Origin of the sequence: Mycobacterium sp. (assembly GCF_049608025.1) — a bacterium.
GTDB lineage: Bacteria > Actinomycetota > Actinomycetes > Mycobacteriales > Mycobacteriaceae > Mycobacterium.
This window is the reverse complement of record NZ_JBMYXC010000022.1, coordinates 1-51,689: the sequence shown is the minus strand read 5'-3', so window position 1 is coordinate 51,689 and position 51,689 is coordinate 1. Positions and strand designations below refer to the sequence as shown.

Genomic DNA, 51,689 nt, shown 5'->3' with positions numbered 1-51,689 from the left:
ACTGCGGCGAACAGTGCGTTGCCGTCCACATGCCCGGCACGACGAACCGCCTCCGGGTATGCCATCGCCGCCTTCTGCGCCAGCCCCCACAGCGCCGCCGCCCCGGAAAGCCCTTCGGGCAGCGAAGGTCCGAGCGTCTCGTACAGCACGAAGGGCAGCACCTTGCCCAGTCCGGGATTCGCGCCGAGCGCGGCCAGGAACGCGTCGGCGAATGCGGCCAGATCAGCCTCCGCGGCCCGGCGCAGGGGAGCCAACTCGGTCTCCTGGACGACGCCGAGTGCACGCATGAGGCGAGCCCAGATCTCGGGTTCGGGCAGAGTCCCCTTCATAGGTTCCATTAACCGGTGCCGCAAGTGGAAAGTGTTGTGCGGGAACTCGAGGTTGAAGAACGTCGCCTCGACCTTCTCGTACTGGGTCGCCGCCGGTAGCACGTAGTGCGCCAGCCGGGCCGTCTCCGTCATCGCCACGTCGATGACCACGAGCAACTCGAGCTCCGCTAGGGCCCGGGCAACGGCCTGGGAGTCCGCGACCGAGTGCGCCGGGTTGCTGCTCTCCACGATCATCGCGCGGAATCGGTCGGGGTGATCGGTCAAAATCTCTTGGGGCACAACATTGCTGGGCATGAGCCCGCCGATGATCGGCGCACCCGTCACCGGCGTCCGGCCCACGCCGCCTGGCCGGAACAGCGGCGCAAAAGACGAATGCAGGTGCTGGCCGCCACGTTTGGCGAAATTGCCGGTCAGTATCCACAACATCTTGTTCAGATACGAACTCAGGGTGCTGTTGGGTGACTGTTGCACACCGAGATCCTCGAATACCGCCACGCTGTCGGCCGCTGCGATCCGGCGCGCCGCAGCGCGCAACAGTGCCTCGTCGATACCGCTGCGCAGTGCGTAGTCACCGATTGGCACTGAGGAGAGGACCTCACGCACCGACTCCACTCCGGAGACGTGCTCGGCCAGAAACTGCTCGTCGCAGAGGTTCTCCTGCACCAGCACGGCTGCCAACGCCGCCAGGCACCATGCGTCGGTACCCGGCCGGACCCGCAAATGGAAGTCAGCCATCTTCGCGGTATCGGTGATGACGGGATCGATCACGACCATCGACCTGGCCGGATCCTTGGCGATCTCGTTCAACACCACGCGGGCGCGCGGAAAGCTCTGCGACATCCACGGGTTCTTGCCGATGAACACCGAGACCTCGGCGTACTCGAATTCGCCGCGAGTGTGATTGCCATAGAAGTGAGCGTCCACCCAGTGCTCCCCGGTCTTCTCCTGCGCCAACGCGTTGGAGCGGTGATAGGAGCCCAGCGCCTTGAGGAACGCGCCGCTGTACGCTCCGCCGAGATGGTTTCCCTGTCCGCCACCGCCGTAGTACATGATCTTGTCGCCACCGTGGGTGTCGGCGATCCCCCTGAAGCCCGACGCAATCTCGGCGATCGCGGTGTCCCAGTCGACCTCCTCGAAAGTGCCGTCGGGCCTGCGGCGCATGGGGGATGTCAGCCGGTTGGGGTCATTCTGATAGTGGTCGAGGCGCAATGCTTTGTTGCAGGTGTAGCCGCGTGACGCGGGGTGTTTCTTGTCGCCGCGGATGCGCGCCAGGGTGCGGTCCTCGACCTGAACCACGATGCCGCAGTTGCACTCGCACAAGATGCAGGCGGTGGGCTGCCAGTCGGTGAGTTGATCAGTCATCACGGGGTTCACTTTCTGATGGGGGACGTATTACGGCGCTCAGCAGCGAACGAATCTCGCTTTGCACCAAATCAAGGGGCGCAAGGTCCCGCGATGCCCGCGCGATGACGACGGCGCCTTCGAACGAGGAGAGAACGAGCATGGCCAACGAGTCGGCGCGCTGCGGCGGAACACCGTCGTTCCGCAGTCGCTGCTCGATCTCCGCGCGCCACCGCCCGAAGGCCGCCGCCGCGCGGTCGATGACGGATCTCGCTTGTTCGGGCCTGTCGGGATCACCCGCTTCCACGGCAACCGCAACCACCGGGCAGCCCGCGCGGAAGTCACTGCGCTGCAGTTGCTTACGGTAACTCTCGAACAAGTAGTCCAGCGCATCGAAAGCCGACTCCGCGGCGCGGAGTTCGGCCGCCACATACTCACCCGCGAAGTCGACCGCTTCGCAGAGCAACTGCGTACGGCCACCGGGGAAGTAGTGGTAGGCCGACCCCCGGGGAGCGCCGCTGTGTTCGAGGACGTCGGCAATGGAGGTCGGGTGCGCACCCCGTTCCCGGATCAGCAACGCCGCCGAAACCACCATCCGTTCGCGCGGACTTGTCACAGCCCAGACCGGCCTTCCCTCGCCTATGTATAGAACCTTACATAGAGAGGGCCAACGCCGCGATTTGGGTGCAGTTTGTCACGCTCAGCTTGACAAACTGCGCCGAAATCACACGCCGGCGGCCTCGTTGAGGTCGTTGAGCGTGCTTGTCGCCTCGAGGTACTCGTGAACCCAGCGTTGGATCACCGCCGAGGTCTTCTCCACCTTCTTGAACTGGCCGACAACCTGGCCGACGGGGTTGAATGCGACGTCGACCGTCTCGTCGGGGTACTTGTTCGTGGCAGCCACCGCCAGCCCGGAGACCATGAACTGAAGCGGCATCCCGAGCGGCTTCGGATTGTCCGGGTTGTCCCACGCGTCGGTCCAGTCGTTGCGCAGCATTCGCGCAGGCTTACCGGTGAACGAGCTGCTCCGGACGGTATCGCGACTGCTTGCTTTCACGTAGGCCGACTGTTGAACCGGGGTGTTCTGAGCCTCCTCGACCATCAGCCACTGCGACCCCGTCCACGCGCCTTGGGCACCCAGAGCCAGCGCTGCGGCGATCTGCTGGCCGCTGCCGATGCCGCCGGCCGCGAGCACCGGAACGGGCGCAACCTCCTTGACCACCTGGGGCCACAGCACGATCGAGCCGACCTCGCCGGCGTGCCCGCCTGCCTCGCCACCTTGGGCGATGATGATGTCAACGCCGGCGTCCGCGTGCTTGCGGGCCTGGCGGGGCGCCCCGCACAGCGCGGCGACCTTGCGGCCCTCGGCGTGGATGTGATCGATCATGTCCTTCGGGGGGGTGCCGAGGGCGTTGGCGATGAGCGTCATCTTCGGATGTTTGAGTGCAACTTCGACCTGGGGAGTGGCCGTCGCCTCGGTCCAACCGAGCAATTGCAGCGTGTTCTCGTTGTCCTCGGCGGTCAGCGGGACGCCGTGATCGGTGAGGATCTTGCGGGCGAAGTCCAGATGCTCCTGGGGCACCATGTCAACCAGCATCTTGGTCAACTCATCGGCGGACAGGTTCGAGTCCATCCCCTCGTACTTGTTCGGGATGACGATGTCGACTCCGTAGGTGTGGTCGCCGATATTCTCATCGATCCAGCTCAGCTCGATCTCAAGCTGCTCCGGGGTGAACCCCACCGCGCCGAGCACACCGAAGCCGCCGGCCTTGCTCACCGCGACCACGACGTCGCGGCAGTGGGTGAACGCGAAGATCGGGAATTCGATGCCGAGTTGGTCGCACAGGGAAGTATGCATAATCCGCTCCTGGGCCCGCCGTGGGCACGTCTGTGAGAACTGAAACGTGTTCTACTTTAGTCCACCGCGTCGGTTGCTCAGAATCCCCCTGCTCGTCGGCGACATCCGCAACACCGGCCAGCCCTGCTCATCAGCCAGGCCGGCCAAACCGCGGCGCGGATTCACCGGGCGCGGAAAACCCACCAGCTTCATCAGCGCGGCGTCCTCATCCCCGTCGGCATAGAAGTAGCTGCGCCTCAGATCGACATCATTCTTCGCGCAGAATTGCTCGGCCGCGGCGGCCTTCTGCCTGCCCCAGATCACTGGCTTGGTGATCCACCCGGTGAGCCGGCCCTCGCGGTCGACGTCGAAGTGGTTGCACAGCACATGGCCGATACCCAGGTGCCGCGCGACCGGCTCGGCGTGGATCGTCAGCGCCGAGGAGCTGAGGACCACCGTGTGGCCGCGCCGCTGGTGGGCCGCCACGACCCGGCGCATTGCGGGGAACACCCGCGAATGCACGCGTTCGGTGAACAACCGCTCTCCGACCTGGTCGAGATCCTCCAGGGATTCGCCGCGCAGATAGCCCGCGGCACGAACGAGCAGACGCTCGAAATGCATGCGCCGCAACCGATACCGCATCGAGGCCTCGATGACACCCAGAACCTCGCCGAGGCTTGCCTGACGGCGCCGGATACGGTCTCCAGCATGTGACGTCGCGGTGAATCCGTCGACGAGAGTGCCATCCAGATCAAAGAAAGCACCGACTTCGGGTCCGGGTGGACTCACATCGATCTGAGCGACCGGATGGACCCCATCTGCGGCATCCGTGGTCATTGCGCTCCTGTGGTGTCGAGGTGTTGACCCACCATGCTACGTGCGTGTCTGCACAACTGGTTTGGCCTCCGCCCGGGGCGAGAACAGATGGCCCGGCACCAGCGGTCGAAGCGCCACTCGTGGCTGCGGTAGCCTGACGCCCCATGGGACGCGTGGACGGAAAAGTGGCACTCATCAGCGGCGGCGCGCGGGGGATGGGCGCCGAGGATGCCCGGGCGTTGGTCGCTGAAGGCGCGAAAGTCGTGATTGGGGACATCCTCGACGACGAGGGCAAGGCACTGGCCGAGGAGATAAACTCCACTACAACGGATTCCGCGCGCTACGTCCACCTCGACGTCACCGAGGCCGACCAGTGGGAGGCCGCCGTCGCCACCGCCGTCAACGACTTCGGCAAGCTCAACGTCCTGGTCAACAACGCAGGCACCGTCGCTTTGGGTCTGATCGGCGAGTTCGACATGGCGAAGTGGCAGAAGGTCATCGATGTCAACCTCACCGGCACGTTCCTGGGCATGCAGGCCTCGGTAGCGGCGATGAAGACCGCCGGCGGCGGATCGATCATCAACGTCTCCTCCATCGAGGGGCTGCGAGGTGCGGTCATGGTGCATCCGTATGTGGCATCGAAGTGGGCGGTGCGCGGCCTGACCAAATCCGCGGCGCTCGAGTTGGGGCCGCACAACATTCGGGTGAACTCGGTGCACCCCGGCTTCATCCGGACCCCGATGACCAAATATTTCCCCGACAACATGTTGCGGATCCCGCTGGGCCGTCCCGGGCAACCCGACGAGGTCTCGACATTTGTGGTGTTCCTGGCCAGTGACGAATCGCGCTACTCGACCGGTGCCGAGTTCATCATGGACGGCGGCCTGATTTTGGACGTACCCCACAAGTAGACGCACGCCAGATAGACCTACCCCTGGGGTGGTCGCGCGGCCGGTGCTCGTGCGTAGTTGCTCGCGCGGCCGGTGCTCGTGCGTAATGTCATGTCCCGTGAGCGCACGGGCCGGAATCGTGGTGACGGGGACCGAGGTCCTCACCGGACGCGTCCAGGACCGAAACGGGCCCTGGCTTGCCGACCGGCTGCTCGAGTTGGGGGTAGAGCTGCGCCACATCACGTTGTGCGGGGACCGCCCGGCCGACATCGAGGCGCAGCTGCGTTTCCTCAGAGATCAGGACGTTGATCTGATCATCACCAGCGGCGGCCTCGGCCCGACCGCCGATGACATGACGGTGGAGATCGTCGCCGGATACTGCGGGCGGGATCTGGTGCTCGACGACTCTCTGGAAGCGAAGATCAACGAGATCGTCACACGTCTGATGGAGCGCAGTACCGGCGGCTACGTCGTCGATGCCGATGCGTTGCGCGCCTCGAACCGCAAACAGGCCTTCATACCTGCCGGCGCAGTGGTTCTTGATCCGGTGGGCACCGCGCCCGGCGTGGTAATCCCGGGCACGCCGGCCGTGGTCGTTCTGCCTGGACCGCCACGTGAGCTGCGGCCGATGTGGGGCGCGGCCCTGGCCACCGAGGCCGTCCAGTCGGCGATCGCGGGCCGCACCCGGTTCCAGCAGCAGACGGTAAGGATGTTCGGCCTGCCCGAATCGGGTCTGGCCGACACACTGCGCGCCGCAGAGATCAGCGTCCAGGATTTCGGACGGTTGGAGATCACGACGTGTCTGAGGCGCGGCGAGCTCGAGATCGTGACGCGCTACGAGCCCCAGGACGCGGGTGTCTACTCGGAACTGCTCAAGGTGCTACGCGACCGGCACAGGCGGGTGATCTTCTCCGAGGACGGAACCCTGGTCGACGACCAGATCGCCGGCTTGCTCGACGGCCGGACCATCGCCACCGCAGAATCATGCACCGCGGGGCTGCTGGCCGCCCGGCTGACCGAGCGGCCCGGCTCTTCAAGCTACGTCGCCGGCGGCGCGGTGACCTACTCCAACGCGGCCAAGGTTGCGCTGCTGGGTGTCGATTCCTCGCTGATCGAGCAGCACGGTGCCGTGTCGGAACCGGTGGCCGAGGCGATGGCCCGGGGCGCACTGCAGCGGTTCGGCGCCGACACCGCCGTCGCGATCACCGGTATCGCGGGGCCCGGTGGCGGTACCGCATCCAAACCCGTAGGCACGGTGTGCTTCTCGGTGGCGCTGGCCGACGGCACCGGCCAAGTCCGGACGCTGACGCGGACCGCGACGCTGCCCGGTAACCGGACAGATGTCCGCGAGCGCTCGACAACGGTGGCAATGCATCTGCTGCGGCGGTCGCTGATCGGCCCTCCAGCCGGTTCCGAGCTGATGTGACGGTGGCTGGAGATCCGCAGGCGATAGAGTTGCGCTCAACCAGCCCCAATATTGAGGAATCATCAATGGTCGACACCGACGAGCGACAGACCCTCTCGGCGGCCGCCGAGGCAGCCGGATGGAATCACCGGACGGCCGATCGCAGTGACTATTACAACAAGGGGGTCGTCCGGGTGCACATCGTCTGGCGCGGCGACGCCCAGATCAACGGCGGTACTCTCTACCACGACGACTTCATGCAGACCTACAGCAACGACCTGACGACGGTGCAGAGCTGGCTCAAGCGCTGATCGGACCCGTCGCGGCCACATCGGCCTCTTCCACGTCGGCCTCTTCCACGTCGGTCATTTGTTCCACTTCGATGATTTGTTCCACGCCGGTCACCGGTGGTCGTGGGCGTCCCACGTGTCTCGCATGGTCTGCATGATCGCCTCCGCCTGCCCCAGCCCACCCAGGTGGCTCTCGCCCTGCAACGGGTAGAGCTCGGCTTCGGGCAGCATCGCGACCACATGCACGCCGTGCGCGTAGGGCACGATGTGATCGCGGTCACCGTGCCACCAGCGGACGGGGACATTGATCTCACCCAGCTGGAACCCCCAGTCCCTGGAGAAGACCACGACGTCGGCGAATGGCGCCGCCAGTTGTTTACGGCTGCCGTTGAGCAGGTCGTCGAGGAACATCGCCTTGAACTCGGGGCGGGCGAGCAGCCGCCGGTCGCCTTCGGGAGAAACCCGGGAGTACAGATACAGCGCCGGCTCGGCGACCGGTTTGAGCAGTCGGATCAAGCCCGCGGCAAACAAACTTATCGGAGCCCTGGCCTTTTCGAGCAACGGCGCGACCGGGATTCCGACGTTGCCCATCAGGCCGCCCCCGATACCATCGATTCCCTGCGTAGGAGCCACGCCGCCAAGCACACCGATGGCAATCACACGTCCGGGCATCGCCGCCGCGCAGCCCAGGGTGTAGGGGCCTCCGCCGGAGAGCCCGATGACAGCCATCTTGTCGATGCCGAGGGTGTCGGCGATCGTCCGCAGATCGTCGGCGAAGTCGATGACCGTCGCGTACTCGTGTGGGGTCGAGGAGCCTATGCCGGGTCGGTCGACACCAATCAAGCGAATCTGGTTCTGCTCGGCGTAGAGCCGCGCTTCGACAGGGATCTGACGTCGGGCCCCCGGGGTGCCGTGCAACCAGAAGATCGCTCGCCCCTGCGGATCGCCGAACTCGGCGAAGCCGATTCGGCGGTCGGTGCCGACGGCGACGTTTCCTTCGAGCTTGGGGCGCGCGATCTCGATGGACATCTGAAAAGTGTCCCATGGCGTCAGCCCCGCTCTGATCCGCTCCCCGCGAAACAGGTGTCAGCCCGCCGCAGTCAAACGGTCCCGCACAGCGGATCTACTTATATCGGAGGGAGATTCATCACGCACCTCGCCGGAAGCAGCGTTTTGTTAGTGTAACGCGGTCAGTTCCGATTTGAGCTCACTGCATTTAGCTGGCCTCGTTGGACGTCCCCATTGCGTTGGAGGTATTCAATGTCCACCGAAGCCGACGGTTCCACCGCAGACGACAGCAAGTTCCTCGTGCAACGGGTAGCCGAACTCTCCGCCGGCGATCCGCAGTTCGCCGCCGTACGCCCCAGTGCAACAGTCGCTGCCGCGATCGAGCAGGCCGCCCCTTCGCTGCCGGCCGTGATTCACACAACGCTGGCGGGCTACGCGGATCGACCCGCGCTCGGGCGCCGGGCCGTCCAGTTCGTCAGCGATCCGCCGGGCGGCCGCACATCGCTGCGGCTACTCCCGAAATTCGAGACCATCACCTACCGCGAGCTGTGGGACTGGGTCGGCGCCCTGTCGAGGGGTCTGACCGAGGGCAACGGATCGGTTTCGGCCGGCGACCGCTTTGCCGTGCTGGGTTTCACCAGTGCCGATTACACCGCCCTCGATCTCGCTCTGGCATGCATCGGCGCGGTGGCGGTGCCGCTGCAAACCAGCTCGGCCATCTCTCAACTACAGCCGATCGTGATCGAGACCGAGCCGACGGTGATCGCGGCGAGCATCGAATACCTCTCCGATGCAGTCGAACTGGTTGCTCAAGGCGCCCGGCCTGCGCGCCTCCTGGTATTCGACTACCACGGTGAGGTCGACGATCATCGCGAAGCTCTGGAAGCCGCGCGAACCAGGCTGGCAACCAACTCTGTCGTCGTCGATACGCTGGATGAACTTGCGCAACGCGGACGGGCACTGCCGTTCGCGCCGGTAGTCGAACCGGGCGACAAGGATCCGCTGGCACTGCTCGTCTACACCTCCGGCAGCACCGGTGCCCCCAAAGGCGCGATGTACCTGCAGAGCACGGTTGCCACGATGTGGGTCCGGTCTCGCGGAACCTGGTTCGGGGCCAGCCCCGCATCCATCACGCTCAATATCATGCCCATGAGCCACATCATGGGCCGCGCGATCCTCTACGGCACCCTCGGCAACGGCGGCACGGCCTACTTCGGCGCCAAGAGCGACCTGTCGCTGTTCCTCGAAGACCTTGCCCTGGTGCGACCCACCGAGTTGAACTGCGTCCCGAGGATCTGGGAGATGCTGTTCGGCGAATTCCAGCGGGAGGTCGACATCCGGATGGCCAAGTCAAGCAATGCCAGCAGCGGCGCGGGCCGCACCGCCGCCGAGTCTCAGGTCTTGCACGAACAACGCGAGAATCTACTGGGTAATCGTTGCGTGTTCGCACTCACGGGCTCCGCGCCCACCTCCGCGGAGTTGAAGAACTGGGTCGGTTCCCTGCTGGGCCTGAAACTGGTTGACGGCCTCGGCTCCACCGAAGCGGGGATCATCTGGTTCGACGGCCAAGTGCAACGTCAGTCGGTGATCGATTACAAGCTCGTCGACGTGCCGGATCTGGGCTACTTCCACACCGACAAGCCCCATCCCCGAGGTGAATTGCTCATAAAGACGGCGCACATGTTCCCCGGCTACTACAAGCGCCCGGAGATCACCGCCGACGTGTTCGACGTCGACGGCTACTACCGGACCGGTGACGTGGTGGCCCAGGTGGGTCCCGACCAATTGGAGTATGTCGACCGGCGCAACAATGTGCTCAAGCTCGCGCAGGGCGAGTTTGTCACGGTCGCGAAGCTGGAGGCGCTGTTCGGCGATTGCCCATTAGTCCGTCAGATCTACGTCTACGGCAACAGTGCGAATTCCTACCTGCTGGCGGTGGTGGTACCCACCCGGGAAGCACTGGACGGCCATGATGCGGCCGAGCTCAAACAGCTCATTTCCGACTCGATGCACAGCGTCGCCAAGGACGCCGGCTTGCAATCCTACGAAGTGCCGCGGGACTTCGTTATCGAGAGCAAGCCGTTCACTCCGGAGAACGGGTTGCTCACCGGGATCCGCAAGTTAGCGCGACCCAAATTGAAACAGCACTACGCCGAGCGACTGGAACAACTGTACGCCGAACTCGCCGAGGGTCATTCCAAGCAGCTCGACGAACTGCGCCGCACCGGTGCCGAGCAGCCGGTGCTGGAGACTGTCAGCCGCGCGGCGGCCGCGCTGCTGGGCGGGTCGGCTGCCGACCCCGCGCCGGAAGAACACTTCACCGACCTGGGAGGAGACTCGCTGTCGGCGTTGACATTTGCCAATCTGCTGAATGAGATCTTCGGCGTGGAAGTACCGGTGGGCGTGATCGTCAGCCCGGCTTCGGACCTGCGATCCCTGGCCCGCTACATCGAAGCCGAGCAGGCACCCGGGGCCAGCAGGCCCACGTTTGCCAGCGTCCATGGCCGGGATGCCGTTGAGGTTCACGCCTGCGATCTCACCCTGGACAAGTTCCTCGACGCCGGCACCCTTTCGGCGTCGCATTCCCTGCCCGGACCGACAACTGACGTGCGTACCGTCCTGCTGACCGGGGCGACCGGCTTCCTGGGCCGCTACCTGGCTCTCCATTGGCTGGAGCAGTTGGACCTGGTCGATGGCACGCTGATCTGCCTGGTGCGGGGCAATTCCGACGACGATGCACGGCAACGACTCGATGCGACCTTCGACAGTGGTGACCCAGACCTGCTGACCCATTACCAGGATCTGGCTGCTGATCATCTGGAGGTCATCGCGGGCGACAAGGCTGAGCAGAACCTCGGCCTGAACCAGCAGACCTGGCAGCGACTGGCCGCCGGCGTTGACCTGATCGTCGATTCTGCTGCACTGGTCAATCACGTGTTGCCCTACAGCCAGCTTTTCGGCCCCAACGTGCTGGGCACCGCAGAGCTGATCCGGATCGCGCTGACCACGAAGGTCAAGCCGGTCACCTACCTGTCCACCATTGCGGTGGGGGACCAGACTGCATCCGGCGCGTTCACCGAGTACGCCGATATCCGGGAGATAAGCCCAACCCGGGCAGTCGATCAGAGCTACGCCAACGGCTACGGCAACAGCAAATGGGCCGGCGAAGTGCTGCTGCGGCAGGCCAACGAACTGTGCGGTCTGCCGGTGGCGGTCTTCCGTTGTGACATGATCCTCGCCGACGTCAGCTACCGCGGTCAGCTCAACGTGCCGGACATGTTCACCCGAATGATGTTGAGCTTGGTGGCCACCGGAATAGCGCCGGGCTCGTTCTACCAACTCGACGGCGATGGAAACCGGCAGCGAGCGCACTACGACGGCCTGCCGGTGGAATTCATCGCAGAAGCGGTCTCCAGGCTTGGAGTCCGAACCGTTGACGGCTTCGCGACCTACCATGTGATGAACCCTCACGACGACGGCATCGGGCTCGACGAGTTCGTCGACTGGCTGATCGACGCCGGATACGGTATTACCCGAATCGCCGATTACGACGCATGGGTGAAGCGATTCGAGACCACCCTGCGCGCCCTGCCGGACAAACAGCGTCAGGCATCACTGTTGCCATTGCTGCACAATTACCAAGAGCCGGCTACGCCGATTCGAGGGGCGATCGCCCCGACGGCGAGGTTTCGTACCGAGGTTCAGAATTCACAGCTGTTGTCCGCCAACGATATTCCGCATGTTTCAGCACAGGTGATCGAAAAGTACATCACCGACCTGCAGCTACTCGGACTGCTTTAGCGCAAGCACGTTAGGTGGACAGCTCGCCGGTAATACACTGATCTGCAGGACCTTTCGGGCCAGGTGTCAGGCTGGAACGACAATGGTCAGGTGGTCGCCCCGGCGTTCCACCCTCATCTGAGCACGCCGGGCCACCGCCGCCACGGCAGCCGCGTCGCCGGGCTCGGATCTGCTGCTGGAAAGAGCACGCGCGAGCCGCCCCTTGTGCGCTTTGTTGAAGTGACTCACCACGGTCCGGCGCCCGCCGGAATGCTCTGCGACCACCTGGACCGAGACCGCACCCGGCACCGTGCCCAGTGCAGCGTAGGAACCCGAGCGGAGGTCGACGACCAGTTCGCGCTCGGCGATCCCCAACAGCACCGGTTCGAGCACAGGCCGCCAGCGGGCAGCGAGCGTCGGCCGGTCCGGTAACCGGGAGTTCGCCGAGAGCCGATAGGCCGGAATCGAGTCTTCGGCGCGCAACAATCCGAACAGCGCAGAGCAGACGGCCAGCCGGGATCTCGCCCGGGCCGCCGCCGCACTGGGCAACGAGTCGATGTCCAAGGCGTCGTACAGGACCCCGGTGTAGCGGTGGATCGCCGGCATCGTCGGAGCCGTGCGCAGCGCCGCGTTGCGGTCGATCTCGGCGTCCTGGGAGGCCGAGATTCCCAGGGCGCGCCGACTGGCACCAGGATCGGCAGCCAGGTCGACCAGCTCTCCCACCAATTGGGTGCGCAGGGGACCGAGCGCGGGTGAACTCAACCCGTCCATCCGCAGAGCGGGTCCATCACCTCCGGTTCGCTTTGTCTCCGATGGTGGCAGCAGCACTATCACAGAACAGAACGTTAGCTCCTCAATGGGCCACGAAGGTCCATCACACCGGCACGCCGGGAGGTGGCGGAGGCGGCAGAGGGGTCATCGGAGCAGCCAGCCCGATGGTTTCCTCTGGAGACTGCGGGACTGGCACCGGTAAGGCCGCGCCCGGCGGGGGCGGCAGCAATGGGGCCGCGCCAGGCGGTGGCGGGGCCGGTGGGGCCGCGCCAGGCGGTGGCGGCGCCAGCGGGTCCGCGCCGGGCGGAGGAGCCGGCGGAGCCACCGGAAGGGGCGGAGGGCCCATCAGGGGGGCCATCAGCGGGTCGGACTCCGGCGGCACGTTCGCAGGCATCGGTAAGAACATGTGGTTGGAGAACTGGCCCTGGTAGGCACCGCCACCACCGACCTTGACCCCGGAGCCACCCTCTCCCGAGGAGACGGGCGTGCCATCGGGCAGCGTCAAGGCCGTATGACCACTGTTCCATCCGACGACCAGCGCGTCGGGTGCCGACCCGTACTGGAAGCCCCGGGCAAGCAGCGCGCTTTCGATATTGCCGGTATGAAACCTATCTCCGTAGACGGGCCTGTCAGTCGCGGCGTTGGTCACCCAGGACACCAGCCCCGAGCAGTCGGTGCCAGCAGGCGAGTCACCACCGACGACATACGGCGTGCCCGACACCTGATTCACAAGCGTCAATAGTGTTGCGAGAGCGTACATGCGACCGGACGTTAACAGGGTGTCCAGAAAACGGTCAACATCTGTGATGGCGTTCACAATCCACTGCCTCAATTGGCATAGATCACGAAAACCGTTGCGCTGACATCTGATTGGATTACTAGAGTCACCTCATAGTACACACTTCTATAACTGTTGCGTTGCAATCCATTTCGCGCAGGCCTATTCGCTCATGCGGAATCGCCAGTTGGTGTGCCCGAGCTCACAATTGAGGTGCCCGACGGCACAGTTCGGGTGTCCGACGTCACAGCTCGTTTGCCCGACCGGTGAGCGCGCCCATACACCCACCGCAGGGCAGGCTGCAGTCTCTCCCCACGCGCCGGATAACGGAGTCGACGCGCGGCGAGTCGACCACGCATGGGCGGCCGCCGACCCTAATCTGGTCCAGTGAGTCGGCTGTTGACCTTCGTGCTCTGCATCGCCGTGCTCGCCGGCGCCCTGAACCCGCAGGTTCCCCTAGGTCAGCGTCACGATGTGCGCCTGATGGACTACGCCGTCAACCGCATCGCGGTGATCGGCGACTCCTACACCACTGGAGACGACTCGTACACCACCGCAGACAAAGAGGGCGAAAACGGCGCAACGGGATGGCCAACCCAAGCGTGGCGAGCACTCACCCGACATGGGATCGCGGTCACGCCAACGGTGGCCGCCGAAGACGGCGCCGGATACTCCACTCACGGCGAACGCGGCAACACCTTCGAGGATCTGACCGTCCTCGCGGTCAAACCCAGCGATGTACTCGTTGTTTTCTTCGGCTCGCGCAACGACAGGGACGTCGACCCCACTCCGCTGTCGATCGCGATGTTCGGCACCTTCAAGTTGGCCCGCCAGATCGCCCGCTCGGCAAAGTTCCTCGTGATCGGGCCGGTGTGGCCGACTGCTGACCCACCGCCAAGTATCCGGCGGGTGCGTGATGTGCTCGAATATCAAGCCGCGCTTGCCGAAGCCACCTTCGTGGACCCGATCGCCGGACGCTGGTTCGTCGGCCGCTCCGACTTGATCGGCCCAGACGGCGTGCAGCCCAACGGCGCCGGACACACCTACCTGGCCGCCAAGCTCGCCCCGCTGATCGGCGCCCAGTTCAACGGGTACTGAGCTCGGGCCGTGCCACCGGGGCCACCAGAGAGAAGCGGCCGCCTTCAGAAGTGAAAGGAAAGGGGCGCCCCGCCGCGCAATGGCTAGCCGGGCGCCCCTTTTCCGATCAGAGCTGTTATCCGATTCCCTTGCCGACGTCGTAGCGGTCAGCATCCATCACCTTGGCCCACGCGGCGGCGAAGTCCTCGACGAACTTCTCCTTGGCGTCATCCTCGGCGTACACCTCGGCCCAGGCCCGCAGCTGCGAGTTGGACCCGAACACCAGATCCACCCGGCTCCCGGTCCATTTCTGTTCGCCTGTGGCGCGGTCCGTACCGAGGTAACTGCCGTCCTCGGCCGACGACGGCTCCCACTTGGTGTTCATGTCGAGAAGGTTGACGAAGAAATCGTTGGTCAGCTGACCGGGTTTGTCGGTGAACACCCCGAGCTTCGTGCCTGCGAAGTTGGTGTCCAGTGCCCGCAAACCACCGACCAGGACCGTCAATTCCGGACCGGACAAACCGAGCAGGTTGGCCCGGTCGACCAGCTTGAACTCCGCCGGAAGTTTGGCCCCCTTACCGAGATAGTTGCGGAAACCATCGGCGTTGGGCTCGAGGTAGGCGAACGACTCGACGTCCGTCTGCTCCTGGGTAGCGTCACCTCGACCCGGGGTGAACGGCACCGAGATATCGAAACCAGCTTCCTTGGCGGCCTTCTCGACTCCGACAACACCGCCCAGCACCACCAGATCGGCGAAGGAGACGCGGGTGCCCTCCGAACCGGCGGCCTGCTGGACCTCCTCCAGCTTGCGCACGACCTGAGCCAGCTCGTCCGGCTCGTTGGCCTCCCAGCCGGCCTGCGGCTGCAATCGGATGCGGCCACCGTTGGCGCCACCACGCTTATCGCTGACGCGGTATGGCGACGCCGCCTTCCATGCCGTCGAAACCAATTGCTGGACAGTCAGTCCGGATTCCAGGAGGGCGCTCTTCAGCTTGGCGATATCGGCCTCGCCGAGATTCGTGTCACCGGCAGGGGTCAGGTCCTGCCACAGCCAGGTCTCCTTCGGAACCAGTGGTCCGACATAACGCGCGACCGGTCCCATGTCACGGTGCAGCAACTTGAACCACGCCTTGGCGAACTCCTGGGCGAGCTCGTCGGGATGGTCGAGCCAGCGGCGGGTGATCTTCTCGTAAATCGGATCGAACCGTAACGCGAGGTCGGAGGTGAGCATCGATGGGTGGGTCTTGCCGTCACCGAAGGCTTGGGGCACCGAGTTGGCCCAGCCGCCGTCCTTGGGCCGCCACTGCTGGGCACCCGCGGGGCTGTGAAACATCTCCCACTCGTTGCTGTACAGAATCTCGAGGTAGCTGTTGTCCCACTTGGTGGGGGTGTGCGTCCAGATGACTTCCAGCCCGCTGGTGATGGCGTCCTTGCCTACTCCGGTGCCCTGCGGGTTGTGCCAGCCCAGGCCCTGCTCCTCCAGCGGTGCCGCCTCGGGCTCGGGCCCGAGCAGTTCCGCATCACCGTTGCCGTGGGTCTTCCCGAAGGCGTGACCACCTGCGATCAGCGCGGCAGTCTCGACGTCGTTCATGGCCATCCGGCCGAACGTTTCGCGGATGTCGATAGCCGAGGCCAACGGGTCCGGATTACCGTTGGGGCCTTCGGGATTGACATAGATCAGACCCATCTGGACCGCGGCGAGCGGGTTCTCCAGATCGCGCGTGCCGGTGTAGCGCTGGTCGTCGAGCCACTCCAGCTCGGGACCCCAGTACACGTCCTCTTCCGGCTCCCAGCGGTCTTCCCGACCGAACGCAAACCCAGCGGTCTTGAAGCCCATGCTCTCCAGGGCACGGTTGCCCGCGTACACGATGAGGTCTGCCCACGACAGGCTCTTGCCGTACTTCTTCTTGATCGGCCACAGCAGTCGGCGGGCCTTGTCCAGGCTGACGTTGTCGGGCCAACTGTTCAGCGGAGCGAAGCGCTGCATGCCGGCGCCGGCCCCGCCGCGACCGTCGTTCACGCGATAGGTGCCCGCGGCGTGCCACGCCATCCGGACGAAGAACGGCCCGTAATGGCCGAAGTCGGCGGGCCACCACTCCTGCGAGTCGGTCATGAGGGCATCGACATCGCGCGCCAACTGGTCGACGTCGATGGTCTGCACCGCGGCGGCGTAATCGAAGTTCGGATCCATCGGGTTGATGACGTCGGGGTTCTTCTGCAGGATCTTCAAGTTCAGCTGGTTGGGCCACCAGTCACGGTTGCCGCCACCTTCGACTGGCGGCTTGACCCGACCGAAGCCGGCGGGGCAACCACCTTCGGCCTGGTCCGTCTGAGACTCTCCAATCGGCGGGCTGTCTTCAATCGGGCGATCGTCAGGCACTGCATTTCCTTCCGTGGGTGGTGAATTGGGCGGTGATCACGACAGTGATCGGGAAGTCTCTTTCAACGAGCAGTCGGGGCACAGGCCCCAGTAGACAACCTCGGCCTCGTCGACGACGAACCCGTCCAGTTGCTCGGCCGGCTCAGAGGGTGTCAGGCACGGAGCCTCGCCGACAGCGCAATCGATATCAGCGATGGTGCCGCACGAACGGCAGACGAGGTGATGATGGTTGTCGCCGACCCGCGACTCGTAACGCGCGACCGACCCCGAAGGGTGGATCTTTCGCACCAGGCCGACAGCGGTCAGCGCTGCCAGCACGTCGTAGACCGCTTGCCGGGACACCTCCGGCAGAGCAACTCGCACGGCACCGAAGATGGTGTCGGTGTCAGCGTGTGGATGGCCTTTCACGGCCTCCAGAACGGCTACCCGCGGTCGCGTGACGCGCAGGTCCGCACTACGCAAAACATCCGCGTACTCCGAGGTCACATCCTCAGTTCTACGTCGTTTTTTGGACTGAGTCAAGTATTTCCCCTTATGCGGCCCTAGCTGCACTGTTAGGGTCACTCAATGATCCGAAATGTGGTTCTTGCCAAGCTGAAGAGCGGATACGACGCCAACGAAGTGGAGCAGATCCAGCAGGGCCTACGCGAGTTGAACTGCCCTGGAACACAGCGCTACACCGTGGGGTCCGATGCCGGCCTGCGCGAGGGGAACTGGGATTTCGTGATCGTCGCCGATTTCGAGGACACCGCCGCATAAAAACGGTATGACGGCGACGCCGAGCACAACCGGTTGCGCGCCCGCCTTGCACCGTTCATCGACCAGGTGGCCCGGGCACAGTTCGAACTCGACGCTTTCTGACCGATTTCCGCCCGCCACAGTATGTCTAACCAGGCTGGGCGTACCGCTGCGCAAACGTGCGCAGGACGCTCATCGGATGCTTCACTATCCGTTGCCGTGCAGCGTCTTTGAGAGATTCGGCGGTTTCCGGGGCGAAATAGCCGTGATCTTTGTAGACATCGATCCGCGTACAGATACCGTCGAGGTCGAGTTCGGGATGGAACTGCGTTGCATAGACGTTCGCACCTACCCGGAACGCCTGGACAGGGCAGTCGGCGGAACTGGCCAGCCGGGCCACGTGGTCCGGAAGCCACGAAGCTGCCTCTTTGTGGCCACCGAATGCGTCGAATGTCTCCGGCAGGCCCGCGAACAGCGGATCAGCGCGCCCTTCCGGGGAGAGTTCGACGGTGACCGGCCCCACCGGTTCGGGGTGAGCCCGATCCACGACGGCACCGACTGCCGAACCCAAAGTCCCAACGCCGTAACAACACCCGAGAAAAGGAAAATCACGTTCGACGACCTCGTCGATAAGCTCGGCCAACTCTGCCTCGACCCGCTGCTGAACCGCAGACTTCGCACCGGGTTCGTCACTGACGTTGTACGGCCCGCCCCCCAGGACGATGCCCGACCACCGCGACAGGTCGACCGCGCCCAGCGGTCGGTGTGTCAGCCGGATCCGGTGCAAACCGCGCTCGTCAAGGTCGGCGAACCGCATCATCGCCCGGTACTCGTCGTGAGCCGCCTCGTCCTCGCCCCGGATCGACAGCAGCAGGAAAGGAGCGTCGGCCACTTCTCAAGGGTAGCCGCGACGGCGAGCATGGCATCCGGCAGCCGGCGTAGCTCGTCGATCGGCATGGCGCTCGAGCAACCATCGCGGCAGCGGGATAGTTTTATCGTTCAGTGAGAACACTCATCGATTTCGACGACGCTCCGGTGTTCATGATCCCAGCCGCCGATGACGTCCGTGAGGGCGTGCTGTTGGAGGGGCCGCAGGGCTGGGGCGAGTTCAGCCCGCCCCTCGATAGCGAAGATGCGGCCGCAGCGCGATGGCTGACGGCGGCGATGGAGCCAGGCACCGTCGGGTGGCCCGACGCGACACGGGGTCGGGTACCGGTCGCCGTCGGGGTGCCCGAAACAGATCCGGCGACGGCCTACCGGTTGGCCGCCGGTTCCCACTGCGCCCGTGTCTCCGTCTCAACGGGGCGGAACGCGCTGGGCGCGAACGCCGACCGGCTGGCGGCCGTACGCGATGCGCTGGGCCCGCGGGCGGCTCTGCGCTGCGTGGTCCAGGCCGGCGATGACGTCGACGCCACGGTCGCCTCGATCGCGCAGCTGGACCGGGCCGCGGGCGGACTTGAGCTGGTGGAGCTTATCTGTCGAAACGTCGAGGACGCCGCGGCGGTCCGGCGCGGGGTCGACATCGCGGTCGCGGTGGATGCCACGCTGCTGTCCGAGGCGGGCCGGTGCGACGACGCCGCCGACATCGCGGTGCTGCGGTGCGCGCCCCTGGGCGGGGTGCGCCGCGCGCTGCGCCGCGCGGAAATTCTCGGGCTGCCGTCTCTGGTGAACCTCGCCGGCAAGACCAGCGTCGGTTTGGCCGCCGACGTCGCCCTCGCTGCCGCACTGCCGAACCTGCCGTATACCTGCGGGCCGGCCGCGGGGTGGCCCGTTGCCGAGGATGTCGTCGCCGAAATGCGCTCGCTGGTCCCAACGCAGGGCTACTTGCCGGCGGCACCCATGCCTGCCGCGCCGGAGCCCGCGCGGCTCGCAGAGTTCGGCGTCACGGACCCGGGCAAGGTACAGCGCTGGCGCGAACTGCTTCGTCGAGCTTCCGCGGTCGGCTGACCCGAACTGCCGAAATGGCATTCCGGCAGCAACTCACTCGGCGGATCCAATCGTTGGTCGCGACAGAACCCACCCAGCGTCATCTGAGGGTCGCTCATTGCGTTTGGGCTCAGCTGGGCGCAGGTTCTTGTGGAAAGCGCGCGTTCTTGTGGAAAGCTAAAATGCCCATGACGGACTTGATGCCTTCCCGTGATGGCGATTGCGCGCCACTGTGGATGTCGAATACGTCCGCCGTGCCGACGTCGGCGCAGCGGAATGTGGAGCACCTGAGCGATAAGGTGATCGCTGGCGGGCAACTGGGCCGACGGTCACAAGAGTCTTCCCAGAGGATGAATCGGGTTCTGGTTTTGCCTATTCGGGCGACGCAGGCGCGCGTTCGCGCCGGTCGTGCCCGAGCCCTGGGCGAGTCATGACCGGTCAACTCAAACGAAATCCGGCCAAGGTGGGAGATAATGGGCAACTCGGCGGGGGCGCGACTGATGATTTCGGCAATACGGGATTTCCAATCGTTGTCCGAAATTCGAGAAGAGTGGGCGGAACTGGTTCGCACCGCGCGCCTCGGATCGCCGTTCGCGCATCCCGCTTGGTCGCTGACCTGGGCCGAGCACTTCGTTCCCCAAGGTGACCTGGAGTACGTTGCGGTGCGAGAGAGTGTTGCGGTTCGAGAGGGTGTTGAAGCCCGCCTCATCGGTATAGCTCCGCTCTACCGGCGCCATCGCTCGTTGGGTCGAATGACCATGACCACCATCCAGCCGATCGGAACCGGTCAGGGCGAGTCACTCACCGAGGGCGTGCACCTGGTGGCGCTTCCCGATCGCGCACGCGACGTCCTCTGCGCCGTCGTCCAGCACGTGGCCTCGCTCCCAAACTCGGACTGGGCCCAGATATCAGTAGGTGACGGCCAGGGTTGGCCGCTGCCCCAGTGGCTCGAGGGCGACTCCGACGGATTGATTCAACATCGCAAGGTCAGGCCGTGCGTTGTCCTCGACGATCTTCCCGAAGATCCTGAGCTCGTACTGCCAGGGCTGAAACGCAACGTGCGGGAGTCACTGCGCCGCGCTCGGAATCGATCAGCCAAGATGGGCAACATCAGTTTTCGTTGCGTCACCGATCCCGTCGAGGTCGCTGATGCGGTCCGCCAGATCATCCGGCTGCACACGATGCGGTCCGAGATGCAGGGCAAAGTGACCCACGCGAACATGCTGGGCGGGCGCATCGATGACTTCCTCGGCGACGCGGCGGTCCGGCTGGCGCGCGAGGGGCTGGCCTCCGTTCAGCTGGCTGAGCATTCGGGCGTCCCGGTCGCGGCGCAGTTGGTGCTCTCCGATGGAAGCTCTGACTACATCTCGGTCAGTGGGCTCGACCCGAACTACTGGGATCTGAACCTGAACACAATGTTGATCTTCAAGGCAGTGCAGGCTGCCGTCACCGCAGGACGCAACTCGGTCAACCTGTCGACCGGCCCGAACGTCGCCAAGATGCGGTGGAGCTCGAAACTGGTTATCCACCACGACTTCGACATCACCCCAACGCGGCGCCGTTCGCAGCTGCTCCACCAGGTCTACTCCCACGCGGCGTCCGCGTTGGACAGCCGGCAGGAACGACGGCGACACCAGGTGTTGGGCAGCGGCGGGCCATCGAACCGGTGGAAGACGCGGATGCGCACAGGCAAGGTGAGGCCGGGGGCAGACCGACCAAACTAGTCCTGCTTGACTAGTCCTGCTTGCTGATCAATCGGCTCAACGCCGCCCGATCCGGTGCCAGCAGCTCCTCGATCCGGGCCTTGTTCACATCGGCGACGATGATCTCGCCGACCTCTTGATAGACGTCGCTGAAGATCCCATGAGACTTCATCTTCTCGGTCTGATAGAGGTTGTCCTCGGTCGGGGTGACGTAGTAAACGATCTCGGCCTTGAACCGATGGATCAACCAGAGATGGATCACGTCCATCAGGCGCTTCTGCCGCAACTGCTCGGCGAAGGTGTTCTGGTCGCGCACGGTGAGGATGCTGCGACCGTGCCGATCCTTGATCGGATCGACGACCACGTTGGCCAGTGGCTCGTCACCGTCGCCGTAGATACCCAAGTCCAGCACATCGGAGCCGGCCCGCCTGGGCCGCAGCTGCACCGACAGCTTCCCGGGGAGCTTGTTGTGCTCGCTCCACAGCGCCAGCCATTCTTCGAGCAGCTTCTTGGGCACCTCGGTCTGCACGAGGTGCTGGTGCTGTGTCGAGCCCTTACCCATCGATTTCGTCGTCGCCGTCCGCCCCGAGGAGGCGGCCAGCGCTGCATCGCTGCGTGGTCCACCGACCAATGTTTGCGGTGTGCGGTAGGGAGATTCGACCAACCGCATCTTGCGTTGCAGCCGCGCCAACGCCAGCATTCCCTCCTGCCGTAGTGAGGTGGCGAACTCCTCGGAGGCGACGCCGTCGACCTGGTGACCGCCGTAGGTGATGAAGTTGAAGACGAAACCCATCTTGCCGAGTTCCTCGGGGAAGGAACGCATCTCCTCATCGCTCATCCCGGTGGTGTCCCAGTTGAACGACGGCGACAGATTGTAGGAGAGCATCTGGTCGGGGTAGACGGCATGGATCGCATCGGCGAACTGCTTGGCGTCGGCAAGGTCTGCGGTCTTGGTCTCCATCCAGAGGATGTCCGCGAACGGGGCGGCGGCCAGCGACTTCGCAATCGCGTAGGGGATGCCGCCGCGTACCTGGCAGTAGCCCTCCGGCGTCTTGACCCGGTCGCAGTCCCAGGCCACGTCGACACCCAACTCCTTGGCCTTCTCCTGGGCGGTGTAGAGCGGTGCCCGCTGCGCGAACTTGCGCCATTCGTCGACGCTCATGCCCGAGGGCTCACCTTCGCGCTCGCGGAATGCGAGAAGCTCGGCTACCGCTTCACCGTAGGTATTCAGCCTGGCTTCCTCCTGCCAGGCATCGACGAAGCGTGACTCCACTGTGTCGAAGGCGGCGTCCACAGAGGGCTCCATACCGTCCAGGCAAGCCGCCGCTGTCTCATCGATCACCGTCACCAGGCCCACTCGGTCAAGCCACGCCTCCGCGGTGGCGTATTCGCCGTCGGGCAGTGCGTAGAGCAGATGGCCGTTGAGTTCGGTCACTCCCTTGTCGTAGAAACGCCGCATCATGGCCAGAAAGCAGGACTTGTACGGGGGAATCTCCAGATTGGTGGCTCCGAGCAGGAACGGCTGGTCGCGCTCATCAGCGCGACTGTCGATCAGATTGGCCGCCTCGGCGTCGGTGCGCGCGACGATGATGCCGGGCACGCGCATGATGTCCAGCTGGAATCGGGCGGTGTTGAGCCGCTTGATCTGTTCGTCGGAGGGCACCAGCACCTTGCCGCCCTGATGGCCGCACTTCTTTGTCCCGGGTCGCTGGTCCTCGATGTGGTAGCCGGGCACGCCTGCCTCGACAAAACGCCGGATCAGGTTGCGTACGTGCGGATCACCACCATGGCCGGTATCGGCGTCGGCGATGATGAAGGGACGGTAGTCGACCGACGCGTGCGCTGCACGTTGGCCACTGGTCATCCGCTGCCGCAGGTACTGCTGGTTGCGATCTGCTGTCAACAGAGCCCGCACCAGGCCGGCCGCTTCCTCCGGGACCTGGCTGAGCGGATAACTCGCCAGGTCGGGTCCGGGGTCCTCGCTGATGGAGCCCTTCGCAGAAGTAGCCCAACCCCCAAGGTAAATGCCGTCGATGCCCATCCGTTTCATCGCCACGGCCTGACCGGGCGAATAGGGGCCGAACGTGGTGATGCTCTTGCCCTGTGCGAACAGGTCGCGCAAGTGCGGATAGAACGCGGTCGCCGCCTCACGCGCGACGGGGTAGTCGGCGGGAATGGTGCCACGCTGCTCAGCGACTTGCCGAGCCGTGTAGAGGCGGGTGACCGCCTCAAAGCGGGGACTGTCAAAGTAGCTCTGCGTGTCGGCGACATCGCGCTCGAACGGCGTCTGGGTTTGGAGGTCAGCTTCAATGATGGCCATAACTCACAGTACGGCGCGAGGCGGTCGGCTGGGAAGTACTCGACGTGCCTCATCAGACTCGGCCGTACCCGCAATCTCGGCACCCGCGCGGTGGTTGAGAACTACTTGGTGCCGAAGATCCGATCACCTGCGTCACCGAGCCCGGGCAGGATGTAGCCGTGTCCATCGAGCTGCCGATCGATCGCGGCAGTGTAGATCGGCACCGTGGGATGGGCGTCGGTCATTGCGGCAATGCCTTCGGGGCAGGTCAGCAGACAGACGAACTTGATGGACTTCGGAGCGTGTTCGGCCAGCCGATCCACCGCAGCCACCGCGGAGTGCCCGGTCGCCAACATCGGGTCAACCACCACCACATCCCGTTCGTGCAGGTCGCTGGGCATCTTGAAGTAGTACTCCACGGCTACAAGCGTTTTCGGGTCGCGGTAGAGGCCGATGTGGCCGACGCGGGCCGACGGGACAACCTCGAGCATGCCGTCGAGGATGCCGGTGCCCGCCCGGAGGATCGAGGCGAAGACGAGCTTCTTTCCGTCAATCGCCTGGCCCGTGGTGCGTTCCAGCGGGGTGTCGACCTGCACGTCGTGCGTCGGAACATCACGAAGCACCTCATAGGCCATCAGTACTGACACCTCATGCACGAGGCGGCGAAAACTGTTTGTGGAAGCTTCTTTTCGACGCATCAAGGTGATCTTGTGCCGAATCAGGGGGTGGTCGATCAGGTGCACTCCACCTGTGCCGACGTCCATGTCGCCTCCTGGCCGTTCTAGAAAACCGTGCCGTCACTGGCAATCGCCAGCGGTGGCAGACCGTCTCGCAGGCGCTGCGCCGAAGCGCGTCCAGCCGCCCAGGTGCCGCCCTCGAGCACGCACGCCAGTGGCATCCGCTCAGCGTCCACTCCTAATTGGTTGCGCACCAGCGGCGCCAGTTCGTCGAGCAGCGCCACCGTCAGCGCGCGCCACTCGACCACCAGCTCATCGGCCGGGCTCCAGGTGCGCTCGGCGCAGCCGCGATCACGCAGACTCAACACCCCGGCATCCAGCAGAAGTCCGCCGTTGCGGTACTCGGGCAATCCAGTCAGTTCAGTGACTCCGGTCACCGTGACCCCGGCCCAGACGAACGGTTCGATCAGCGAGTAGGTCAGCCACTGGGACAGTTTGTGCAACGGCAGCCATCCCGCCGTCAATCCGGGGCCGGCCACCGCATCGTGATGCCAGCAGTCTCCCAGCCCGAAGTTGCCGATGACGTTGCCGGAGGGCCATATCGAAGACAGCGAGCTCAGCAGGTGCGCCAATATGTCACGGGCATCCACCGAGCCTGACTCCGTGGCGAGGGCATCGAACAACCCGCCCGGCCGGCCCTGGGGGCCGAATAGGTCAGGTTGCGCGGCCAGTGCACAACCGAGCCGGCGCAGCAGCCCCACACGGCCGGGCAGTCCTACCAGATGATTGCCCGGTGCCACCTGCAGCAGCCTCGCCAACCCGTCCTCGGTCATCGACCGCAACGCCGCGGCGTCGACCTGCATCGGTCGTGTCGGGTCGCTGGAGAACTCGCCGGTGACAAACGCGTGCCAGCTGGCGACGGCCAGGCCCTCGGATCGGGTGAAACGTGCTCTGGTGTCGCCGCGATCCTCGACGAAGCCCCAACAGGCACCGGCACCGGCATCGAGTAGCACGCTGACCACCGTGAGATCGACCATCGCTCGCGCCCGCTCTTGCCGACCGCCGGCCGCGAGCAAACCATCGAGTTCGGTGCGCCGGTCCACCCCGCCGACCTCGAATTGGCGCCAGCGGCTGTGGTAGGGGATTGCTAAGTCCGGGTAGCGGGTGCGGGTGACGGCGGCGACCTCTTCGGCGGCCACAAGCAACCCGGCGTCGCAGACAGTGAACCAGCGGGAACTGCCGGATCGGGCGCGTTCGAGCAGCTGTGCCGAGCGAGACCGAACCGCACTTGTGGTGCGCAAGATCGCGACGGCATCGGCTGGCTGCGCTGCGCGCTGGTCCAGCTCTTCACCCACGATTTCACCCACGATTTCACCCACGATTTCACCCACGATTTTCGCCGACGGGACCGCCGCGCAGGGTCATGCGTCCAGCCCCCTGCCTTTGGCTCTCTTGAGTTCCTCGGCATCGGGTGCCGCGTTGGGTGTGAAGTAGCCGGCCGCCATCTTCGCGTCCATCTCCACCTGGGCGTCGGCCGGGATCAATTCTTCGGGAATCGACACCCGCTCGCCGACCTCGATACCGGACCCGGTGATCGCGTCGTACTTCATGTTGCTCATCGAGACCAGTCGGTGAATCTTCGTGATTCCGAGCCAATGCAGCACGTCGGGCATGAGTTCCTGGAACCGCATGTCCTGCACGCCGGCAACGCATTCGGTGCGAGCGAAGTACTGATCGGCGGTGTCGCCGCCGACCTGGCGCTTGCGCGCGTTGTAGACCAGGAACTTCGTCACCTCACCGAGGGCTCGGCCCTCCTTGCGCGAATAGGCGGCCAGGCCGACTCCGCCGCGCTGGGCGCCCCGAATGCACTCTTCGATCGCGTGGGTGAGGTACGGCCGGCAAGTGCAGATATCCGACCCGAACACGTCCGAACCGTTGCACTCGTCATGCACGCGGGCGGTCAACTCGACAGCCGGATCCGCGAGGTCACGCGGATCGCCGAAGATATAGATGCTCTGCCCGCCGACGGGCGGGAGAAACACCTCGAGATCCGAGCGGGTCACCAACTCGGGGTACATACCGCCGGTCTCCTCGAAAAGTGCTCGGCGCAGATCGGTTTCGCTGCAGCCGAAGCGCTGGGCAACGCCGGGCAGATGCCATACCGGCTCGATGGCTGCCTTCGTCACCTGGGCGGCTCCGTTGGGGAGTAGCACCAAGTCGTCTGGGCTGAGGCGACCCCTGAGAATGGCCTCGCTGATCTCGGGCAGGAACACCTGCGCCTTGGTCACCGCAATGGTGGGGCGGACGTCGATTCCGTTGGCCAGTTCATCGGCGAAGGCCTCGGCGACCATCGCCCCCCAGGGATCCATGCTGACAATCGCCGCAGGGTCCTTCCACTGCGGATGTGGTCCGATGACATCGGTCGGCGAGGTGTCGGTCAGGTCCGCGCGATGGTCACGTGACAGAGCGCCCGCGGCGACCGCCAACGCTCGGTATACGCCGTATGCGCCGCTGTGGCTCCCGATTACATTGCGATGAGCGCGCGTGAAGGTGGTCCCGACGACGGGACCGCGCAGCGCTGCGGTGGGCGCGCCCCAACGGATGGCCGGAGCTTCGGCGCCACCGCTGTGCGATGTCAGTCGGATGTGTCCGCCCGAGGACTCGGAAGGCGGCGGAGCGGAGGCTTGGGCGGGCATCTTTCTTGTCGGCCTCCTCGGCTGCATCCCCTCGGTAAGAGGAAGTCGCAAGCATAGCCACTGGGAGCAGCAGGCGCCCGATGCCGTCAGACTGGCCAGGCCTCGCATCGGTAGGCGGCGTCGAAGAACATCCACTCATATCGCGACGTCGTCACGAAATGCGCACGCGCGGTTGCTTCCTCGGCGCGGTTCAGGGTCGGTCCGATCCGGTCGGCCAGACGCAGCACCTCGGTGACCGTCGCGGCGAACTCCTCGCCGCCATAGCTGTCGATCCAGCGCTGGTAGCGTGCGTCGGTCGAGCCCCGCCCCAACAATTCGGCCCCGACCTCAGCATAGATCCAGTAGCAGGGGAGCACGGCGGCCAATCCGTCGGCGAAGCTGCCGGAGTACACGGTGGCCAGCAGATAGCTGTTGTAGGCCTGGGTGGTCGGGGTCACCGGGGCGGAGTCGACGGCCTCGGCGCTCAACCCGAGCGCGGGCAGCAGCTCGCCGTGCAGCGCCAGTTCAACGTCGAAGACCTCGGCGGCGTGCCTGGCGAACATGGCGGTGCCGGCTGGTGAGGGCGCCTTGGCGCCGAGGACCGCCAGCGCACGGGCATAGGCACGCAGGTAGAGAACGTCCTGGGCAACGTACTGGGCGAATGCATCAGGGTCGAGACTGCCGTCGGTGAGTCCGGTGACGAACGGGTGGGCGGTGATCGCGCTGAAAATAGGGCCGATCTCCGTCCACAACCGGGTGGTCCACGAGTCGGGATCGGCGGGGCCGATGCGCGGAGGCGCGCTGTTCGTCTGTTTCATGGCGTCATCTTGTCAGCCATGAGTAGCCGAGTAGGCGGAACCCGGTCCGTCCAGTGCCCGAGCACTCCGCGCCCCTCACGCGGGTGCTCCGGTCACGGTTGACACACTGAGCCGATGGCACAGATAACCCTGCAGGGAAACCCGTTCAACACCGTCGGAGAACTACCCGCTGTCGGATCGCCGGCGCCCGGCTTCACTCTTGCCGGCACCGATCTCGGTCCGGTCACCGCCGACCAGTTCCGCGACAAGCCTCTGCTGCTGAACATCTTCCCATCGGTGGACACCCCGGTCTGTGCGGACAGCGTGCGGATATTCAATGAACGTGCGGCCGCGGGCGGGGCCTCCGTGCTGTGTGTCTCCAACGATCTGCCCTTCGCGCAGAAGCGGTTTTGCGGCCTGGAGGACATCGAGAATGTGACCCCTGCATCAGCATTTCGCGCGACCTTCGGCGATGACTACGGCATCACCATCGTCGACGGCCCGATGGCAGGGCTGCTGGGCCGCGCCGTGGTGGTGATCGGGGTTGACGGCAACGTGGCTTACACGGAGCTGGTGCCCGAGATAGGGCAGGAGCCCGACTATGAGGCGGGTTTGGCCGCGCTCAACCTGTGAGCCGGCACACACCTTAGAGGGCCGAACGCGCCCGTAGATCACCGTTCGATTCCGGTACCGCATCTCCTTGGTTCACCGTCCTGCGACGACCCTGGTTGGCGTCAAAGAATGGTGTAGAAGTGGTCATAGTGACTGTTGTTAATCACTGAGTCCAGCGCTAACTCCGGTGCTGGCATCTGGGAAACGGTGGTAGTGCAATGCGACGCGTCCTTGTCCTCGTAATCGGTCTCGTACTACTGGTGGCGACGCCTGGCCTCGCGACCGCTGACGTCACGCGATCTGCGGCCAATCAAAAGGCCGTCGAGGTCGTGATCGCCCGCGCGGTCTCCCAAACCGGCGTCCCGTTCGCCTACGGCGGCGGCGACGCGGCGGGTCCGAGTAAGGGCACCGTTGAGGTGCCACAGACAGATGATGCGGCTCCGCTCGAACAAGCCGCCGGTGAAGCCGCCCCCCTCGACCTGGTGCCCGGGCTGAATCTGCCCGGCCTCAATCCGGACGCGGGCATCCCCGAGCCCGAGCCACGCCGGGTCGAGGTCGTCGGCTTCGACTCTTCCGGTCTCGTGGTGTATGCCTACGCCGGCGCGGGCGTGAAGTTGCCGCGCTCATCGGGCGAGCAGTACAAAGTCGGCCAGAAGGTCCTGCCGAGCCTCGCGTTGCCGGGTGATCTGCTGTTCTACGGCCCCGAGGGCACTCAGAGTGTGGCGTTGTTCATCGGTGACGGAAAGATGGTCGAGACCACTGACTCGGGTGTGGAAGTCTCGCCGGTCCGCACCAAGGGCATGACTCCCTACCTGGTCCGCATCATCGCCTGAGGTTCCGACACCTCACCAGACGGCGCGGAGTCCGCGCCGTCTGGATTACGTTGCGCTGCAATCTAGCCGGACCCGAGCATCGCCCCGCACGGCGCTGCGGCACTGCAGATTTAGGGCCGACCGGACCCGCCGACTCACCACGGGACGGGCGCCTCCGCACGGTGGCGGGAGCGATGAGTTGCACGGTGGCCGAATTGCGCACAACCGCCCTCTGCCGGACAGCAAACTGATCCGGCGTGTGGTCAAACTGATCTGGGGTGCCGCTACTCAATTGCCAGGTTCTCGTCCCTTGCCCTTGTTGATCGTGATAGGACAGTGATCACGCGTAACAGGAGACGGCAGAGTCTGCTTTGCAGAGCCGATGCCGCTGCCGCTGCGCCGGAACAGCGCGATCAACCCGGAGGCCTGATACACCACTCATATTGCGGGATCGACGGGTCCGACTTAATCTCGATTCGGCCCAACCGCAAGGTAACCAGACCTGTGCCAACCTACGACGGCCAACCTACGACAAGGACCACAAGTGCGCGGAGTACTCGCTATCGCAGGATCCGTCGCGGTAATGGCTGCGAGCGCAATCGCGGCTCCGCAAGCGGCGTTGGCAGCAAATGTCCGCACAATTGAGGGATATACCGCGGGCGGCAAGCTGGATTGGGATACCAGGGAGATCTTTCAGGGCGCATACTGCTCGGCCGACTCGGGCAACACCTGCAAGACCGTCGAGTACCTGTCGGGAGCGCCCCTGGTCGGAGAATTCAGCGGTCTGACGGCACTCACCGTGGCCCTCTGGGTGGCACCGTCACCGACAACGGTGGTGGGCTTCTCGCAGGGGTCGGTCATCGCAACCGAGTGGATCCGCGGCAACGAAGGCAGATGGGGCGCCCCCGCCGCGGAGGATCTCTCGTTCGTCCTTGTCGCGAACCCGCTCCGCAAGTACGGCGGCGTGCGCCCGATCTACGACATCGACGACCCCACGCCCGATTCCCGGTACGGCATCCTCGACATAGCCGTCGAGTATGACGGTGTCGCAGATCTTCCCGACAATCTGTTCAATGTTCTCGCGTTTGCGAACGCGCTCGCCGGCGCCCAACACGTACACATCTACGGCTATAGCGAGGTGGACCTCGAAAACGCCGAAAAGCTGGTCTGGCAGGAGGGGAACACCACCTACGTCCTGATCCGAAACGAGAACATTCCGCTTCTGCAACCGCTGCGAGACCTAGGCCTCGGAACGCTGGCGGACCTCATCAACGACCCGCTCAAGGCGATCATCGACGCCGGCTACGATCGCAATTACTCCGGATTGGTCGACCCGAGCGACCATGCCGAGGCACTGCAGCAGTTTTCATCACTCGAGGACGGGCCCGTCGCTGCGGCAACGGTCGCTGATGACCCGTCCTCCGCAGTCGTCGAGTCGCCCCAACGAGCTGAGCCGAACCTGCCAGATGCGGCGGGAAGCTCGCAGACCCCCGAGTCAAGCGAACCGGCGACTGTCGAACTGACAGCTGAGGATCCGGCGGCTGCCGATCCCACGGCTGTGGATTCGACCGCTGAGGATTCGACCGCTTTGGATTCGGCTGCTGAGGATTCGGCTGCTGAGGATTCGACTTCTTGGGACCAGGCGGCCACCGAAGCTGACGAGCAGTCAGTCGACGGCGAAACTGCGACTTCGACAGCCGATGTCGACGCCGATGTCGACGCCGATGTCGGCGCCGATGTCGACGCCGATGTCGACATCGAGAGTGCCATCGAGAGCGAAGAGGACGACACCGCGCCGAACGCTGAGCGCTCGGATAACGGTGGCGACTCCGGGTCCGAGTCAACCTCGGACTCCGATGAGACGGGATCGTCACGCGGGGGAGATGCTGACGGGCAGGACAGCGCGTCCGCGGACCCGAGCGGCGAATCGGGCACGACGTCGGAATCCTCGGCCGAGTAGTTCGCCAGAAGCGGTCCGGACACGGTGGCGAAACCCATTTCCACGCGGATCGGCCTGGCGAGGCACATGAGGGGAGAAGCGCTGGTGCACAGTAAAATCACCGTTTGCGGCGCACGTCGCGCGCAAGGGCAATCGACGAATGTCGCCCAACCTGCCCGAGAGAGTCACCCCTAAACTGCACACATGACAAGCGTTAAGGGTCGAGACGTTCCCGTACGCGAAGGCCTGTTGAAGGTCGAGGACTGCCTCGATGCCGACGGCGATGTCGTGCTGCCGCCCGGCGTCAACTTGATCTCGTTGATCGATCGCAACATCGCCAATGTCGGTGAGGCGATCGCATACCGCTATCTCGACTTCACCGGGCCTGCGGCCGGTCGCGCGGTAGAGATGACCTGGAACGAACTCGGCGTTCGACTGCGGGCGATTGGCGCCCGCATCCAGCGCATGACCGCTCGTGGAGATCGAGTGGCGATTCTGGCGCCTCAGGGCCTGGATTACGTCGCCGGCTTCTTCGCCGCCATCAAAGCTGGGGCCATCGCGGTGCCCTTGTTCGCTCCCGAGCTTCCGGGACACACTGAGCGCCTCGACACTGCACTGCGGGACGCGCGTCCTGCGGCCCTGCTGACCACCGCCGCGGTGCGCAGGAGCGTCCAGGCCTTCCTGGACGACAGGCTCGGTGGGCAATGCCAACCAGATGTGATCGTGATCGACGAGATCCCCGACTCCGCCGCAGGTGAGTTCGTCGGCGCCGCCATCGAAGTCGACGACGTCTCCCACCTGCAGTACACCGGTGGCGCGACGCGTCCACCGGTGGGTGTCGAAATCACCCACCGTGCTGTGGGCACGAACCTTATGCAGATGATCCTGTCGATCGACCTCCGCGACCGGAACAACCACGGTGTCAGCTGGCTGCCGCTGTACCACGACATGGGTCTGTCGATGATCGGCTTTCCGGCGGTGTACGGCGGCCATTCCACACTGATGTCACCGACGGCGTTCGTCCGTAGGCCGCTGCGCTGGATCGAAGCGCTGTCCGCCGAATCGAAGATCGGCCGAGCCGTGACTGCGGCACCCAACTTCGCCTACGACTGGACGGCGCAACGCGGAGTGCCCGCGCAGGGGTCGGGGATCGACCTGACCAACGTGGTCACGATTATCGGCTCAGAGCCAGTCAGTATCGAGTCGATCACCGCATTCAACGACGCGTTCGCGCCGTTCGGCCTGCCCCGCAACGCCTTCAAACCGTCCTACGGTATTGCCGAGGCCACGTTGTTCGTCTCCACCATCGCGCCCACGGCTCAGGCGCAGGTGGTGTACTTCGACCGTCAGCTGCTTGCCGGCGGGCAGGCCGTCCGGGTCCAGGCCGATGATCCGCAGGCGGCCCCGCATGTGTCGTGTGGCCAGGTCGCCCGCAGTCTGCGGTGTGCGATCGTCGACCCGGAGACCACGGCCGAGCTTTCCGACGGCCAGGTAGGCGAAATCTGGTTGCAGGGCAGCAACATCGGCCAGGGCTACTGGGACAGACCAGAGGAAACCCGGCACACTTTCGGCGCTCACATCAGCTCGACGTTGCCCGTGGGCAGCCATGCCGCCGGTGGCATTGACGAAACATGGCTGCGGACAGGAGATCTCGGACTTTATCTGGATGGCGAACTGTTCGTCACCGGCCGCATCGCCGATATCGTGACGGTCGGCGGCGCCCATCACTATCCGCAGGACATCGAGTCCACTGCCGCCGAGGCATCACCGATCATCCGGCGCGGTTACGCTGCGGCCTTCGCGGTGGGCGGGGATGACGGCGAGAGCCTCGTCGTGGTCGCTGAGCGGGCCGCCGGAACTGCGCGCCTCGATCCCTCGTCGGCGATCGAGGCGATCAAGAACACGGTGCTGCGCCGACACGGTGTCCAGGTCGCCGATGTGCGCATGGTTCCTGCCGGCTCGATTCCACGCACCACCAGCGGCAAACTGGCCCGTCGCGCATCCCGCGCCGCCTACCTCGGCGGCATGTTCGACTGACCGGCTCAGACTGCCGGCGCAACACCGGCGACGCTGAACATCAGAACCAGCCCCGGCAGCAGATTGGTCACCTGGTGAGCGACGATGCTCGCGGTCAGATTGCCGGCGTACAACCGCGCCAAACCGATCGGGAGCGCGACCACCAAAAGTAGCGGCGCCCTTGACCACTCAAGATGCGCGACCGCGAAGACCACAGTGGTGACGATCAGTGCCACCCACCGCCCCCAGCGCCAGTCCAGCGCACCCCAGAGCAAGCCGCGATAGACGATCTCCTCGCAGAGGGGAGCGACGAACACGATGACCACGAACACGAGGACCGCCGACGCCCACGTCCCTCGGACGTCGCCGAACACATCGCCGGCGGCGGAGCCCGCATCGTCGCCGACGATCGCACCCCACAGCGCCGCGGCGGGAAGCGCGATGACCAGGCCGCCAACTCCGAACAGAGCGCCCAAACCCGCGCCGCGCCAGGACCACTGCAACTTCAGGTCGATGCGCGGCCCGTTTCCTCGCAACTTTGTGATGAGAATCGCCAACCCGGCCGCCAAGAGGGTCGGCGCCGCGACGATCAGAATCACCGCGGAGACCGCAACGGACCCTTGACCGCCTAACAGGAGCGCAAGCAACAGTGCCGACACCAGGTAGACCAGCTCGACGAGCAAGAAGGCGCCCAGCCCCCAGCGATGCGGGCGCGGCTGCGGTGCGGCGTCCACACCCGGGGACGTTAGCCCCATCAGCTGACAGTGACGAGCGGGCTGATCACGTCTCGGACGAACTGGGTGATGTTGGTCGACGGGTTCAGGTCGGGGAAGCTCACCGTCGCCAGTATGTTGGCGCCCGCGTCGGCGAAGATCCCGTCCGCGCGTTCCTGGTGCGAGGAGGAGGTCACCAGGATGATTCCCGACGCACCCGCCTCCTGCGCCAGCGGCACTGAGAATCTCGCGTTCTGTTCCGTGCTGCTGGATCGCTCCTCGAGGATTATCCGATCGCGGGGAGTTCCGTAGAGACGCAACATCTTGCCCATCTGCTCCGCCTCGGTGTTTCCGTTGCGCGGGTTGCCACCGGTCACGATGATGGGCGCTTGCGGGAACATCTGCGCGACCGCCAGCGCGGCCAAAACGCGAGTGTGCAGAATCCAGCGCATCGTGCCGTCAGGTTTGAGCCCGTAGCCCAGCACGACGATCGCCGGCTTCGAGAAATCCTTGGCCACCAACTGAGGTGGCGCAGCGTGGGCGGAACCCGCCGGCACTCCGCCGACCAGAACAGCGGCAGCCAGGGCCAGCGCCGTCCCGAACGCGACGAATACCGCCCTGAACGAGGGTAGGGCGCCGCGTCGTTGCCCCGGAGTTGCAGTCATCGTAAAGTTCATCGCCACACCACCCTGAGTTATTACGCTCCGGTCTCGAACCGCGAACGATGCGGCGGGCAACGACCGCCGCCATGCTCGCGGTAGGCCAGGATGTGTTCTGGTGAATGGTGATGCCTACCTACCGCAGACTTCCTCGCCAGGCGGCGTTCGTCACGGCTGCGTTCTCGGCCCTCTTCATGCTGGTAGTGCCCACGGCCTCGCCGGCACCCGCGTTCGACAGCCAGGGTTATGTCGACTCGACCGCGCGATGCACTTCACCTGCTACGGCGGTCGTCTTCGGGAGCACAAAGACGTCGCGGGTGGCGATCTGCCGGAGTTCGGACGGCGATTACCAGTACCGGGGCGTGCGGGTACGTGACGGCGCCAAGCTCATCGCCTCAGCCTCGCGATCCTCGGACGGTGCCTTCACCGCCGACAACGACGGAATCGAGTACATGGTGACCTCGAGTGCGTTGGTCATCAGCACCGGGGAACGAGTGATCCGCGACGAAACGATGCTCGACTTCCACCGCCCGGGCTTGACCACGTCGACGGCGCCGACAACCACGGCGCCCACCACGGTGCCGACAACCACAGCGCCCACCACGGTGCCGACAACCGCGGCGCCGACAACCGCGGTGCCGACACGGACCACACCCCTACCGCCGCCGCTTCCCGCCGAGGTGGGCGGCAGCTGACTCTTGGCTGAGTGCAGGACGAAGACGGGCGCTCGCTCACAGGTACGGGTCGGCCCAGGCGCCGATGATCCGGGCCGCTCGTGCCGCCTGATTCTTCCCGGTGAGTAGGTGATCGGCCCCCTCGAGCGAGACGAAGCTGCGAGGGTGCCGGGCCGCCCGAAAGATCTCGCTGGCATTCGCGATGCCCACGGTGTTGTCGGTAGGCGAGTGCAAGATGAGCAGGGCTCGGCGCACGGTTTCGATCCGCTTACGCAGATCCACCGCACGGACATCCTCGATAAAATGTCGCCTGAGGGTGAGGGCCTTGCCGCCGATCAGGAACGGCGCCTCGCCCTCCGCCTCGATCCGTTGCACGAGGGCGTCATAGCTGTGCTCGACGTGAGCGGGGTCGAAAGGTGCGCCGACGCTGGCCACCGCGGCGACGGTCGGGCAGTCGTGCGCGGCCGCGATTACCGCAGCGCCGCCGAAGGAGTGGCCGACGAGCAGGCGCACCTCGCGGCCCGAGTCGTTCATGAACCCCACCGCCCGAACGGTGTCGGCAACCTTGTGGGAGAAGGAACCGTCGCCCCAATCACCCTCGGAGTCACCCAGCCCAAGGTTGTCGAATCGGAGCATGCCGATGCCCTCGCGGGCGAGTTCCTTGCAGATACGACTGGCCGCGGGGCAATCTTTGCCAAGCGTGAACCCGTGGGCGAAAACCCCCCACCCCCGCGCTTCGCCGCGAGGCAGGTCGACGAGACCCGCCAGGGCCGGACCGCTGCTGCTGGGGAACGTTATGCGCTCTGCCACGTCGACCATCCTGTCACCACGGCCAGCCAAACACCGCTACGATCGCCCGCGGCGAGCCAGCAGCCAGGCCTCGCCGTTGGATTCCCCTGCCGTGATCACCTCCAGACCGTCGAATGCCTGTCTCAACTCGCCCGCCTTGGCCCGAAACGGGCCGGGGGAGGCTCCGACTTCGCTGAGCGCGCTGATCGCCAGGAGCCCACCACTGGCAATCCGGTCGATGATGGACCGGTCAAGAGAATCATCGCGAAACTTGTTGCAGATCAGAATATCCGAGCGTGGACCCGTTGGCAGGCCACCGTCGAGGTCGACGATCTCGAAGTGGCAGCGGGCAGCCACGCCGCCGATTTCGGCGAGCTCGCGAGCCTGCGCGACCGCCACCGGGGACACGTCACACCCCCAGACGTCCAATCCGCGCTGAGCCAGCCACACAGCGGCTCCACCACGCCCACAGGCCAAATCAAGTGCGCACCCGGCGGTGGGAAAGGTGTCGGCGAAGGGCTGGAACACGATGGGGAGCCCAACGTCGTCATAGGACACCGCAGCGTGGTCGGCGTACCGCTGATCCCAGCGGACGCGATCGTCGTCGGACACGACCTCGAGGCTAGGGCCTCACGCAGTGGTTGGAGACATTCCGCCGCGGCGCGGGCGACTGCGCGATTGGCATGAACGCGATTGCCAGAACGGTTGTCGGGAAATCCGGGGGCGGGCTAGCGTCGCACTCATGAGCGATCGCCGAAGACGGGTGCTGATCATCGGCGGAGGGTTCGGTGGCTTGTTCTGTGCGCGCAGGTTGGGCGGCGCCGACGTCGATGTGACCCTGCTCGATCGCGCAGCGGGGCATTTGTTCCAGCCGCTGCTCTACCAGTGCGCCACCGGCACGCTCAGCATCGGTCACATCAGCCGACCGCTGCGCGAAGAATTCGCCCGGCACCGCAACGTCACCACGCTGCTCGGCGAAGCGACCGAGCTCGATGCGGCCTCACGTCGGGTGACAGCGCGCCGACCCGACAACACCACCTTCACAACGGACTACGACGTCCTCGTCATCGCCGCCGGGATGCAGCAGTCCTACTTCGCGAATCCACAGTTCGCGCAGTGGGCGCCCGGGATGAAGACTCTCGACGACGCGCTGCGCATCCGTCAGCGGCTGTTCACCGCGTTCGAGATCGCCGAGACGCTGCCACCCGGGCCCGAGCGCGACGGCTGGCTCACGTTCGCCGTCGCCGGTGCCGGTCCCACCGGCGTCGAACTCGCCGGACAGATCCGGGAGCTGGCGACGCGCACGCTGGCCAACGAATTCCACAGTATCGATCCCGAGGACGCCCGGGTGCTGCTGTTCGACGGCGGGGATCGCGTACTGAAGACCTTCGCGCCGGACCTGACGGGCAACGCCACCCGGACACTGCAACGACTCGGCGTGGAATTGCAGCTGGGTGTGCACGTCACCGATGTCTGCCGAGAAGGAGTGACGGTCACCCCCAAGGCCGGCGGCCCGGACCAGGAGTACGCGGCCCGGACCGTGCTGTGGACAGCGGGCGTCGAAGCGGTGCCCTTCGGAAGACATATCGCCGATGTGCTAGCCGCCCCGTCGGACGGCTGCGGCAGAATCCACGTCCAATCCGACTTGTCAGTTCCCGGACATCCCGAGGTCTTTGTCATCGGTGATCTCGTCGGTCGTGACGGCTTGCCGGGCGTCGCCGAGAACGCAATGCAGGGCGGTTTGCACGTCGCCCGCTGCATCCGCCGCGATCTCAAGGGCAGATCCCGCCGACCCTACCGATACCGCGACCTCGGTTCGGCGGCCTACATCAGCCGCGGAAATGCGCTGTTGCAGGTTGGCCCCGTCAAACTTGCGGGCTTCCTGGGCTGGCTGGCCTGGGGTTTCATCCACATCGCGGTACTCACCGGGGTGCGCAATCGCGCCGGTACGGTGACGACATGGCTGGCGACCATCGCCCGGGGCAGCCGCTACAACCGCGCCTTCATGCTCGGTGACAGTCACGCCGTTTCCGAGCAGAGATACACCTGGGCGGCCAGCAAGGACCAACGCAACCGGCTACCCGCAGAGGCGCCGCCGGAAAGCTAGGCAGGTCTGTCGAACTCACCGCTGGCCTGCTCGCCACCTGTCCAGTTGCCGACGGTCCCGTTTGGTCGGCCGCCCGGCACCGCGATCACGGGCCGCCACCGGACTGACGGAAGTCGACGGAGGCGCAGGTGTTCGATCGAGGTAGCAACTCACGGCATCGGCTGCGCCGACACGCTTTTGGATCACCCGTAGCACCTGGACGATCCGGGTTCTCTCACCGACCCGCGCGCGAACCTCGTCACCGGGGGACACCATGCTCGACGGCTTCGCCAGCCGATCGTTGATTCGCACATGTCCGCCCCGGCAGGCTGCAGCGGCGTCGGGCCGGGTCTTGGTCAGCCGCACAGCCCACAACCACCGGTCCACCCGGGTCGCATCCATGAACCCATCATGGCCTGAACGCAACCTTCAGGGGTGATCGACCTGACGGCCGAGCAGATCAGCGGGTCTACAAGGCGTCTTGGATCTCACTCTTCAATGCCTCAGCCTGCGTACCGAAGACCGCCTGCACGCTGCTGCCGACCTGGATCACCCCTGCTGCTCCCAGAGCCTTCAACCGCGCTTGGTCCACCTTGCCCGTGTCGGCAACCTCCATGCGCAGTCGGGTGATGCATGCGTCCACGCGCACCAGATTCTCCCGTCCACCGAACGCGGCGATGAGTTGCTCGGCCTTCGTGTCAGGCTTGGTATCGGTCCTGGTCTGCCCGGTCGCCGCGACGGCGGTCACCGAATCGGCGCCCTCGCCGAGGTTGGCTAGCTCCTCGGCCTCGAACTCCGCAGCGGGTTCGCGTCCGGGGGTCGGCATGTTCCACTTCGTGATCGCGAACCGGAACAACACATAGTAGAGAGCGAAGAACGCCAACCCCATGACGATGAGCAACGGGATGTTCTTAGCAGCGGGCGCAGTGCCGTAGAGCAGCAAGTCGATCAGGCCCGCGGAGAACGAGAATCCCAGATGGATGTCGAGCAAGTAGGCGATGGCCAGCGAGAGCCCGGTCAACACTGCGTGAAGGATGTACAGCGGGAACGCGACAAACATGAATGCGAACTCCAACGGTTCGGTGACACCGGTGAGGAACGCCGTCAGCGCCGCGGCTGACAGGATGCCGACTGCGATCTTCTTCTGTCGCTTGTTGGCGACGTGGATCATGGCCAGCGCCGCGGCCGGCAGGCCGAACATCAGGACCGGGTAGAACCCGGCCGTCAGAATCCCCGCCGTCGGATCCCCGCTGGCGAACCGCGTGAGTTCACCGGTGACGACGGTGCCGTCCGGAGTCTGGTAGTCCCCGTAAAGGAACCACACGAAGGAATTGATGATGTGGTGCAGGCCCAACGGGATCAGCATTCGGTTGGCGAATCCGTAGACGAATGCCCCGAGCGCACCGGCACCGCCGACGAATTGGCCGAGCGACGTCAGCCCGACCTCGAACAGCGGGTAGAAATAGCTCATGCCGAAGGCGAGGACGAGCGAGGCCAACGACACCGCAATGGGCACGAACCGCCTGCCGCCGAAGAAGCCTAGGTAGGAGGGTAATTGGATGGTGTGATAGCGGTCGAACAGCGCCGCGGTCATCAAACCCACAACGATGCCGGCAAAGACGCTGTAGTTGATCTGCGCCTGTTCGCCTGCCTTGTCGAGTTCACCGACGAGCACGATCGGCGACATCGTCGTGAAAACCTCGTCCATGACCAGATACCCGACGACAGCAGCCAGGGCGGTGGAACCGTCTGCCTTCTTTGCGAATCCGATCGCGACACCGACCGCGAACAACAGCGGCAGGTTTGCGAAGAGGGCACCGCCGGCGGCGCTCATGGCATCGAAGAAAGGTCCGATGACCGGGGTTTCGATTCGGCCCAGGAGATCGTCCTGCCCCAGTCTCAGCAGGATGCCGGCGGCCGGCAGGACCGCGATTGGCAGCATCAAACTCTTGCCCAGTCGCTGCAGCTGCGCGAATCCTGGGATGTGACGACCCGACTTCTCAGCCTTCCCTTCAGATTTCGTCGTGTCGCTCATATGGAGTTATCTCTCTTCTCGCCGCAGTTGGGCGGAAGCATAATCCAGGTCAGTACACCTGGGGCCGCCTTTCCGGCACCGCAGCCAGGTTTGGGTACCTATCCTGGGCCGAACGGGTGGGACAAAGGGGTCAAGCAATGAGCAGAACATCAGTGCGGGCGGCCGTGACGGGCCGGGCAATTCCCCTGTGCGACGTTCCGGACCCGGTTTTCTCCCAGGGCATGGTTGGCTATGGCGCCGCGATCGACCCACCGCGAGAAGTAGTGGACGCCATCGCCCCGGTGAGCGGCAAGCTGCTCAAGCTGCTCGCTCACGCGTACGTCATCATGACCACGGAGAACCTCGGCGTTCTGGTCCACCTGGGCCTGGATACCGTCGGGCTGAACGGAGCGGGATTCAGCAAGCACGTCAACGAGGGTGAGACCGTCAGCGCGGGTCAGGTGGTGATCACCTACGACGTCCCGGCAGTCGTCGCGGCAGGCTTGAACCCCGTTGTGCCGGTGGTGGTTATGGATGAGCGGGAGCCGCAGAACATCACGGTCTCACCGGCGGTGAGCACGGGCGCCGACATCACCCCGCGCGACACCCTCTTCACCGCTGAAAAGTAGGACAGCTATGGAGGTGGTGATCCAGTCGGACGCGACGGAAATCGGGGGAGTGGCCGCCGGCGCCGTCGGCCGGTTACTGAAGCGCAAGCCCACGGCGGTGCTGGGCCTGGCCACCGGATCGTCGCCACTGGCGATCTACGACGAACTCGCCCGCCGCTGCGCAGCGGGGCAGATCAGCTTTGCGCAGGCCCGCGGGTTCACCCTCGACGAGTATGTCGGCCTACCGGCCCATCACCCGCAGAGCTACCGCAACGTGATCAACACGGTGTTCGTGTCGCGAGTCGATTTCCCTGCCGGGGCCGTGCAGGGCCCGGACGGGCTAGCGACTGACATCCCGGCGGCGTGCACGGCCTACGAGCAGGCAATCGCCGCAGCTGGTGGAATCGACCTGCAGGTTCTCGGCATCGGTACCGACGGGCACATCGGCTTCAACGAGCCGGGCTCGTCGCTGGCCTCTCGCACCCGCATCAAGACGCTGACCCGGCAGACCCGGGTCGACAACGCACGGTTCTTCGGCGACGATCTCGATGCCGTTCCCACGCACTGCCTGACCCAGGGTCTGGGCACCATCATGGCCGCCCGGCACGTGGTGCTCGTAGCTACCGGCCGAGCCAAATCCGAGGCGGTACACCATCTGGTGGAGGGCTCCGTCAGTGCGCTGTGGCCCGCGACGATCCTGCAGCACCACCCCCACGTCACGGTGCTCCTCGACGACGCCGCGGCGCGACGCCTGCTGTTGATCGGCTACTACCGAGAGGCGTACCGCAGCAAACCGGATTGGCAGGACATCTAAGGTGCTGATCGCCGCCGCTACCGTGGTGACCGGCTGGGAGTCCCTGCGGCCGGGCTGGATTGAACTGTCCGGCCCCGTGCTGCAGGCGGTGGGCGCCGGACCGCCGCCGAGACCCGCTGACCTGGATCTCGGTGCAGCAACGGTGGTGCCCGGTTTCGTTGACACCCATGTTCATGGCGGAGCCGGCGCCAGCTTCTCGGCCGCAACCCCTGCCCAGACAGCGGCGGCAGTGCGGCTGCATCTTCGACACGGCACCACCACATTGATCGCATCCCTGGTGACTGCCGGCCCCGGCGAATTACACAGGCAGGTCGCTGAACTGGCCGATCAGACCAGGGCCGGGCTGATCGCGGGGATTCACTTGGAAGGACCGTGGCTTGCCGCCCAACGTTGCGGCGCGCACGATGCCTCGCTGCTCCGTGACCCGGATCCCGCCGAACTGGACACTGTGTTGTCTACAGGTGCCGGAACCATCCGGATGGTCACGGTGGCGCCTGAACGCGATGGTGCGCTGGCGGCCATCGGTCGCGTCGTCGATGCGGGCGCGGTGGCCGCGATCGGTCATACCGAGGCAACCTATGAACAGGCCCGCGCAGCGATCGGGGCCGGCGCCACCGTCGGCACGCATCTGTTCAACGCGATGCGGCCGATCCATCACCGGGAACCGGGACCAGCGATCGCCCTGATGGAGGATGGGCGCGTCACCGTGGAACTGATTACCGACGGCGTGCACGTGGCGCCACCGCTCTACCGCCACGTCAGCGCCAGCGTGGGCCTAGATCGAGTCTCACTGGTTACCGATGCCATGGCCGCGGCCGGCATGGCCGACGGCGGCTATCGTCTTGGCTCGCTGGCCGTGGATGTCGTCGACGGCCGGGCCCATGTCGCCGGGACCGACACCATCGCCGGGAGCACGGCCACCATGGACAGGTTGTTCAGATTCGCCGTCACCCACAGCGGGCTACCCGCCCACGAGGCGGTGCTGGGAGCAGTCCTACAGTCATCGATCAACCCGGCCAGAGCGCTCGGCCTGCCGGCCATGGGTCTGGTGTCCGGCGCCAACGCCGACCTGGTGGTCCTCGATACCGACCTGGCCGTGGTCGGCGTACTGCACCGAGGGAAGTGGGTGCGCGAGCCTTGCCAGTTGCCGCGAGACCAGCACGTCGATCCTGCTGCCCGTCGTACCGATCTTGCGTAACGCGGTGGCGTGAACCCAAGCCCCAAATCTCCGTAGCGTTACCCAGTTCGGTTGTTGAGCCAGGCCCTGCCCGTCACCCCCGGGTCCCGAGATAGACAGTGTTGGCCGAGCGGCCGCCGGTGAGCGGGTTGTCGAACCACACTCGCTGGACCTCGACGTCGCTGAATACGGATTCGAGTACCGCGGTGAAATCCTCGTCCGGTTCATCGTCGGACCACATGGCGAAAGTGCCGCCTGGGACGATATGTGCGGATGCCCCGCGTAGCCCACCATGGGTGTAGAAGTCAGCGTGTGGCTCGTGCAGCAGGTGGCGGGGCGAGTGGTCGATGTCGAGCAGCATCACGTCATAGGATCGGCACTGATGTTCCGGATCGAACCCCGCCGTGCTCGCGGCGGCCGCGAAAAAGTCCCCCCGCGTCAGGGCGACGCGGCTATCGGCGGCCAGACCAGTCGTATCCGGTAGCAGGTCGCGTTCGTGCCAATCGATGACCGCCTCGGAGTACTCGATGACGGTCAGTGTCTGAATCCGATTGCATGCCAATGCTTCTTGAGCGGTATAACCGAGACCGAGACCGCCGACGAGCACATCGAGGCCCGATCCCGGCGTTCTCGCCAGAGCCAGTCTCGCCAGTTCCCGTTCGGCTTCGGTGAACAGGCTCGACATCAGATACTCGTCATCGAGCTTGACCTCATAGATATCGGTGCGCACCGAGAGGTCGAATCTGCGCCGCAAGCTGATCACACCCATCGGAGTCTGCCGCCAGCCCAACTCCTCGAAATGCGCGCTCATCGACAGAGATGATAGCCCGCCATCACGCTGCGGCGAGCTGGTGAGCGCCCAGCTCATTGCCCCGGCCGCGGAGCAGCCAACTCGCCGGGGTCACCGCTGTCAGCTCGAGGCGCCCAGGATTTTGATCGCGAAAATTAGCGTGTCACCCGGCAGGATTCCGGCGCCTGGCTGACCGGCGGGGTAGCCGTCGGCAGAGGTCATTGCGACAGCGACAGCGGATCCGACCGTCTGTCCTGCGATCGCCTTCTGGAAGCCGGGCACGACTCCGTCGAGTGGGAATTCAGCCGCGGTGCCCCGTGCATAGCTGCTGTCGAATACAGCTCCGTCGCGTCCGTTGACGCCCAGGTAGCAGACCGACGCGGTGGCGGTGTCTGCGACGGCAGGCCCGTCACCGGCCTGCAGCGTATGCACTTGGGTCTCAGCCACGCTGAATGGCGCGTCAACGCTGATGTTCGGCGCCGTGGTATCCGTAGGCGCGGTGACCGCAACACTGCCGACGGTTCCAGGCAACGTCCAGTCCGGTGTGCCACCGCTCTCCGGCGCGGCCGTCGGACATGAATTGGCTGCGGTTGCGGTTTCGGTGGCCGAACCGCATGCGGCGAGCATCAGTGCGAGCGACAGGGCACCGGCTGCGAGCACGACAGGGGAAGACATACGAGAGGAGTTCACGGTGGCCACGCTACATCTTGCATTCCGTAGCCCAGCGGTCGACCCGGACGAGTCAGCAGGAGCGTGCGGCGACCGAGCCGCTGACGAAATCGTTCGGGTCGGCGGCGATACTCGTCGCTCTGAATCAATGAGCGCCGCAACGTGTTAACGAGCGAAGGTAACGTGAACCATCGAAATCAACGGTGTCTGGTGAAATGCGAAAGCAGCTTTACCGGGTGGACGCCATGTTCGATCACTGCGCGTCTTCTGGGTCCTGCCCGGCATCGCAGCAGCCTGGTGACCAGAGGTTCAATCAGCAGCGATCACCGCCGACTGCTCGCTAGATTGGACCCGACCCCCAAGAACCGCGAATGAGGCACCGTGCGCCAATCCGAAGCCATGCCCGCATCCGACCGAACGTGGATGGTCGACACACTGCTGGCACTACTGCAGACCCCGAGCCCGACCGGCCGCACCGACGCGGTAATGCAATTGATCGGTGGGATCTTCGATGATTGTGGTGTGCCGTTCTCGCTGACCCGCCGAGGGGCGCTGATCGCTGAACTCCCGGGCGAATCGGCAACCACCGACCGAGCGTTGGTGGTTCACGCTGACACCATCGGCTGCATGGTGCGCGGCCTCAAGGAGAACGGCCGCCTCGCGATTACTTCCGTGGGCACCTTCTCGGCGAGATTCGCCGCGGGTGCTCGTGTCCGCGTCTTCTGCGACGACCCAGAGCAATTCATCACCGGCACGATTCTGCCGCTGAAGGCCAGTGGGCACGCATTCGGCGACGAGGTGGATACCCAACCCACGGACTGGGACCACGTCGAGATCAGGGTGGACCGCAAGGTGTCCACACCGGAGGATCTGGCCCGGGTCGGTATCAAGGTCGGTGACTTCGTCGCGTTGGTCACCAGCCCGGTTCTCACCGAAGATGGCTTCATCGTTTCCCGTCACCTCGATGACCAGGCCGGCGTCGCGGTCGCACTCACGTTGATCAAGCACATCGCCGAGAAAAAGGTGGTGTTGCCGCACCGCACCACCATCATGGTGACCATCGCCGAGGAAGTCGGCTATGGAGCCAGTTCCGGTCTGCCGCCGGGCATCGCGGAGATGATCACGGTGGACAATGCGGTATGTGCGCCCGGCCAGCACTCCATCGAAGATGGCGTGACGGTACCGATGTCCGATCTGCACGGCCCGTATGACTATCACCTGACCCGGAATCTGTGCCGCCTCGCCGAAGAGCGGGGGATTCCGTTCGCGCGGGATGTTCTCCGCTACTACCGTTCCGATGCCGCCGCTGCGATCGAGGCGGGGGCAAGCACCCGGGCTGCCCTGGTCGGGTTCGGCGTCGACGGTAGCCACGGCTGGGAACGTACCCATATTGATTCGCTCGAGGCGACGTACAACCTGCTGTACGCCTGGCTGCAGACACCATTGACATTCGCCGGGTGGGACGCCGATCCGTCGGGCAACCTACGCGATTTCCCGTCGTCGAAACAGCCTGCACCGAGCGAACGGTGGGTGCCGCTGTCCCGAGGAGACCAGACCGAACCCAGCGATGCGTCGCCGGGTTCGACGTGGCCGTCGACCGGGCGTTAAGCCGTCGACGGTTGCGTTGATCAACGCAACCCCGTCGAAGTGCGGGCACTTGCTCGAAGAGTGCGGCGGCAAGACGGCTCGTGGTCAGCACGTGGGCAATGGTGATGAGTTTCGGCTGGGGGGAGTGGCAGCATCGCCAATGCGATGCCGTCGAAGGCCGACTCAAGCACCATCGTCGAGGATCCGCTGAAGGTGATCGTCTGTCCCCTGAAGAACCTGCTGCGATCGCTGGCTGCCGGCACCGCAGGAGCGCTTCTATCTGGCGATGCGTATCTATTGGCCCGCACCTCTATTGGCCCGCACCCGAAGCGCTCGACGGCACCTTGGAGCCGCCACCTGTGGTCCGCGTCTGATCCGAGCGCGCCACCAAGGTGACTCTGATCAAGGCGTGATTCTGATCAAGCGGGTCCGTCCTCGGGCGAGGCGAGGCTAGCCAGTGTTTCGGTCAGGGCAGGATGGCTTCCCAGAAATCGTAACGAGCTTTCGGGATCAGGTTCCCGGTGGTGACCGGTGTATCCCAGTGGACGTACTCGTCGCTGTTCGCGTTCGTCAGTTTCGGATAGCCGAGGCCTTGATCGGGGTTCTTGGCGAAGTTTGCCCAGGCTTGCGTCATCATGTCGGCCAGTGCCTTGTCCGCATCGGTGACGTCTTCGGCGGGTTCAAACGCGCCGAGCGCGGTCTTCTTGAGGAAGTTGGAGAAGACGTAAGGCATTTCGGTCGTATGGCAGATGTTCCCCGACGGCGGATTGCAGCGCTCCATGCCGGCGAAGTTGAATCTTGAGTGTTGCAGGAAGTGGTAACCAAAGGACGCAAGCCCCGCCGCCTCTAGCTGTGGCAATGCCCGGGAGGCGGACTTCATGTTTGCCGCAGCAACCCCGTAGTCGGTTTGTAGCTGACCGAGAGCCTGGCTGGCAGTGGTCATCCCGCCGACCGGCAGTGGTTGGTATCCGGCAGGGTCGTAGAGCCGCTTTCCGTCTTCGCTGTAGGCCATGATTTCTTGAGCTAGAGAGGCGCCGAATGTTTGGACCACTGCCTGTTCGTATTGCTCGGGTGTCATGGTGGACGAGGCCGGGAGGAAGAAAACTCCTTCGTTGCGGTTCACGCCAAAGACGTACGGCTTAGGTTCGGAACCCTCGTTGAATCCTTGAATGGGTTGCCCAGTGACCGGCTTGGTGTTGATAGTGGCATTCCAGGCTGTGCCCGCTCGCATTCCGGGAACCAACAGGCCACCGATGCCGCCCGCCGGGAATGTCAGGTTTTGAGCTTGGGCTATCTGCTGCGTGGACAGCGAACGTAGCCATTGGCCGTCTGCCGGGCAGCTTTCGTCTCCAGAGTAGGCACCACAGAGGAGTTCGATGAAGTCCTGACCGTTATCCGCCGCCTGCTGAGGCGTGTTGTACGGCACACTCATGATGTTGGACTCCATGATCGCCGCCCGAAATAGGTCGTTGCTTTCGGGAACAGAGAAGAGATGGAGCCCGGTGGACATGGATCCGGCGCTCTCACCGAAGAGGGTGATCCGGTCAGGGTCTCCGCCAAAGCTCTCAATATTGTCCTTGACCCACTGCATGGCAAGCTGCTGATCCAAGATCGCAAAGTTGCCGTCGATTGCGGCGTCCTTGCCTTGGTAGCGCAAGAATCCAAGGGATCCCAGGCGGTAATTCATGGTAACGAGGATGACGTCTTGATTCGCGAGAGCTGTACCGTTCATGACCGGCTCGCTGCCCGAACCCACGATGAAACCGCCCCCAGGTATCCAAACCATCACGGGCAGAGCGGTTTTAGTATGATCGGTCGGCCGGTAAACGTTGAGGAACAGACAGTCTTCGGAGCCGGAGTATCCACTGAGCTCCGCCGAAGGCTGCACACACTCGCTGCCGAACTTTGTTGCGGCGAAGGGATTCCCGCCCAGGGAACCGAGCGGCTCGGGCGCCTTCCACCGTAGATCGGCCACCGGTTGCTGTGCGTAGGGTATACCAAGATAGGCGTGCGAGCGCTGGTCTTGCTGGTTGGAATACACTATACCGCAGACACTTCCGATGCCCAGGTCTACGGTTTGCACCTCTGCATCACACGCCCGATCCTCAGATGGAGACACCGCCTGGCCCGGACCAGGGTCGGAAGCGCACGCTACGAGCACCAGCGTTGCGAGGGTGAATACTGCGATCAGTTGTCTCGCTCTTGCCATGGCCCAACGGTACCGGCGGCAGGCCAAAGAGGTAACTCCGCATCCCAGGCGAGAGCGCTCCCGCGGCCGCCCCCACGCAACTTCGAGGACCGGCCCTTGGGCACCTACCCCGTGACCGTCTCCAACATCAGGCGCCTAGATCATTTCCAGGGGGATTCGAATAGGGCATCCTGAGGGAATGACAAAACTCAATCGTCGCTCGGCAATCTTGACAGCTGCCCTTGCGCCAATCGCGGCCATGTCGCTGATGAACCCGGCAGTCAGCTCCGCCCAACCGCTGAATTGCACGGACGGCAAGTGGTGGGATCCGGTCGCCAACATCTGTAGGCCGCCGTTGGCCACGGTCCCGCTGAACTGCTCAGGCGGAACGTACTGGAGTCCGATATCCAACGCCTGTCGGCCGCTGGGCGAAGTCTAGGGGATAGCTTCAGGTACCTGAGCTTCGACGAGATGCGCCACGTCGACGCCTGCGTTGCGGATCGCGCTGGAGCTCCAATGGCGGGGGAGGGAAGGAGTGCCGGTTCCAAAACATCTGGGCTGCCGGGTAGAACATAGTTGACCGGCCAACCGGCATCGCTGTGAAATACACTGCGCCGCAACCAGATAGGGAACGGGATTACCCGCAGCCCTGCACATTCGATTACTACATATTCCCCTCGGGAACAGTACCTGGCCGAGCTCTGCGATTTATCCCCCGACCCAAGAACCGACACTTCCACATTCGGTCTGGACTACATCCTGGGCTTTGAATACCACGTCGATATCGGGGCGACGATGTGCGAGCGCGGCCGCGCCGACTGGATGGTGCCGGCCCACCACGCTGCACATCCACCACGCTGCACATCCACCACGACGTGCTGCTTGCACCGCGCCGCGGGGTGACCGAGGAGTAGATCACCACCATGCTGGTCGACAATCCGCGCACCATCTTCACCCATGACGGCGGCTACCCGCTGGTAGCAGGCGTGCTCAGCGTGGTGAGGTGTCGCTGATCCATTCGGCGATTCGAGCCGCCAGATCATCACCGACGTCTTCCTGGATCATGTGCCCGGCATCGGGATAGTCGTGGTGCGGTTGGCCGATTGCACCAGCGATGCGTTCGCGGGTCGCGGCGATCGAATCGGGGGTTCCGAAGATCGGATCGAGCAGCCCGAAACAGCCCAGTACCGGACGTTCGAATGCATCGAGAACGGCGCGGGCCGCCTCGTTGGTCGGCACATCGCCGACGGTGTTGACCAGCGACGGAAAGGTCCGCGGACCGGCCATGTAAATCCGGCCCGGGAAGGGTGCGTCGTAGGCCGCGAGTTCGGCATCGGTGATGGCAGCTTGGATGGTGGCCCGCATCGGCACCGACGGCATGAAGCTTTTGCCGACCAGCGCATAGGTCGCCCAGGCCTGGAACAGGTCCATCCCGCCGCCGGGGCCGATCACGTCGGGGAACTCGAGATCCTGCGGTTCCAACGTGTCCGGGAGGCTCAGGATCGCCGCACCTTCGGGCAGCACGAACAGGTTGCCGTTGGCGACCACGATCCGGGCAAAAAGATCGGGTCGGTTGCCAACGCAGCGCAGCCCGATGAGCGAACCCCAGTCCTGCACCACCAGGGTGATCCCGTCGAGGCCGAGCACGTCGATGAACTCCTCGGTCCAAGCGACATGCTGCAGGAAGCGGTAGTCGGCGAGTTGGACCGGCTTGTCGGACTTACCGAAACCGATCAAGTCCGGGGCGATCACCCGGGTGCCGGACGCGGCCAGCAGCGGGATCATGCTCCGGTACAGGTAACTCCAATCGGGCTGACCGTGCAGCAACAACACCACCTCGCCATCGCGATCACCGGCCTCGACGTAGTGCATCCGCAGCCCGTCGACCTCGGCGTAGCGCGGCTCCCACGGGTAGTCGGGCAGGTCGGCGAAGCATTCGTCGGGCGTGCGCACGAACGGCCGGCCGGAAGACGTCCACCGGATGTCAGCGTCGTCCGCCGAAACGTCGGGCGGCAGATCCGGTGTCATGGGGTGCTCCTCGTCCGTCGAGTCCGTCGATGCCGGGCCGGGGTGTTCAGGCCGCCTGCCCCCGCGGATTCTTGTTGAGCTGGCCGAAGATCACCCGCGGTGCGAAGCGACTCAACCACTTGAGCTGAGTCGACTGCCCCGGTGCAATTTCGTTCTTTCCGCGGGCGAGGTCATCAAGAAAGGCCGACGCGAGTTTCTCGGGAGCCATCTTGGAAAAGGACGGGTCCAGTTCGGTTGCCAAGGGCGTGTCCACCACCGGAGGCAGGAGCTCCACGACCCGCACCGAGGTGCCGGCAAGTTGTGCGCGCAGGCTTTGGGTATACGAGTGCAGGAACGCCTTGCTGGCGCTGTACACCGGCGCGGCGGCATAGGGAACGTAGGCCAGTCCGGAGCTGACATTCACCAGAACCGAGGGCCGGGTGAGCATGCCGGGCAGAAAGTGGTGTACCAAACGGACCGGTCCCGCCGCGTCGATGGCGATCTCGTGAAGCTGCTTCTCGAGGGCGAAATCCTTGGTCACGTCGAAGGCAAGCATGACGCCCGCATTGTTGATCAGGATGTCCACGCCGCCTTCGGATTCGACGGCGTCGCGCAGGGCGACAACCTGATGGTTGTTGGAGACATCACACCGCACCCCGGATATCGATGGATGCGATGAAGCCGCTTGCCGCAGCGTCGACTCGGTTCGGCCGGTGATGATGACCGTGGCGCCCTGGTCGGCGAAAGCGCGGGCCATGGCCAGGCCGATGCCCGAACTGCCGCCGGTGATCACTATCCGTTGCCCGTTGAATCGCATTCTCGTCCCGTCCTCAATTGCCTTGCTTCTTGCAAGCTAACAAGGTCACTTGCTGAATGCAAGGCAATATTGGATACTCGCTACATGAGGCGATCCGATTGCCCCATCGCCGCAACGCTGGACCTCATCGGCGATCGGTGGACACTCTTGGTGTTGCGCGACATCCTCCTCGTCCATCGATACGGGTTCTCAGAGATCGCGGCGAAGGAGGGCATCGCGACCAACATCAAGGTGGACCGACTCGACCGTCTGGTCGAGGCCGGACTCCTGGAACGCCGTGTCGATGAGGCCGATCGGCGCCGGCGCACCTACCTGCCGACCGAGCGCGCGATGGGACTCATCCCCGTTCTGGTCGACCTGCTCGTCTGGGGTGACGCCAACACCGGCGCCCCGGGACGGGCCGACGCGGCCCAGTCGGTTCGAGCCGATCGGGATGCGGTCATTCGCCAACTGGAATCGGCGGCACGAGAAAATGCTGCCGCAATCAGAGCGTGACACCCGACTCGACCCGGAACCCCTGCCTGGAGGGAAGATCGGGGGCTATGGACGCGCGCGACATCCCGCCCATCAGGACGCAGATCAGCAGACTGACCGCCGCAGCGCCCACTGTCGCAGCCAAACTAGAAGCCGCCTTGATTATCGGGGACCAAGATCGTCCACCGATGCGCGCGGAGTCCGAGGACAGCCAGCAGCTAAACCTCGATGCACCCATTCGCCATCGCTGTTGGTGTGATTTCGGTTGAGCGCCTGTGTTCGGCAAATGCCAAGGATCGAGTGGGCGATCTCTGAATGGGGTTGATCCTGTTGGCCTTTCGGGTCACCGGCGGGCAGCTGGGGTTGCCGAGTAACGTAAGACCCGCCTCAACGCTCCTAGAATTTGGATGAATACTGCGTCTGAATGCTACGTCGACGCGAAGCGCCGACACCGGTGAATTCGGCACAGCCTCAACGATCCCCGCAAGCCTGCATACCTTTGCGCTGGGCAGGCCGGGCAGCGCAGGTGGCAGTCCAGCTCTCGGATAGAGCCTTTCTTGCTGCACCCGCAGGCTAGTCTGCTACCTAGTCCCCGTTCTTGTTGCCCGTGAGTGAATCGAGATCGTTTGACGTCGGAACAGACAACAGACTCAGAGTCGGAAGAAACGCCCGCACCGGCCCGGAAAAAGCGGCGCCCGAAGCGGCGTTTTTTCCGGATGAGCATCCA

46 protein-coding genes are annotated in these 51,689 nt (G+C 64.8%); 19 read left to right on the top strand and 27 right to left on the bottom strand.

All coding sequences use genetic code 11. The features are described from left to right. The 4 genes from ACPGXI_RS09760 to ACPGXI_RS09745 all read right to left on the bottom strand — a co-directional run. Window positions 1-1,691: molybdopterin-dependent oxidoreductase (locus tag ACPGXI_RS09760; protein ID WP_526652252.1), on the bottom strand; the 1,691-nt coding region annotated here is incomplete at its 3' end. Next, window positions 1,684-2,286: a TetR/AcrR family transcriptional regulator gene (locus tag ACPGXI_RS09755; RefSeq protein ID WP_526652250.1), complete on the bottom strand. Its 603-nt coding sequence runs from the start codon at window positions 2,284-2,286 to the stop codon at window positions 1,684-1,686. The genes ACPGXI_RS09760 and ACPGXI_RS09755, both read right to left, overlap by 8 nt. A 108-nt stretch (window positions 2,287-2,394) precedes the next feature. After that, the gene (locus tag ACPGXI_RS09750; protein WP_526652248.1) at window positions 2,395-3,528 is read right to left on the bottom strand and encodes a nitronate monooxygenase; all 1,134 of its coding nucleotides are present in this window, start codon (window positions 3,526-3,528) and stop codon (window positions 2,395-2,397) included. Between the two features lie 51 nt (window positions 3,529-3,579). After that, window positions 3,580-4,344, bottom strand: coding sequence for an HAD family hydrolase (locus ACPGXI_RS09745; protein ID WP_526652246.1), 765 nt, complete (start codon window positions 4,342-4,344; stop codon window positions 3,580-3,582). A 143-nt stretch (window positions 4,345-4,487) separates the two neighbouring features. Here ACPGXI_RS09745 and ACPGXI_RS09740 point away from each other — a divergent pair, with 143 nt between their 5' ends. From ACPGXI_RS09740 to ACPGXI_RS09730, 3 genes are all read left to right on the top strand, one after another. Beyond that, window positions 4,488-5,234: a glucose 1-dehydrogenase gene (locus ACPGXI_RS09740; RefSeq protein ID WP_526652244.1), complete on the top strand. Its 747-nt coding sequence runs from the start codon at window positions 4,488-4,490 to the stop codon at window positions 5,232-5,234. Between the two features lie 97 nt (window positions 5,235-5,331). After that, window positions 5,332-6,639, top strand: coding sequence for a competence/damage-inducible protein A (locus ACPGXI_RS09735; protein WP_526652242.1), 1,308 nt, complete (start codon window positions 5,332-5,334; stop codon window positions 6,637-6,639). Between the two features lie 65 nt (window positions 6,640-6,704). Then, on the top strand, window positions 6,705-6,929 hold the full coding sequence (locus ACPGXI_RS09730) for a hypothetical protein (protein WP_526652240.1): 225 nt from the start codon (window positions 6,705-6,707) through the stop codon (window positions 6,927-6,929). Between the two features lie 90 nt (window positions 6,930-7,019). On the opposite strand, the gene ACPGXI_RS09725 is transcribed toward ACPGXI_RS09730, so the two are convergent. After that, on the bottom strand, window positions 7,020-7,937 hold the full coding sequence (locus ACPGXI_RS09725; RefSeq protein WP_526652238.1) for an alpha/beta fold hydrolase: 918 nt from the start codon (window positions 7,935-7,937) through the stop codon (window positions 7,020-7,022). Window positions 7,938-8,168: 231 nt separating this feature from the next. Between ACPGXI_RS09725 and car the strand changes: the two genes are divergently transcribed. After that, window positions 8,169-11,717 carry a carboxylic acid reductase gene (gene car / locus ACPGXI_RS09720; protein ID WP_526652236.1) on the top strand — a complete coding sequence of 1,183 codons (3,549 nt, stop codon included), beginning with the start codon at window positions 8,169-8,171 and terminating at the stop codon, window positions 11,715-11,717. A gap of 66 nt (window positions 11,718-11,783) precedes the next feature. Here the strand turns inward: car and yaaA are convergent, their stop codons facing one another. Both yaaA and ACPGXI_RS09710 read right to left on the bottom strand, forming a co-directional pair. Further along, window positions 11,784-12,530, bottom strand: coding sequence for a peroxide stress protein YaaA (yaaA, locus tag ACPGXI_RS09715; RefSeq protein WP_526652234.1), 747 nt, complete (start codon window positions 12,528-12,530; stop codon window positions 11,784-11,786). Window positions 12,531-12,570: 40 nt separating this feature from the next. After that, window positions 12,571-13,227, bottom strand: coding sequence for a peptidoglycan endopeptidase (locus ACPGXI_RS09710; protein ID WP_526652232.1), 657 nt, complete (start codon window positions 13,225-13,227; stop codon window positions 12,571-12,573). Between the two features lie 405 nt (window positions 13,228-13,632). On the opposite strand from ACPGXI_RS09710, the gene ACPGXI_RS09705 reads away from it, so the two are divergent. After that, window positions 13,633-14,343 (top strand): Rv0518 family GDSL lipase, encoded by a 711-nt coding sequence (locus tag ACPGXI_RS09705; protein WP_526652230.1) that lies wholly within the window; start codon window positions 13,633-13,635, stop codon window positions 14,341-14,343. A gap of 115 nt (window positions 14,344-14,458) precedes the next feature. Here ACPGXI_RS09705 and katG read toward each other — a convergent pair whose 3' ends face one another. Both katG and ACPGXI_RS09695 read right to left on the bottom strand, forming a co-directional pair. Further along, window positions 14,459-16,702, bottom strand: coding sequence for a catalase/peroxidase HPI (katG, locus tag ACPGXI_RS09700; RefSeq protein ID WP_526652228.1), 2,244 nt, complete (start codon window positions 16,700-16,702; stop codon window positions 14,459-14,461). A gap of 36 nt (window positions 16,703-16,738) precedes the next feature. Beyond that, on the bottom strand, window positions 16,739-17,188 hold the full coding sequence (locus ACPGXI_RS09695) for a Fur family transcriptional regulator (protein ID WP_526652226.1): 450 nt from the start codon (window positions 17,186-17,188) through the stop codon (window positions 16,739-16,741). Window positions 17,189-17,269: 81 nt separating this feature from the next. On the opposite strand from ACPGXI_RS09695, the gene ACPGXI_RS09690 reads away from it, so the two are divergent. Beyond that, window positions 17,270-17,461 carry a Dabb family protein gene (locus tag ACPGXI_RS09690; protein ID WP_526652224.1) on the top strand — a complete coding sequence of 64 codons (192 nt, stop codon included), beginning with the start codon at window positions 17,270-17,272 and terminating at the stop codon, window positions 17,459-17,461. 127 nt (window positions 17,462-17,588) lie between these two features. Here ACPGXI_RS09690 and ACPGXI_RS09685 read toward each other — a convergent pair whose 3' ends face one another. Beyond that, window positions 17,589-18,332: a glutamine amidotransferase gene (locus ACPGXI_RS09685; protein WP_526652223.1), complete on the bottom strand. Its 744-nt coding sequence runs from the start codon at window positions 18,330-18,332 to the stop codon at window positions 17,589-17,591. Between the two features lie 110 nt (window positions 18,333-18,442). Here ACPGXI_RS09685 and ACPGXI_RS09680 point away from each other — a divergent pair, with 110 nt between their 5' ends. Both ACPGXI_RS09680 and ACPGXI_RS09675 read left to right on the top strand, forming a co-directional pair. Further along, window positions 18,443-19,387 carry an enolase C-terminal domain-like protein gene (locus ACPGXI_RS09680; RefSeq protein WP_526652221.1) on the top strand — a complete coding sequence of 315 codons (945 nt, stop codon included), beginning with the start codon at window positions 18,443-18,445 and terminating at the stop codon, window positions 19,385-19,387. 452 nt (window positions 19,388-19,839) lie between these two features. After that, window positions 19,840-21,090: a GNAT family N-acetyltransferase gene (locus tag ACPGXI_RS09675; RefSeq protein ID WP_526652219.1), complete on the top strand. Its 1,251-nt coding sequence runs from the start codon at window positions 19,840-19,842 to the stop codon at window positions 21,088-21,090. Window positions 21,091-21,100: 10 nt separating this feature from the next. On the opposite strand, the gene aceA is transcribed toward ACPGXI_RS09675, so the two are convergent. The 5 genes from aceA to tenA form a co-directional block, all read right to left on the bottom strand. Continuing rightward, window positions 21,101-23,389: an isocitrate lyase ICL2 gene (gene aceA / locus ACPGXI_RS09670; protein WP_526652217.1), complete on the bottom strand. Its 2,289-nt coding sequence runs from the start codon at window positions 23,387-23,389 to the stop codon at window positions 21,101-21,103. 101 nt (window positions 23,390-23,490) lie between these two features. Further along, window positions 23,491-24,132, bottom strand: a complete 642-nt coding sequence (gene upp / locus ACPGXI_RS09665) for a uracil phosphoribosyltransferase (protein WP_526652215.1) — start codon at window positions 24,130-24,132, stop codon at window positions 23,491-23,493. A gap of 17 nt (window positions 24,133-24,149) precedes the next feature. Beyond that, a complete protein-coding gene (locus tag ACPGXI_RS09660; RefSeq protein ID WP_526652258.1) occupies window positions 24,150-25,415 on the bottom strand; it encodes a DUF1688 family protein in 1,266 nt (421 codons plus the stop codon). Between the two features lie 51 nt (window positions 25,416-25,466). After that, a complete protein-coding gene (locus tag ACPGXI_RS09655; protein ID WP_526652213.1) occupies window positions 25,467-26,741 on the bottom strand; it encodes a GTP cyclohydrolase II in 1,275 nt (424 codons plus the stop codon). An 86-nt stretch (window positions 26,742-26,827) separates the two neighbouring features. Continuing rightward, window positions 26,828-27,538 carry a thiaminase II gene (gene tenA, locus ACPGXI_RS09650; RefSeq protein ID WP_526652211.1) on the bottom strand — a complete coding sequence of 237 codons (711 nt, stop codon included), beginning with the start codon at window positions 27,536-27,538 and terminating at the stop codon, window positions 26,828-26,830. A gap of 114 nt (window positions 27,539-27,652) precedes the next feature. Here tenA and tpx point away from each other — a divergent pair, with 114 nt between their 5' ends. The 4 genes from tpx (at window position 27,653) to ACPGXI_RS09630 (ending at window position 32,917) form a co-directional block, all read left to right on the top strand. Continuing rightward, on the top strand, window positions 27,653-28,150 hold the full coding sequence (gene tpx, locus ACPGXI_RS09645) for a thiol peroxidase (protein WP_526652209.1): 498 nt from the start codon (window positions 27,653-27,655) through the stop codon (window positions 28,148-28,150). Window positions 28,151-28,347: 197 nt separating this feature from the next. Further along, window positions 28,348-28,962 carry an NlpC/P60 family peptidoglycan-binding protein RipD gene (gene ripD, locus ACPGXI_RS09640; RefSeq protein WP_526652207.1) on the top strand — a complete coding sequence of 205 codons (615 nt, stop codon included), beginning with the start codon at window positions 28,348-28,350 and terminating at the stop codon, window positions 28,960-28,962. Between the two features lie 562 nt (window positions 28,963-29,524). Then, complete coding sequence (locus tag ACPGXI_RS09635; protein WP_526652205.1) at window positions 29,525-30,901, top strand: PE-PPE domain-containing protein; 1,377 nt, start codon at window positions 29,525-29,527, stop codon at window positions 30,899-30,901. A 183-nt stretch (window positions 30,902-31,084) separates the two neighbouring features. Continuing rightward, complete coding sequence (locus ACPGXI_RS09630) at window positions 31,085-32,917, top strand: fatty acyl-AMP ligase (protein ID WP_526652203.1); 1,833 nt, start codon at window positions 31,085-31,087, stop codon at window positions 32,915-32,917. A 5-nt stretch (window positions 32,918-32,922) separates the two neighbouring features. On the opposite strand, the gene ACPGXI_RS09625 is transcribed toward ACPGXI_RS09630, so the two are convergent. After that, window positions 32,923-33,651 (bottom strand): CPBP family intramembrane glutamic endopeptidase, encoded by a 729-nt coding sequence (locus ACPGXI_RS09625; protein ID WP_526652201.1) that lies wholly within the window; start codon window positions 33,649-33,651, stop codon window positions 32,923-32,925. Continuing rightward, on the bottom strand, window positions 33,651-34,274 hold the full coding sequence (locus ACPGXI_RS09620; protein WP_526652199.1) for a YdcF family protein: 624 nt from the start codon (window positions 34,272-34,274) through the stop codon (window positions 33,651-33,653). The genes ACPGXI_RS09625 and ACPGXI_RS09620 overlap by 1 nt, the downstream gene beginning before the upstream one ends. A gap of 122 nt (window positions 34,275-34,396) precedes the next feature. Between ACPGXI_RS09620 and ACPGXI_RS09615 the strand changes: the two genes are divergently transcribed. Then, window positions 34,397-34,963, top strand: coding sequence for a hypothetical protein (locus tag ACPGXI_RS09615; RefSeq protein WP_526652197.1), 567 nt, complete (start codon window positions 34,397-34,399; stop codon window positions 34,961-34,963). A 36-nt stretch (window positions 34,964-34,999) separates the two neighbouring features. Here the strand turns inward: ACPGXI_RS09615 and ACPGXI_RS09610 are convergent, their stop codons facing one another. Continuing rightward, the gene (locus tag ACPGXI_RS09610) at window positions 35,000-35,752 is read right to left on the bottom strand and encodes an alpha/beta hydrolase family protein (protein WP_526652195.1); all 753 of its coding nucleotides are present in this window, start codon (window positions 35,750-35,752) and stop codon (window positions 35,000-35,002) included. Between the two features lie 36 nt (window positions 35,753-35,788). Then, complete coding sequence (locus tag ACPGXI_RS09605; RefSeq protein ID WP_526652193.1) at window positions 35,789-36,343, bottom strand: class I SAM-dependent methyltransferase; 555 nt, start codon at window positions 36,341-36,343, stop codon at window positions 35,789-35,791. Between the two features lie 130 nt (window positions 36,344-36,473). Here ACPGXI_RS09605 and ACPGXI_RS09600 point away from each other — a divergent pair, with 130 nt between their 5' ends. After that, window positions 36,474-37,838: an NAD(P)/FAD-dependent oxidoreductase gene (locus tag ACPGXI_RS09600; protein WP_526652191.1), complete on the top strand. Its 1,365-nt coding sequence runs from the start codon at window positions 36,474-36,476 to the stop codon at window positions 37,836-37,838. Between the two features lie 15 nt (window positions 37,839-37,853). Here the strand turns inward: ACPGXI_RS09600 and hslR are convergent, their stop codons facing one another. Together hslR and ACPGXI_RS09590 are read right to left on the bottom strand one after the other, a co-directional pair. Further along, a complete protein-coding gene (gene hslR, locus ACPGXI_RS09595; RefSeq protein WP_526652189.1) occupies window positions 37,854-38,219 on the bottom strand; it encodes an Hsp15 family ribosome-associated heat shock protein in 366 nt (121 codons plus the stop codon). Window positions 38,220-38,286: 67 nt separating this feature from the next. Next, window positions 38,287-39,852, bottom strand: a complete 1,566-nt coding sequence (locus ACPGXI_RS09590; RefSeq protein WP_526652187.1) for a PTS transporter subunit EIIC — start codon at window positions 39,850-39,852, stop codon at window positions 38,287-38,289. 137 nt (window positions 39,853-39,989) lie between these two features. Between ACPGXI_RS09590 and ACPGXI_RS09585 the strand changes: the two genes are divergently transcribed. From ACPGXI_RS09585 to nagA, 3 genes are read left to right on the top strand one after another with little or no spacing between them, the layout of a single operon-like run. Next, window positions 39,990-40,460 carry a PTS sugar transporter subunit IIA gene (locus tag ACPGXI_RS09585; RefSeq protein ID WP_526652185.1) on the top strand — a complete coding sequence of 157 codons (471 nt, stop codon included), beginning with the start codon at window positions 39,990-39,992 and terminating at the stop codon, window positions 40,458-40,460. Window positions 40,461-40,467: 7 nt separating this feature from the next. Then, entirely contained in the window at window positions 40,468-41,253 is a 786-nt protein-coding gene (gene nagB, locus ACPGXI_RS09580) for a glucosamine-6-phosphate deaminase (protein ID WP_526652183.1), read from the top strand. Between the two features lies 1 nt (window position 41,254). Beyond that, window positions 41,255-42,451, top strand: a complete 1,197-nt coding sequence (gene nagA / locus ACPGXI_RS09575; protein WP_526652181.1) for an N-acetylglucosamine-6-phosphate deacetylase — start codon at window positions 41,255-41,257, stop codon at window positions 42,449-42,451. Window positions 42,452-42,524: 73 nt separating this feature from the next. On the opposite strand, the gene ACPGXI_RS09570 is transcribed toward nagA, so the two are convergent. Further along, window positions 42,525-43,241: a polyamine aminopropyltransferase gene (locus ACPGXI_RS09570; RefSeq protein WP_526652179.1), complete on the bottom strand. Its 717-nt coding sequence runs from the start codon at window positions 43,239-43,241 to the stop codon at window positions 42,525-42,527. Between the two features lie 99 nt (window positions 43,242-43,340). Next, the gene (locus tag ACPGXI_RS09565) at window positions 43,341-43,895 is read right to left on the bottom strand and encodes an FKBP-type peptidyl-prolyl cis-trans isomerase (RefSeq protein WP_526652256.1); all 555 of its coding nucleotides are present in this window, start codon (window positions 43,893-43,895) and stop codon (window positions 43,341-43,343) included. A gap of 393 nt (window positions 43,896-44,288) precedes the next feature. Between ACPGXI_RS09565 and ACPGXI_RS09560 the strand changes: the two genes are divergently transcribed. Continuing rightward, window positions 44,289-45,497 (top strand): osmoprotectant NAGGN system M42 family peptidase, encoded by a 1,209-nt coding sequence (locus ACPGXI_RS09560; protein WP_526652254.1) that lies wholly within the window; start codon window positions 44,289-44,291, stop codon window positions 45,495-45,497. A 445-nt stretch (window positions 45,498-45,942) separates the two neighbouring features. On the opposite strand, the gene ACPGXI_RS09555 is transcribed toward ACPGXI_RS09560, so the two are convergent. The 4 genes from ACPGXI_RS09555 to ACPGXI_RS09540 form a co-directional block, all read right to left on the bottom strand. After that, on the bottom strand, window positions 45,943-47,685 hold the full coding sequence (locus tag ACPGXI_RS09555) for a carboxylesterase family protein (RefSeq protein WP_526652177.1): 1,743 nt from the start codon (window positions 47,683-47,685) through the stop codon (window positions 45,943-45,945). A 731-nt stretch (window positions 47,686-48,416) separates the two neighbouring features. Continuing rightward, window positions 48,417-48,623, bottom strand: a complete 207-nt coding sequence (locus tag ACPGXI_RS09550) for a hypothetical protein (RefSeq protein ID WP_526652175.1) — start codon at window positions 48,621-48,623, stop codon at window positions 48,417-48,419. A 31-nt stretch (window positions 48,624-48,654) separates the two neighbouring features. Further along, window positions 48,655-49,692 carry an alpha/beta fold hydrolase gene (locus tag ACPGXI_RS09545; protein WP_526652173.1) on the bottom strand — a complete coding sequence of 346 codons (1,038 nt, stop codon included), beginning with the start codon at window positions 49,690-49,692 and terminating at the stop codon, window positions 48,655-48,657. 46 nt (window positions 49,693-49,738) lie between these two features. Continuing rightward, window positions 49,739-50,488, bottom strand: a complete 750-nt coding sequence (locus ACPGXI_RS09540) for an SDR family oxidoreductase (protein ID WP_526652171.1) — start codon at window positions 50,486-50,488, stop codon at window positions 49,739-49,741. A gap of 84 nt (window positions 50,489-50,572) precedes the next feature. Here ACPGXI_RS09540 and ACPGXI_RS09535 point away from each other — a divergent pair, with 84 nt between their 5' ends. Continuing rightward, entirely contained in the window at window positions 50,573-50,983 is a 411-nt protein-coding gene (locus ACPGXI_RS09535) for a winged helix-turn-helix transcriptional regulator (protein WP_526652169.1), read from the top strand. Window positions 50,984-51,689 lie beyond the last annotated feature (706 nt).

Excerpts from the sequence above, each read along its gene's own strand:
- ACPGXI_RS09730 (WP_526652240.1), top strand. The coding sequence starts at position 6,705 with ATGGTCGACACCGACGAGCGACAGACCCTCTCGGCGGCCGCCGAGGCA.
- ACPGXI_RS09565 (WP_526652256.1), bottom strand. The coding sequence starts at position 43,895 with ATGTCTTCCCCTGTCGTGCTCGCAGCCGGTGCCCTGTCGCTCGCACTG.
- ACPGXI_RS09655 (WP_526652213.1), bottom strand. The coding sequence starts at position 26,741 with ATGCCCGCCCAAGCCTCCGCTCCGCCGCCTTCCGAGTCCTCGGGCGGA.
- ACPGXI_RS09710 (WP_526652232.1), bottom strand. The coding sequence starts at position 13,227 with ATGTACGCTCTCGCAACACTATTGACGCTTGTGAATCAGGTGTCGGGC.
- ACPGXI_RS09750 (WP_526652248.1), bottom strand. The coding sequence starts at position 3,528 with ATGCATACTTCCCTGTGCGACCAACTCGGCATCGAATTCCCGATCTTC.
- ACPGXI_RS09630 (WP_526652203.1), top strand. The coding sequence starts at position 31,085 with ATGACAAGCGTTAAGGGTCGAGACGTTCCCGTACGCGAAGGCCTGTTG.
- hslR (WP_526652189.1), bottom strand. The coding sequence starts at position 38,219 with ATGGATGCGACCCGGGTGGACCGGTGGTTGTGGGCTGTGCGGCTGACC.
- ACPGXI_RS09600 (WP_526652191.1), top strand. The coding sequence starts at position 36,474 with ATGAGCGATCGCCGAAGACGGGTGCTGATCATCGGCGGAGGGTTCGGT.
- ACPGXI_RS09540 (WP_526652171.1), bottom strand. The coding sequence starts at position 50,488 with ATGCGATTCAACGGGCAACGGATAGTGATCACCGGCGGCAGTTCGGGC.
- ACPGXI_RS09690 (WP_526652224.1), top strand. The coding sequence starts at position 17,270 with ATGATCCGAAATGTGGTTCTTGCCAAGCTGAAGAGCGGATACGACGCC.
- ACPGXI_RS09590 (WP_526652187.1), bottom strand. The coding sequence starts at position 39,852 with ATGAGCGACACGACGAAATCTGAAGGGAAGGCTGAGAAGTCGGGTCGT.
- ACPGXI_RS09535 (WP_526652169.1), top strand. The coding sequence starts at position 50,573 with ATGAGGCGATCCGATTGCCCCATCGCCGCAACGCTGGACCTCATCGGC.
- ACPGXI_RS09620 (WP_526652199.1), bottom strand. The coding sequence starts at position 34,274 with ATGACTGCAACTCCGGGGCAACGACGCGGCGCCCTACCCTCGTTCAGG.
- ACPGXI_RS09635 (WP_526652205.1), top strand. The coding sequence starts at position 29,525 with ATGGCTGCGAGCGCAATCGCGGCTCCGCAAGCGGCGTTGGCAGCAAAT.
- car (WP_526652236.1), top strand. The coding sequence starts at position 8,169 with ATGTCCACCGAAGCCGACGGTTCCACCGCAGACGACAGCAAGTTCCTC.
- ACPGXI_RS09625 (WP_526652201.1), bottom strand. The coding sequence starts at position 33,651 with ATGGGGCTAACGTCCCCGGGTGTGGACGCCGCACCGCAGCCGCGCCCG.
- tpx (WP_526652209.1), top strand. The coding sequence starts at position 27,653 with ATGGCACAGATAACCCTGCAGGGAAACCCGTTCAACACCGTCGGAGAA.
- ripD (WP_526652207.1), top strand. The coding sequence starts at position 28,348 with ATGCGACGCGTCCTTGTCCTCGTAATCGGTCTCGTACTACTGGTGGCG.
- ACPGXI_RS09725 (WP_526652238.1), bottom strand. The coding sequence starts at position 7,937 with ATGTCCATCGAGATCGCGCGCCCCAAGCTCGAAGGAAACGTCGCCGTC.
- ACPGXI_RS09675 (WP_526652219.1), top strand. The coding sequence starts at position 19,840 with ATGGGCAACTCGGCGGGGGCGCGACTGATGATTTCGGCAATACGGGAT.
- ACPGXI_RS09570 (WP_526652179.1), bottom strand. The coding sequence starts at position 43,241 with ATGAGCGCGCATTTCGAGGAGTTGGGCTGGCGGCAGACTCCGATGGGT.
- nagB (WP_526652183.1), top strand. The coding sequence starts at position 40,468 with ATGGAGGTGGTGATCCAGTCGGACGCGACGGAAATCGGGGGAGTGGCC.
- ACPGXI_RS09615 (WP_526652197.1), top strand. The coding sequence starts at position 34,397 with ATGCCTACCTACCGCAGACTTCCTCGCCAGGCGGCGTTCGTCACGGCT.
- ACPGXI_RS09745 (WP_526652246.1), bottom strand. The coding sequence starts at position 4,344 with ATGACCACGGATGCCGCAGATGGGGTCCATCCGGTCGCTCAGATCGAT.
- ACPGXI_RS09740 (WP_526652244.1), top strand. The coding sequence starts at position 4,488 with ATGGGACGCGTGGACGGAAAAGTGGCACTCATCAGCGGCGGCGCGCGG.
- ACPGXI_RS09545 (WP_526652173.1), bottom strand. The coding sequence starts at position 49,692 with ATGACACCGGATCTGCCGCCCGACGTTTCGGCGGACGACGCTGACATC.
- ACPGXI_RS09585 (WP_526652185.1), top strand. The coding sequence starts at position 39,990 with ATGAGCAGAACATCAGTGCGGGCGGCCGTGACGGGCCGGGCAATTCCC.
- ACPGXI_RS09560 (WP_526652254.1), top strand. The coding sequence starts at position 44,289 with ATGCCCGCATCCGACCGAACGTGGATGGTCGACACACTGCTGGCACTA.
- ACPGXI_RS09550 (WP_526652175.1), bottom strand. The coding sequence starts at position 48,623 with ATGGGTGAAGATGGTGCGCGGATTGTCGACCAGCATGGTGGTGATCTA.
- upp (WP_526652215.1), bottom strand. The coding sequence starts at position 24,132 with ATGGACGTCGGCACAGGTGGAGTGCACCTGATCGACCACCCCCTGATT.
- aceA (WP_526652217.1), bottom strand. The coding sequence starts at position 23,389 with ATGGCCATCATTGAAGCTGACCTCCAAACCCAGACGCCGTTCGAGCGC.
- ACPGXI_RS09555 (WP_526652177.1), bottom strand. The coding sequence starts at position 47,685 with ATGGCAAGAGCGAGACAACTGATCGCAGTATTCACCCTCGCAACGCTG.
- tenA (WP_526652211.1), bottom strand. The coding sequence starts at position 27,538 with ATGAAACAGACGAACAGCGCGCCTCCGCGCATCGGCCCCGCCGATCCC.